Raw genomic sequence first — 54,883 nt, forward strand, 5'->3', positions numbered from 1 at the left:
CTCGCGGACCTTCTTGCGCAGGGCTGCGTTCTCCGCCTCCAGCGGGGTCGGAGGCTGGGCCGGTTCCTGCGTCCGGCGTCCCCGGGGCCGACTCACCCCGGCCGCCCTCACCCAGTTCCGCAGTGTTTCAGGGTTGATCCCCAGATCGGCGGCGACCGACCTGATCGTCGCCTCCGGCCGCGACTCGTACAGCGCGACCGCATCCGCCTTGAACTCCGGCGGGTAGTTTTTCATGACCACGAGATGTCCGTTTCTCAGATCCTCAGGATCCAGTGTCTCGTGTGTCCAACATCAGGGGTCAAGGCCCAGGAACGGGCCGTGGACGAACAGGTGTTTCACGGCGGTCACCCGTAGGGCCGCCTCCTCCGCCGAGACGGTCTGCCAGTGCACCGCCGCCGATGCCCTCCCCGTCCCGGCCGCACAAGACGTCGAGGAGCCACCTACTGCGTCTTCCCCGGGCTCGTGACATCGGCGACTGACGTCGTAGGGCCCCGGCCCCCGGTCGGAATGCCTGCTCGGCGGGCGGATCCGAAGCGGCATCGCGCGGCTAATCCCAGTAATCGAACCCGGCGAACGTTCGTGGCCAACGCACTGGCCTTGGTGCGTCCGCCCGCCCCTGGCGAAACGGAGTACCCGGCATGACCATCCACACCGAGCAGGACGACCACGTCGTCACGATCACCATCGACAGGGAACGCAAACTCAACGCCCTCGACTATCCAACGATCGACGCGATGCTCGCCGAGCTGGACCGCGTCGACTGCGACGACCGGGTCCGGGCGGTCGTCCTGACCGGCGACCCGAGCCGCCGAGATGGGCCTCGTCAACACCGTCGTGCCCGCTGACGAACTCCTCGACGCCGCACGGGACTTGGCCGCACGGATTATCCGGCACGCACCGACGGCCGCAGCAGCCTGCCTGCGCGCGGTCACCCGCGGCGTCAACCTGCCGATCGACGAGGGAATCGCCGTCGAGGCGGCCTGCTTCGCCGCCACCGTGCCCACGGACGGTGTGCGGACCGGACTGCGGCGGTTCCTCGACCGCTCAGCCACTGGTCCACGTACGGACGGCCGGCGCCAGCGTGCGCGTCACCCGTAGAGGTTCGAGGCGACGGTCAGAAAGACGAGAAGGTTCGGCACGGTCTCGACCTTGGCGAACGCCCAGGCTCTGGGCTGTCCGTGCTGCCGGACGGCCACGAAGCCCCCGCCGACATCGATCGTCGCGACGGCCGACCAGGGCAGGACCCCTTCGCGTTCGGTGGAGATACCGGTGGCGTCCACGCTGAACGGGCCGTGACTCACCTTCTGACCCTCACGGACCGCCTCCCACACCTTCTGGGCCTGGGCGCGGGCGATGGCCTCGGAGATCAGGGGCAGCCAGGTCCCGAAGTCGGCGAAGCGGGACGAGATCTGCACCCTGGTGCCGTTGGGCGCTACCAGGGTGGAGGTGTGCGTGGTGTTGTAAGGGGTCTTCGTGCCCTTGTAGATGATCACTTCCTGGACGGTTTCCTGGTAATGGACCGCCTGGTCCCAGCGGACCGCGAACAACTGCCCGGCGCCCCTGTCCACGAGCAGACCCCTCTCGAAGAGGTGCAGGCGTTGACTGCCGAGTTTCTTCCGGAAGTTGGGGCTGTTGAGCAGGGCACCGATGCTCAGCGCGGAGAGGAGCAGGGGGTACCCCCCCACCCACCAGCTCGTGTAGACCCACAACAGGATGCCTCCGGTCGTCAGGCCGGCGATGCCGGTCAGGGAAGCGGCGATGAACAGTCCCCGGTACTTCTCCTGCATGTTGACCTCCTTCCTCGGCAGGAAAGTGTGTTCGAGTCGGCCGAAGCCTCTACGGGAAGCCAGTTGGGCGACTTCAGGGGACGGGGAACCCGGCACGCTCATACAGGGGCCTCGGTTTCGTTTCGGAGCGACACTCGTCAAGGCCGCTTCAGCTGGTCGTGTGGTCAATGAGTTGAGCGAGCAGACGGGTGCGGGGGACCATCTGCGCGATCTCGACGTACTCGGTGTCCGCGTGCGCGCCACCGCCCACGGCGCCCAGGCCGTCCAGCGTCGGACAGCCGGCCGCCGCGGTGTAGTTGCCGTCCGAGGCACCGCCGACGGCGATCCCCCGCAGCGGTTCCAGGCCCAGTTCCGCGGCGATTCGGCAGGCGAGGGCGAACAGTTCGGCGGAGGACTCCGGTTCCATGGGCGGCCGTTGCCTGCCGCCCAGCACCTCCAGCCGGGCTCCGGGAGTCCGGACGGTGAGTCCCCGCATGAGCTCGTCGATCCGGTCCTGCGCCGCCGTGGTCGGCGCGCGCACGTCCACCGACACCCGCGCCAGCGCGGGCACCGTGTTGCGCGCACTGCCGGCCGACAGCAGGGTGGGCGTGACGGTCGCGAAGCCCAGGACGGAGGGGGCGGCACCGACGGCGCCCACTGAGTCCCCGAGGCCGGCGATGGACAGCACCTGGTGAGCGGCCTCGACCGCGGCGTTGACCCCCTTGTGCGGTTCCTGACCCGCGTGCGCGGCCCGGCCGTGCACCACGACCTCGTACCGCGAAGTGCCCTTCCGGGCGGTCTTAAGCGCGCCCTCCTCGTCCGCGGAAGCCTCCAGCACCAAGGCGGCCGCGCACCCCCGCACGGATTCCTCGATCAGCTGCCGGGAGGTCGGTGAGCCGACTTCCTCGTCCCCGTTGACCAGTACGCACACCCCGTCCGGGGAGGGCAGGGAGGCCAGCGCGTGGAACATCTGCACCAGGCCCGCCTTCATGTCCAGGACCCCGGGGCCGCGGGCGATCCCGTCGGCCACCGACCAGGGGTGTTTCTGAAGCGAGCCCATGGGCCACACCGTGTCGTGGTGTCCCACCAGCAGGACCCGCGGGGTACCGAAGGTCCACCGCAGATGGGTCACACCGTCGATCACGATCATCTCCGGCCCGGCCCCCAACAGCCTCGCCCCCAGGGCACCGACCACCTCGGCGCTGCGCGACACCGCCGCGTGGTCCGCCGAGAAGGACTCGCAGAGTACGAGGTCCTCCAAATCGGCCAGCATCGCCGGCAACGCGAGCGCAGCCCCCCGGGTCACCGGCCCCACCCCATCTCAACTCCCCCTCGCGACAACACACTTCCCCCTCGGATCTCATCGGCCATGGGCAGCGGCGGAGCTCGCTCCCCCTCCGGAGCTCCGCCGCGTGCACGACGTTAGGGCGGGACAAGGCATTCCACCAGCGACTGGATTGCATGGGATCTATGCACTGAAGGAATGTGTTGGAGAAGATGGTGATGGCCGGATGAGGCTTGGAGGAGGGAGGAACGTGTTCGAGATTGACGCGCTGCGGCTGCTCGTGGCCGTTGCCGAGACCGGATCGTTCACGAAAGCGGCGGTCCGGCTCAACTACACGCAGTCCGCGGTGTCCCGGCGGATCGCCGCGCTGGAACAGCGGGCGGGCGGGCCGCTGCTCCAACGGCTCCCTCGGGGCGTACGGCTGAATCCCGCCGGCCGTGTGCTGCACCGGCACGCCTTGGAGGTGCTCGACCGGATGACGCGGGCGGAGTGCGAGCTGGCCGTGCTGCACGCGGGGCACGGCGGGTTGCTGCACATGGGCGCGTTCGCCACCGCCAACATCTCCCTGGTGCCCGCTGCCCTGCGGGCGCTCCAGGCGGCCCGGCCGGATGTCGAGGTCGTCGCGGTCGAGGGCCCGACCGACACGCTGATAGCCCGCCTCGCGGACGGGGCGCTGGACCTCGCCGTCGTCAGCGACTACCCGTCCGGCCTGCCGTCGGCCGACGGGGTCACGACGAGCCTGCTGTGCGAGGACGAACTGTTCGTCGCTCTCCCGCGCGGGCACCGCCTGGCCGGAGCCGGGACGATCGACCTGCGTGAACTGCACGACGATGCATGGCTCCAGAGCGCGTACGGCGACCGTCCCACGATGCTTGCCGACGCCTGCGCCCGGGCGGGCTTCGCTCCCAGGAAGATCATCCGCATCGCGGAGTGGACCGGGAAGTTCGGCTACGTGGCCGCCGGGCTGGGGGTGGCGCTGGTCCCCTCGCTGGCCGCCCGGGCGGTCCCCGACGAACTCGTCCTGTGCCGCCTCACCGATCCGGCCCTGCGGCGGACCGTACATGTGGCGCTGCCTGCCGCCCCGCTGCCGACGGCACTGAAACTGCGGGATCTGCTGCGCGACACCGTTGACTGAACCGTTCTCCGGAACGATCAGCCGGTATGCAAGGTGAGTGTGGGTATAAGGCGTCGAGTGTGCTGGCCAGTACGGAACGACGGGTCACGCTGACGGAGTGGTGTATGGGCGGCCACTCGGTGATCAATTTTGAGGCTGTGCAATGAGGGGCCTTGGCTAAGTGGTCGGCTCTCGAAGTCCTTCGGGGGTTGACTCCGGGCTGGTTGTGGGTGTGTCCGCTGTCAGGTGTCGAGGGCGACGAGATGGAGGATCGTCGCACGGAGGCGGAGAGTCCGGTCACGCGCTGTGGATAGCCCCGATCTCAGGCAGCTCCACGAACTCGCCCCCCTCGGCCTGAACCGCTTCGCACCTTCGGTGAATCTCTCCGAGCAGAAGGCAACACCCAGGAGCGAGATGCAGTCGAGGAAGAACAGGTCGCGCTCCGGTGATTTCCTGAATCGGAGCTCCCAGACCTTCTTGAACTGCCCGTCGCGGCGGTAGTCGATTTTCGACCTCTCGAGGTCGACCACGTCCTCGACCTTCAGCAGCTCGGCCCGGGGGAACTTTACAAAGAAGTAGTCCTTCACCGAGATCCGTTTGCCCTTGGTGGACACCGCAGGCTCTGTCACGTTGTTGGGTGTGTGAGTGTCTGATGGGGCGTCGGGGTGTGGTGGGCTTGCGTTTCGGGCCTGGGGTCAGGCCGTGGTGGGCCGGCTTGCAGCGCCGGTGATCTGGTCCCAGATGGCGAAGCGGGTGGTCATCTCGGCGCGGTAGTGGGCGGCGGTCATCAGGTGGCGGCGGGGCCGGAAGTGGGGTGAGATGCCGCTGAACGCGGACAGGAACCGCTGTGCTCCACCGATGCTGCGGAATCCCTTCATCGCGCGTTCGCGCTGGCGGGTGGGCTGGTGGCTGTTCTCGGCCCGGTTGTTCAGGCCCTTGTGGGAGCGGTGCTCGGCCGAGGGCATCACCTCGCGGTGGGCCGCCCCGTAGGAGCGCAGCTTGTCCGTGACGACTACCCTCGGCACCGAGCAGGTCGTCTTCAGCAGGCGGCGGAAGACGCGCCTGGCCGCAGCGGTGTCCCGCCGGTTCTGGACCAGGATGTCGAGCACGTTGCCGTCGGCGTCGACGGCTCGCCACAGGTACTTCTGCTCTCCGTTGATTTTGATGAAGACCTCGTCCAGGTGCCACTTGTCGCCGGGCCGGGGTCGCCGGCGGCGCAGGCCGTTGGCGTAGGCCTGGCCGAACTTCGCGCACCAGCGGCGGACGGTCTCGTGGGAGACGATCACGCCGCGCTCGAGCATCAGTTCCTCGACCTCGCGGAAACTGAGCGGGAAGCGGAAGTACAGCCACACGACAGTGGGAGATGATCTCCACCGGGTACCGGTGCCCCTTGTACGACGGCGACGCGCTCCCCACGGACGATCCCCCTCCACCATGATCAACTCGAAGATCCTCCCACGCCATTCGCCAACGTGACAGTGCCCTCATGACCACTGCGCCGTCTGCCTTTCCCCTCCCGCCCAGCAGCCCACGGCGCTCAGTTACTCAGGTGCGCCAGCAGGGCAGGGTGGTCGGCGAGAGCGTTCTGGAGCAGTTGTCGGGCGAAGGGCGCGTACTGGCCGCTGTCGGCAGCTGTCCAGTCGATCGGGCCGAAGGGCGGCTCGGGGTCGTACTCGATGAACAGCTGGACCATGCGCGCGGCCTCGTTGCCGGCGAGGCGGGCGACAAGGTGCAGTGCCATGTCGATGCCGGCCGAGACGCCGGCGGCGGTGATGAAGTGCCCGTCCTCGACCCAGCGCCGGGTGACCGGCGTTGCCCCGAAGCGGGCGAGCAAGTCGCGGTACATCCAATGCGTGGTGGCCTGGCGGCCCTCCAGGAGCCCTGCCGCCGCGAGCAGTAGCGAGCCGGTGCACACCGAGCCGACGACCTGGGACCGCGCCGCGGTCTCGCGTAGGTTCCCCAGCAGATTCTCGTCGGCCATCGCGGCAAGGGTGGGGACGAGGCCGCCGGGCACGATCGTTGCGTGCGGATCCGCTATTTCCTCGAAGGTGTGACTGGGTACCAGGGACAGCGGGGTGTCGCTTCCAATCGGCTCGATCCGCTCGCCGATCACGACGGTGCGGTAGCCGGGAACCAGATCAGCCAGTGCTGCGAAGACCTGCAGCGGGCCGACGATGTCCAGCGGCGTGAGGCCCGGGTACAGCACGAAGGCGATGGTTTTCACCGGGGCCGACGGCGCGGGCGAGGTTTCGGTCATGACAGGACTCCTGAATGTCGGTGGGTGGCCGGTGGCCGCCCTGACCACCCTCGCCCACCGCCGCAACCAGAGACAGGAGCCTCTGGACTCTATGTCCGAAATCCTGGGATGCCTGTCTTGCAGACGGATTCGGTAGGGTCGGAGGCATGACGACAGCTGTCCGCCACCGCGTGGTGGTCGTGGCCTACGACGACGTGGAACTCGTTGAGGTCGCCTGCGTGACCAGCGCCTTCGACGGGGCGAACCGCCTCGGTGCGAGTCCGCCCTACGACGTCCGCCTGGTCACCCCGGAGGGCCGCCCGGTGCGCTGCTCCTCAGGGCTGGTCCTGGGCGCGCAGGCGGCGCTGGAGCGTACCCGCGGCCCGGTCGACACGCTGCTGGTCGTCGGCGGGCCGGGCCACGCCGCGGCGGCGCAGAACCCCTGGCTGGTCGAGCACGTGCGCCGCCTGGCCGGAATCGGCCGTCGGGTCGCATCGGTGTGCACGGGCGCTAGTGTTTTGGCGGCGACCGGGCTGCTCGACGGCCGGCGCGCCACGACCCATTGGGCGTACGCGCACGACCTCGCGCGGCGTCACCCGGCCGTCCAAGTCGACCCCGCGCCGCTGTACCTCCGCGACGCGCACGTCTGCACGTCGGCCGGGGTCACCGGGGCGCTCGACCTCACCCTCGCGTTCGTCGAGGAGGACCACAACCCGGCCCTCGCCCGGACGCTGGCCCGGATGATGGTGACCTACCTCCAGCGGCCCGGCAACCAGGCCCAGATCAGCATGTTCGTCGACGCACCGGCTCCGGAGCACCGGACCGTGCGACGGACCGTTGAGCACATCACCGGGCACCTCGACGGCGACCTCAGCGCCACCGCGCTCGCCGCGTACGCGGGAGTCAGCGGGCGTCATCTGGCCCGGCTGTTCCTCGACCACCTCGGACAGACACCGGCCCAGTTCGTACGGACCGCCCGAGCCGAGGCGGCCTCACAACTCCTCGTCTCCACAGCACTGCCGCTGGCTTCGATCGCGAGGCGCTGCGGGTTCAGCTCCGCCGAGACGATGAGGCAGGTGTTCCTGGACCACTACGGAACCACACCCAGCCAGCACCGCACAGTCCACAGCGCTCCCCGGGGTGTACCCACCGCGGGGCGGCCGTGATCAATCTCAGCGCTACTTCCTGTACCTCAACTACGACCGGCACCAATTGCATCTATGCGAACTCGCGACGGTATGCGCATCGTCGCTGTCCAGGGCATCGGGCCCGTGCCCTGGGCGGGAACTACCTGTAGTCGTCCTCGTCCAGCCGAAAAATCCAGTGGTCGGTGTCCGTGAGGGCGGGGTACTCGTTCGTGTTCCAGAAGGCCATGCAGGGCACCGGTTACCGCGACCCGCAGTTCGCGGGTGACCTCGCGGACGCGTCGCGGGCCGGGCTGATGGTCTCGCCGTACCACTTCTACGACTCCGGTACCGGTGCCGGACAGCACGATGCCGTTCGTCTCATCGGGTCTTCTCGACCACCGGCGCGAGTTCCTCGTCCAGCTTCCACAGGGCACCCGCACGCACTGGGCCTCCCTGCAGAACATGCACACTGGCCGCCGTGCCGATCAGGTGGCCTGGACCCGGGGCCGGCTCCTGGAACGCTGGGACATCATGGGCCGGGGCGCGGCATCGTACACGCGGGCCACGTCAGGGCCTCGACGGGCGAGATCGGCGCTGATGTGCTCGCGGTGCGCACCCGGACCGCTCGGAGAACATCCTGCGGTACCGCCCCTTTGGCCCGCGGCCCCCTCGTGCCTGCCGATCAAACGACTCGCCGATCACTCATCAATGTGACGAATCGGCCAAGGGTCTCGTCCCCGGCGCGACTGTCGCCGAGCTCCGCGCACAGCACAGGGAACTCGGCCCACGCCTCGCCCGCGACGGCCCACCGCACAAAGCTGCTCCGCCCGTCACGGATGCGCACCTCGTCAACCCACTGGTCGAGGCCGTCGCCCATTGAGTAGACGAAGAAGTGCGCGTCCTCCATGGCCGGTGCCAGGAGGTCGATGAGCTGGTGAAGGTTGCGTATGTCGATGTAGCAGATGTCCGACAGTTGCTCCGGGCAGAGGTAGTCAGCCTCCGGTGGCCCCAGGTCGAATTCCCATCCTCTCCCATGGACCTTCTGGTTGAGCAGATGAACCGGCCAGGTTTTCTGCCTGGGCATCTCGGCAGTCACCAGTGCCAGCGTTTCCTCGGCCAAGGACCGCCATCCCGGACGTACTCGAACAAACGTCGTGGACAGGTCGGGCCACGGCGACACTTGAGGAAACCGCAACCGGAACCGCCCGTACCAACGATCATCACCCCTGGTGACGAACGTCCCGGATAGCTCGACCGGATGAGGCTCTCTCATGGGCTGAGCATACAAGCCACCGCCGTCGGGCCCCTGAAGCAATGCGTCCCGTCGGCAAGCCCTTCTGAGAGCCTGTCGGGTGGCCGATCATGCGTGAAGCGTGACGGTCGTGATCTGCCCTCCGGGTATGGCGACGGCCCCGGAATGATCACGTGGTGTGTGCCAGTGCGAGGCACTGTCACGTTGACTGACAGGGTGGGATGATCTTCGGGTTGGTCATGCTGGGAGGGGTTGTCCGTGGGCAGTACTCCGCCGTCGTACAAGGGGCACCGGTACCCGGTCGAGGTGATCTCCCGCTGCGTGTGGCTGTACTTCCGCTTCCCGCTGTCATTCCGTGAGGTGGAGGAGCTGATGCTCGAGCGCGGTGTGATCGTCTCGTACGAGACGATCCGGCGGTGGTGCGCAAAGCTCGGCCAGATCTATGCGAATGAGCTGCGCCGACGCCGGCCACGGCCGGGTGACAAGTGGCACATGGACGAGGTCTTCGTGAAGATCAACGGCGAGCAGAAGTATCTGTGGCGGGCCGTCGACGCCGACGGTAACGTGCTCGACATCCTTCCCCAGGGCCGCCGGGACAAGGCCGCGGCCCGGCGCTTCTTCCGCACACTGCTCAAGAAGATCTGCTCGGTGCCGCGTGTGGTGGTCACCGACAAGCTCCGTCCCTACGGCGCGGCCCACCGCGAGGTGATGCCCTCCGTCGAACACCGTTCCCACAAGGGTCTGAACAATCGGGCGGAGAACTCGCACCAGCCCACCCGGCAGCGCGAACGGGCGATGAAGGGCTTCCGCTCCGCCGGCGCCGTACAAAGATCCCTGTCCGCCTTCAGCGGCATCTCACCCCACTTCAGGCCCCGCCGCCACCTGATGACCGCCGCCCACCACCGCGCCGAGATGACCATCCGCTTCGCGATCTGGGACCAGATCACCGGCGCGACCACCCTGCCTGCCGCGGCCTGAGCCCGGAACCGGAACCCGGACCCACCACCCCCGACACACCGTCAGGCACCCACACGCTCCACAACGTGACAGCGCCCTTCTACGGCGGTGTGCACCGGCTGCCTTCACGACGCCGGTCACCTTCCGCTACGGGGGGCGGAGCCAAGGAGCACCGGACTGCCCCACCGGGCCTCGGCCCTGGGAAGGGAGGCCAGGGCCGAGGCGGTTGAGGAGCCGATCAGATCGTGTCCGCGACCTTGATGTAGCCCTGCTGGATGACCCACTTCTGGTTGGTGTGGTCGACGCACTTCCAGATGCGTACGCGGTCGCCGTTGTTGCGGGTGTCGCCAGCGTCCAGGCACATCTCCTGGCTCTTGCCCACCGTGTCGGCGAGCACGATCTGCGCGTTGCGGATGATCCACTTCTGGTTGGTGTGGTTGACGCACTTCCAGATGCGTACGCGGTCGCCGTTGTTGCGGGTGTTGCCGGCGTCCAGGCACATCTCCTTGGCGTCGCCGATCGTGTCTTCGACCTTGATCTGTCCATTGGTGATCACGAACCGCTGGTTCTTGTGGCCGGCACACTTCCAGAGGCGTACCTGATCACCGTTGTTGCGGGTGTTGCCGGCGTCCAGGCACGCCTCATGGGCAGCCCGGGACGCGGGAGCCGCCGCGGAGGACGGCACCCCCGCGCCGAGGGCGAGCATGAGCGCCGCGCCGGTGAGGGAGCCGAGACAGCGAGGAGAAAGGAGCGAGGCCATGAGCACAATCCCAATCGTTGATGGGGAAGCGAGAGCACCGTCACGAGACCAGCAGTTGGTGCCCACGCATCCTGGATGCCGCTGTTCGGTCGCCGGTAGGGGGTATCTCCAGGAACCCCTCGTTAGAGCGAAGATGATCACCCACCCGTGGGAGCCACAGGCAGCTCACGATGACGCCTCCGGCAGAGCGAGACCCGTCGCGAGGGGAAAGGCGGCGGCTTCGCGCCCGGGCGGGCCGTTCCGGCCGACGCAGGCCCGCTGGCGAACCCGCACATGGCGGTGTGTGGAGGCAACGGCCTGGGCGGTAGTAACCGACCTGGAACGTGTCGGCGGTGACCCACGCCGAGATGTTCGGCATCAAGCGGATAAGCCCTGTGCTGGAAGTCTCCCGCTCGGGCAACGAGATCGGGAGCCACCGTGCTCCGTCCGTGGAGACGATGGACCGCTTCACAAGTCCGTGATCGGCAGCGAGTTTGAGAGCCACTCCTGTCGGGTGAGCTTCGGAATGCTGGGGCAAGCGGAGGCGGGCCGACCCGCGGGAGCGCGAGCGCGTGGTCGCGATACCGTCCACGCCCCCGCGTGACCCCTGCGGTGTGGCCCCTTCTGGAGGCCCGCCACGGAATCTGCCGGATCATGCTGTAACGATCGGGCCGCGCACACCACTTCCCGGTAACAGATGACCCTGGAGGACGGAGGTGCACGGCGTGTCCGATGATGCGGCACGTTTCACCGCGATGTACGACACCTGCCGACAACGCGTCTGGGCGTACGCGGTCAGCCGCGCGGGGCGGCAGGTGGCGGACGAGGTGGTGAGCGAGACCTTCACCGTGGCCTGGCGCCGTATCGGCGACGTACCCCAGCCGCCGCTGCCCTGGCTGCTCGGCGTGGCCCGCAACATCCTGCGCGACACCGGACGTGCCGAGGTCAGGCGCGCCTCGCTCGCCGCCGAGCTGCGGGACTGGACGGACACGGTCGAGGGCGACATCGCCGACGATGTCGCCGACCGGATCGCGCTCCGGAACGCCCTGGTGTCCCTGGGCGACGAGGACCGCGAGGTGCTGATCCTGGCCGCGTGGCAGGGGCTCTCCCCCCGTGAGGCCGCCCGCGTCGTCGGCTGCACGGCCGCCACCATGCGTGTGCGGCTCCACCGCGCGCGCCGCCGGCTCGCCAAGGCGGTGGCGGTACGGGACGAGGCCTCGCCGGTACGCCCCCATGTCCGCCCCCGACTCAACACGACAGGAGAGGAAGTGTGATGAAGCACGACGATCTGATGCGTCGGCTGGCCGACGCACGTCCCGGACGCCTCGACCCCGGCAGGCCGGTCGACCCCGAGCTCCGGCGGACCGAACTGCAGGGCGTCATGGCGCGGACCGGGGAGCCGCAGGTGGCGCCGGGGAAGCGGGGAAGGAGCCGCCTCGGCGTACGGCCGGCGTGGAACGTGGCCCTGGCCGGCGCGGCGGCCGTGGCGGCCGCTGTCTTGGTCGTCACCACCGCCGGGCCGCCCGGCCTCGGGCCGAGGCCCGAGGCGGGCGCACCCGCCACCGCCTTCTCCGAATCCCGCATCCTGCTCGCGGCCGCCTTCGATGTCGAGAAGACGGAGGCGACCTCGGGTGCGTACTGGTACCAGGAGGAGCGCATCGGGGTGCTGCGAAGGATCCCGGGCAAGGACTACACGCTCGACGTCCGGCAGGAGAGCAAGACATGGCTGACGAAGGGGACCGGCAAGCGCGACCGGCGTTGGACGCTGCACATCGACGCCGGGGCCCGGCCCGCCACCCCGGCCGACGAGAAGGCATGGCGCGCCGACGGCTCACCGAAGCGGTGGGACCTGACGGACTACGACCAGGCCCGACGCGACACCCAGCGCGAGCGGAACAAGCACGGGCGCAAGGATGACATGTCCCCCGAGCCCCAGCCGGAGATCGTCACCTGGGACGGCGAGGGCGAGGTCGCGGGTGACGCCCCCGGGGGCGGTGCGGACACGGTCTCGGCCGGGGCGGAGATCGGCCTGGCGGAACTGGAGTCGCTGCCCACCGACCCGGAGCGGCTCCGCGAGCGGCTGGAGCAGATCGTCGACGAGCAATACAACGCGCCGCAGCACATCCTGCAGGAGCTGCTCGGTCAAACGGCCGAGAACCTCGCCGTCGAGCTGCCGGTGTCGCCGCAGTTGCGGGCCGCGGCCTACCGGGTGCGTGCCTTGCTGCCGGGCGTGCGGGACATCGGTGAGGTCACCGACCGGTCCGGGCGCCCGGGGTACGCCGTGGAGATCAGGAGCCTGCGGCCCGGAGTGGAGTACAAGCGTCGCTTGATCTTCGACAAGGAGACCGGACTGCCGCTGTCGGAGGAGTTGTACGCGACCTCGGCCCGCGACGGACACCGGTCTGGAGAACTGGCCGACTACACCATTCTCACGGCGATGAGGTGGACCGACCAGGCCCCGCCGTTCGACAAGGACTTCATGGCCGATGAGCCGGAGAGCCCGAGCGTGGAGACCGACGTCAAGCCCGCCGACAAGCGCTGATCTCACCCGTGCCCGCCAACCCCGTGCCCGCCTGCGCAGGCGGGCACGGGGTGTGGTGCCGCAGTGCGCCCGGGGCTACGGAGGTGACCGCCTGGCCTTCCTTCAGGGACTTGAATCCATTCCCTTCGATCGCACGGAAGTGGACGAAGAGATCAGGACCGGTCTCCGGGGTGATGAAGCCGTAGCCCTTCTCGTCGTTGAACCACTTCACGGTGCCGTTCTGGCGCTCGGCCATATCTCCTCCTGATCGTGTACGGGTGAAACGCATCCCAGCTGCGAGTGCCCCGCAAGCAGGCCGAGCACCTGGAGACGACAGATGCGCTGTCGGGTCGTCAGGATGTTGCTGACCGGCCCGTGGTGGTCAAGCTCGGCACCTGGCTCGACAACACCCGCAAACGCGCCGAACAACGCCACACCGACCTTCGTCAGCAAGCATCAAAGGAGGCTGGGCAGGAGGAGCGCTGCGTCTCCGCGGTCTCCCTCGTCCTGCGGCTCGTGGATGCCTCCTGACTGGCCCAGAGGCGTCGGGGCGAAAGCCCCGCCGGTATGCGGACGGCACCAGGTTCCCGAGGGCCGACGGTGTACTTTTGTTCCGATATTTCTCAAATCCTCAGCGTGCTCGACACGCGCCACGGCCAGCCCCCGGTACGGTCGTTCCGCTCTGCCAGGATTCCGTCCCGGAAAAGGCTCAGACGCTGAACTTTGCACTCGCAGAAGCACTCTCTGTCGCCTTGCTCCTGGCGGTGCTGGCCTGCGCGGTGATCCGGCCGTGGGGCTGGCCGGAGGCGGTCGTGGCTGTCCCCGCCGCCGGGGTGGTCATCGCCACCGGCGCGATCTCGCTCGACCACGCGGCGGCCGAGGCCGCCCGGCTGGGCCCGGTGATCGGCTTCCTCGCGGCCGTCCTGGTCCTGGCCCAGCTGTGCGACGACGAGGGTCTGTTCCACGCGTGCGGCGCCTGGATGGCCCGCCGGGCGGCCGGCCGCCCCCGCCGCCTGCTGGTCCTCGTGTTCGTAGCCGCCTCACTGATCACCGCAGTGCTCAGCCTGGACGCCACGGTGGTGCTGCTGACTCCGGTGGTGTTCGCCACCGCCGCCCGCCTCGGCGCCCGCGCCAAACCGCACGTCTACGCCTGCACCCACCTGTCGAACACCGCCTCGCTGCTGCTGCCGGTCTCGAACCTCACCAACTTGCTGGCGTTCGCCGCCAGTGGCCTGAGCTTCACCCGCTTCGCCGCGTTGATGGCGCTGCCCTGGCTGGTGGCCATCGGTGTCGAGTACGTGGTGATCCGCCGCTTCTTCGCCACTGACCTGGACGCGGGCACCGAGGCCCCGCCCGCCGACGAGCCCCGCGAACTGCCTCTGTTCGCCCTGCTCACAGTGGCGGGCACCCTGGCGGGCTTTGTCCTGACCTCGGCGGTCGGCATCAACCCGGCCTGGGCGGCGGCCGCGGGCGCGGCCGTCCTGGCGGCCCGCGCCCTGGCCCAGCGCCGCACCACCCCCACGGCGATCGTCCGGGCCGCGGCCCTGCCGTTCTGCGCCTTCGTCCTGGCCCTGGGCATCGTGGTCCGGGCCGTGGTCGACAACGGCCTCGCGGACGTACTGGGCCACCTGGTGCCCGGTGGCACCGGTCTCCCGGCCCTCCTCGCCATCGCGGCACTGGCAGCCGTACTGGCGAACATCATCAACAACCTGCCTGCCGTCCTGGTCCTGCTGCCCCTGACCACCCCCACCGGCCCGGGCGCCGTCCTCGCCGTCCTCCTCGGCGTGAACATCGGCCCGAACCTCACCTACGCCGGCTCGCTGGCCACCCTGCTGTGGCGGCGCATCGTACGCGAACACGACACCGACGTAGGCCTCGGCGAGTTCACCCGGCTCGGCCTGCTCGCCGTGCCCGCCGCCCTGCTGCTCTCCGTGGTGGCACTGTGGGCCTCACTCCAAACCATCGGAGGCTGAACACCGTGACCGTCATCGTCTGGATCGTCGAGGGCACCTGGCCCGCCTGCGTCGACGCCGCCCGCACCCACACGCCTGCCAACGCTGACCTGGTGCTGCTCCACATCACCGGCCACGAGGTGCCGGGCGCCGCGCACGGCGCCTACGCCGGGCTGCTGGGCCGCGCACGCCCCGACCGCGACCCCGGCACCGCGGTGGAACACCTGGCCGCTGCCTCAGCCGAACATCTCCTGGCCAGAGCGGCCGAGCGGCTGGGACGGCCGTGTGCCCGGCAAGAACGCTCGGGCAGCGTCGAACGAGAAGTCGTGGCCGCCGCCGAAGGCGCCGACCTGCTCATTCTCGCCCGCGACGGCGACCGCACCCACCTCGGACCCCGCAGCCTCGGCCCCGCCAGCCGCTTCATCGTCGACCACGCCCCCTGCCCCGTCCTGCTGGTCTGGCCGGAGACCGCACCCAGCACGGCCACCATCCCGCCGCCACCCCACCGGCCGCGGTCTCCAGGCCGCCACCCCGGTCGGTGAAAGACACGGCGCGGAGCCGCTGCGGATGCCGTACGACTACGTCATCCCCGATGACTGGGCCCGACCGGATTCCCGCTCGGGACATGGCCCGCGGACCAGCGGAGGTTCCCGCCACAAGGCTGGGCATCTCGATCCGGGGCGGGTGAAGCAGCTGGACGGGTCGGGGATGGTGTGGTCGCACCACGTTTCCCGTGCCTCACAACTGCGCACCGGCAACGCGCCCCGGGCAATTGCCCCGTCTCGACGAAACCGCAACACCCCTGGGCCCGACCCCAGCCCCCACCCCGGCGTTACTTGCGGAGGATGCGGCGGAGTTCGTCCACGATCGCGGTGGCGCGGTGGTCGGGCCCCGCTTCCATGAGGTTGGTCAGGAACGCGAATCCGACCTGGTGTGTCGTGTCGGCAAAGGCGACCTGCCCGCCGGCGCCGTCGTGTCCGAAGGAGGCGGGCCCGAGGAATTCGCGGGCGAGGGAGGGAAGCTGGAATCCCATGCCCCACCGCGCGAAGGGGGGTTGTCCGCCGAATATCGGGGTGCCTTCGGTCTGCGGTCGCGTGGCGTCAGTGACCGTGCCGGCATCCAGCAGCCGCACTCCGTTTGTCTCCACCACGGTGGATGACCAGATCGAGGCCAGCGCCCGGGCTGATGCGACGCCGCCCGCTCCCGGCAGCTCCGCCGCTTGGATACGGGGGTCGTTGAAGCCGCCGGTGGCGTCGACGAGTTCCGGCGGGAACGCGTTTCCGAGGGTCATGGCCCGCTCGGTCCAGTCGATCTCGCCGGCAACGCGCGCTGCTGCCTGTTGAGCAACGAGCGCGGTGAGGCTCGTTCCGGCCCGCAGATGGGCGACCTGGTGCCGCGCCCCGCGGGGGAGGCCGATCCACGCGTCGGCCTGCAGCGGTGCGGCGATGAGCTCGTCGAAGTACTGGCCGACCGTTTTGCCGGTGATCCGGCGGATGACCTCACCGGCGAGCCAGCCGTGGGTGAGGGCGTGATACGCGTGGCCCTGGCTGGTGGTCCACAGTGGTTGCTGGGCTGCCAGGCGACCCGTGACGACGTCCCAGTCGATGACGTCCTCGACGTTCAGGAGATCGCGTGGTGCCGAGAGCCCGGACCGGTGGGCGAGAAGATCGGCGACCGTGATCTCTTCTTTCCCTTCGGCGGCGAACTCGGGCCAGTAGGTTGCGACGGGAGTCCGGTAGTCGAGGAGTCCGTCCTGCACGAGACGTGCCGCGAGGATGGAGACAAGGCCCTTGGTGCAGGAGAAGATGACGCTGGTGGTGTCCTTCGTCCAGGGCGAGCGGTCGCGCGGGTCGGCAATCCCGCCCCACAGGTCAACGACTGTCTCGCCGGCCAGCCGGACACAAAGTGCCGCGCCCATGGCGTCATGGCCGGTGAAAGCGGTGGAGAAGGCTTCCGCGAGGGGCGCGAAGCCTGGGGCGGTGCTGCCCTCGATGCGGGTGCTCATTCCGGGGTGCCTTTGCTCTGGAGGGCCAAGGGGGCGATGCCGTGCCGCTCCGCTGACCAGCTCACGTGGATGGGGTCGGATATCGAGCCGGCGAACCTGTCGTCGACAGTGGAGTTGTCGAAGGCGAGCATCACGGTTCTGCCGGTCCGGTCTTCGATGAGGCGCCCGCTGTAGAGGGATTCCTCGACGACCAACGTGGCGTCCTCCACCGGGTAAGGGCCCAGGACCGCAGCGGCTGGAACGCTCCAGACACCTCCGACCTGGCCGGCTCTGCGCCGTGCGGCGGACAGTCGTGGAGTGTCGCAGGACAACAGCAGTACGGACTCGCCGTCGACGGTCGTGATCTGGGGGACCTCCAGGTGGGCGAACCCGGCGCCCACGCGGCTGAGCGGTGGCCGGACGGTCCATGCCTGAAGATCCGGTGATGTCGCGTGCCCGATCACGCCCCGGTCGTCGTCAGCACCGTGGTTGGCCCGGGCCGTGATGAGCATGTGCCAGCCGTCACCGGCCGGGTCCGGGAAGACCCAGGGATCGCGCCATGCCTCCTCCGGCCAGCTGGAATCTCCCAGCCTCTCGTACCAGCGCCCGTCCGCCTCGATGAGCGGCCCGGGCTGTTTCGTCCAGGTGTGCAAGTCCGTGGAGGTGGCCACGCCGATGGTTTCGACGTTGCCCCCAGCGTCGAGGAAGCGGGCTCCGGTGTAGAACATCCGCCAGACGCCGTCGGGTCCGCGGAGCACGCTGCCCGTCCACGTGGCGGTCTCGTCGAAAGTGCCGGGCTGTCCGGGGCCGAAGACCGGTCCGTGGTCCTGCCAGCCGACCAGGTCGACGGAGGTGGCGTGCCCGATCCGGGCGTTGCGGTGGCGCAGCTCCGGGTCGCCCAGGTTCTTGGGTGCGTGGAGGTAGAACAGGTGGAAGGTGTCGCCGTCATCGGCGAACCAGAAGTCCCACGCCCAAGCGTGGTCGAGGCGAAATGTCATGCATTGTCCTTGTGGCTGCGGCTGTCGTCGTGAGCAGGCCGGACCGATGAGGGTGACGGAGGAGGGGCGCTTCAGCCTTTGACCGCGCCCTGGAGAAGCGCCTTGATGAACTGGCGCTGGAAGATGACGTAGATCACGATCGTCGGCAGCATGATGATCAGCGCGCCCGCGAACAGCAGGGGGAGCTGGTTGAGGTACTGCCCCTGGAACGCTCCCAGGGCCCCGGCCATGGTGCGTTTGTCGGGATCGTCGACCAGGACCAGGGGAAGGAGGAACTGGTTCCAGGTCCACAGGAACAGCAGGATGGCCAGGGCGGAGAGGGCGGGCATGGCCAGTGGAATCTGGATGCGGCGGATCTCCTGGAAGGTGCTCGCACCGTCGATCCGGGCCGCTTCGGAGAGTTCGGTGGGGACGCCGACGAAGTGCGCACGCATCCAGACGACGCCGAAGGGCATGTAGAGCCCGATCAGCGGAAGGATGATCGCCCACTGGGTGTTGAGCAGTCCCATGGCGCTGATCTCGTAGTAGATCGGGATAATGATCGCTTCGAAGGGAATGGTCAGTCCCAGCAGGAGCAGGACGAACACGAATCTCCCGCCGGGAATGCGCAGGTTGCCCAGGGCGTAGCCGGCCAGCGTCGACAGGAGCAGGCTGAGCGGTACGACGCCGAGGATGATCAGGGTGCTGGAGCCGAGGAGTTCCCAGACATGCGCGGTCTGGAAGGCGACGACGAAGTTGCCCCACTGGGGATCGCTGGGCCAGGAGAACCCGTCAGGGATGCGATCCGCGGGCTGCAGGGCTCCGGAGAGCATCCCGGCGAGCGGCAGCAGAGTGAGGATCAGCACGAGGACGAGGACGACACGTCCGATGACCGCTTCCGTCTTGTTGACGACCATCAGTCTCGTTCCCTTCCCAGCAGTTGAATCGGCAGCACTGCCAGGAGGACGAGTGCGAGGAGGATGATGCCGAAGGCGGACGCCAGGCCGACCTCGCTCTGAGTGAAGGCGAGCCGGAAGATCGAGATACCGGGGACGAGCGTGCTGGTTCCCGGACCGCCCTTGGTGGTGGTGTAGATGATGTCGAAGCTGCTCAGCGCGGCGATGACAGTGATGGTGACCAGCACCACGATCTCCTGCCGCAGCCCGGGAAGGGTGACCGTCACGAATTCTCGCCACCAGCCCGCCCCGTCGAGCCGTGCCGCCTCGTAGAGGGAGGCGTCGATCTTTCCGATGCCGGTGAGCAGCAGGATGGTGCACAGGCCGGTCAGTACCCAGGAGCCGATGAGGCCGACGGCGGGCAGAGCGGTCCCGAAGCCCGCCAGCCAGGACCGCGAGAGGAAGCCCAGGCCGGCGGAGTCGAGAATGGTGTTGATCGTGCCGGTCTGCGCGTACATCCATGACCAGGCAATACCGGCGGCCACCAGCGGGATGATCTGTGGAAGGAACAGCACCGTGCGGGCGAACGTAGCGAAGGGACCGGGCCGCATCGTGCGGATCAAGGTCGCCAGGGCCAGGCCGCTGGCAACCGGGATCACCGTGAAGAAGACGATGAGGACCAGCGCGTTGACGATCGAGATCAACAGCTCCGGATCGGTGAAGACCCGGACGTAGTTGTCGACGCCGACCCAGGTCGACGCGCCGATGCCGTTCCAGCGGTAGAACGAGTACTGCACGGCCGTGATCAACGGGTAGACCACGAAGACGCAGAAGAACGCCAGTGCCGGCAGGACGAAGAGCCAGCCGATGACGCTCCGGTGGCGGGCCGCCCTTCGCACGGAGGGCCGGCCGGCCCGACCGGAGGACCTTCCGACGCCCGCAGCATGAGCGCCCGCGTCGGGTCGCCGCAGTGCCGCGGTCGGCTTCGGGTCCTCATGCTTACGGACATCGTTGACCATCAGCCCGCCAGCTCCTTGGCGTAGTACTCCTGGATCGCCGCCACGAAAGCCTTGGGTTCCATGCGCCGGGTCAGCAGCTTCTGCTCATCCGGCTGGAAGGCGCCCGCGTAGATGCCCGCCGTGGTGTTTGCCATGAAGTCGACGAACCCGTCATCGGATCCGACCTTCGCCGACGCCGCGAGGGCCTGCGCGATCAGCGAACCGTCCTTCACCTTGGGCAGCTTCTGCGAGGGATCTCCACCCGGGGAGGCGCCCGTGACGTCGACCACGATCTGACGGGCCTTGAGGTCGGTGTGGATCCAGTCCAGGAAGAACGCCGCCGCGTCGGCATGCTTCGCTTTGGCCGGGATGGCAAAGGAGTTCGCGGCGCCCATCGCCACGTGCGCACCACCGGCGGTAGCCGGAGGCGCCAGGACGAACCGGGCCGCGCCTTCCCCCATCGCCTTGTCGGTCTTCGCGGCGTCCCAGTTTCCGTCGAACATCAACAGACCCTTGCCCGCCTGGAAGTTGGACACCATCGTCGTGTAGTTGATCGCGTTCACGTCGGAGGGGAAGTACCCCGCGTCGGCCCACTTCTTGAAGGTCGTGGCGCCCTTGAGGCTGGCCTCGGTATCGAAGGTGGCACCGGGCTTGTTGAACATCCAGTTCACCAGGCCCGCCTTGTCCCCGTACTGGTTGATCAGCGACTGGAGCGCGAACGTGCCCACGCCATCCTGCATTCCGATCTGCATAGGAAGGATCTTGGCCGCCTTGGCCTTGGCCATCCACCGCTCCAGCTCCGCGATGGTCGATGGCGCGCCGGAGAGCCCCAGCTGCTTGGCGTACTTCTGGTTCACGTAGATGCCCGTGACGCTGTAGCCCAGGCCCATCTGGTACAGGGAGCCCTCGCCCCTGACTCCCTCGGCGCTCATCCGGGACGCGGCCAGCTGGCCGGCGGAGAACTTGTCCCACCTGTAGCCCTTGAAATACGGGTCGAGGTTGGTCAGGAGCCCGTCCTTGACGGTGTCCCCCATGGTGGGAAGCCGGATGAGGTCGGGCGCGTCGGCGCTGGCCAGGAGGCGTGGCGCGTTCGCGGTGAGGTTGGCGAAGCTGTCCCGGACGACCTTGAAGGTGACGTTCGGGTGCTGCTTGGTGAATTCGTCGGCCAGGTTGTCGGTGACGGGGAAGCCCGCTTCGTCCTGGATCTTGATCGTGATCTTGTCGGACGGGAGCTTCAGGCTCACCTTGCCCGATGCGGTCGGGCTCGCATCCGGGGATCCCGGCGCACACCCGGCCAGGACAAGCCCGCTCACGGCGACCGCGGCCGTGACGGCCGGCCTCCAGCTCCTGAGCGATGCGGCTCTGCGTCCCTCACCGGGGCGGTTCGACTTGTGTGCCATGTAAAAGACTCCGTTGTCTGAGCGTGCTCCGTGGAAGATGCTCCTGCGCACCACAAGCGGGTGCCGCCGATGGCGGGGTTCGAGACCCCCGACAAACGGGCTAAACTGTCTGCTAAAAGCATTTAGCGCTGCTCATATTGGGATGCCGGATGCCCCCTGTCAAGGAGTCAGGGGTCAGGGCATTGTGATTGTCTTGGGGCCGGCACGCACGCCGTCCCGTCGCGCCGCACGAGAGGAAGTCATGCCGCCCAAGCGCGTCACGCTCGCCGATGTCGCCCGCCGTGCCGGGCTATCCCCGACCGCCGCGTCGATGATCCTCAACGGCAGGCCCGACTCCCGGCTCTCCGCCGACGCGCATGCCCGGGTCCACGAGGCGGCCACCGAACTCGGATACCGGCCGAACGTCGCGGCGCGCAGCCTGCGAACCGACAAGACCCTCACCATCGGGTTCATCTCCGACGTCGTCGCCACCACCCGCTTCGCGAGCGGCCTGATCCGAGGAGCACTGGACGCCGCGCAGCGGGCAGGGCATGTCATGCTCGTACTGGAGACCGGTGGCGACCCAGCACGTGAGTCGGAGGCGATTGGCGCTGTACTTGACCGTCAGGTGGACGGAATCATCTTCGCCGTCATGCGCGCCCGGGAACTGTTCGTGCCCGAGATCCCGTCGACCACGCGCGTCGTCATGCTCAACGCCACGAACAAGAAGCACCCCGTTTCCGTACTTCCCGACGAACTCGCCGGAGGTGCCTCAGCAGTCAGACTTCTCGCTACCGCCGGCCACCGTGAAGGAATTGCCCTCATCGGGCACAACGCGGAAGCCGAGAAGGGGCTCTTCCGGTCCACCACCGTCGAGCAGCGGATTTCCGGCATCCGCGCGGAGATGGCCAGACAAGGCCTGCAGTTCGCCACCGAGGAGTCGTGCTGGGACTGGGAACCGCACCACGGCTACGACGTCACCCACGCCCTCCTCGAACGCCGGCGCGACATCCGAGCCCTGCTGTGCATGAACGACCGCCTCGCGTTCGGCGCGTACCAGGCCCTGGCCGATCACGGTCTGACCGTCCCGAAAGACATCTCCGTGGTCTCATTCGACAACGACGAACTCGCCTCCTACCTCCGGCCCGGCCTCACGACCGTCGGACTGCCACACGAGGCCATGGGCTGTGCCTCCGTCGAAATCCTCCTCTCCCCCAGCGCACCGTCCGGCAGCCGCCTGATTCCCATGCCGGTGATCGAGCGGACATCGGTCCGGACCCATCCGCTCGATCATGCGACTGCCTGAGAGCCAGCTCGTTTGAGACGCCAACTGCGAGTCTCTCCCGGTGGACCCTTGGTCATCGGCTGCTACGGATCAGGTGCGGCGGAGCAGTGAACCGGCCGCTGCCGAAGTGCGGGCGGTGGCGGCCGGTCAGCCGCCTCGCGGGCGGGTGCTGGAACAGCGCACGGCCTGGGGAGGCGCTGCGCCACCAGCCTGCAGCCGTGGGGTGATGAGCGAGTTTCCGCCTTGATGTATCGCCGTGGCTGGCCTGTGGTGCATGGTCAGGCTGGCCGCTGGACCTGGCTCGTCATCGCCGCCCACACCCAACTCCGCCTGGCCCGGCCACTGGTCGACAACCACCGGTTGGCCTGGCAGCCCCCGCTGCCGCCCGGGCAACGAACGCACATATCGGAAGCCCGGCCAGGCCACCGAAAGCCTCAGGCCGCCCACCAGGCAGACGCTCGGCCCCGGCGGCACGACACCCAGCCATCAACAAAACCGCATAACGGATACCACAAGCCGCTCACTCCAGCACGCCCTCAGGCTGCCGAGCCCTTCCCGCCCGACAGCTCAACCGACATGCCACGACAATAAAAGGCGATGCTCAGGGACTGTCCGGTGGCGGATCGCCACCCTGCCCGCCCGGGCAGCCGCTCAGGTAGGGGCAGTGTCGTGGCTCGCCGGTCGATCAGTCGTGGGACGCGGAGTGGTGCGTGAGTTGGCCGACCACGGTCGCACTGTCCGCGAAGAGCCGCTCCTCGACTACGTAGCCCTCCGAATCGAAGGTGATGACGGCCGCCATCTCGATGACGATCGAGTTGCCGGTGGCCGCGAACGCCCCGTACTCGCCGTCGTGTGTGCCTTCGAAGCGGACCAGCATCGAACCGGTGAGGCCGTCCTGGCCCAGCGGACGGATGCTGGCCCTCAGGTCACTGAAGCCCGCGAAGAGCGCCGACTCGCGGGCGGCGAGCGCATCGATCCCCTCCTGGGGACCGGTCAGGGGCGAGTCGTACCGGGCCGGTTCACGCCAGAGGGCGGTCACTGCCTCGATGTTGTGGTGATTGACAGCGGCCTCGGCCGCGCGAGCGAAGTCGTCGATGAACATCGCCAAGCCTCCTTAATTAAACCTGCGTGCTGGTCTATTTAATTACCAGTATCATGCTGACCATGGCAAGCGCGATCAGGAACAGTGCCCCTGCGAGGCGAGTCGGCCGCCCGCCGGGACCCACCGCCCATGGAGCCGCCTCCCGCGACCGCATCCTGGAGGCGGCCGCCGGAGTGTTCGCGCGACTCGGCTACGACCGTGCCCGGATGGCGGACGTCATCATGGAGAGTGGACTCACCAAGGGCTCGGTCTACTTCCACTTCGAGAGCAAGGAAGCGCTCGCGATCGCGGTTCTGTCCGCCAAGCACGCACAGTGGCTCGACCTCGTCCGCACGAGACTGGCCGCGACGCCGGAAGGGGTCGATCGGCTCGAAGCGCTGCTCCCGACGATGCTCGACCTGCACCGCGACGACCCGGACGCCTGGGTCATCGCCCGGTTGATCCAGGACCTGGCGGACGTTCCCGAAACCCGCCCGCTGGCAGCCCAGCTGACCCGGACCTGGATCGACGACGTCGCCGACCTCATCCGCGGCGCCCAGCGCGCGGCGGACGCAACGGTCGGGATCGACCCGACCCTGCTCGCCACCGTTCTCGTCGGCGCCTTCGACGGTCTGAAAAACACCGTCGGCATCCTGAACGCCGGTGCCGACGAGGCGAACGCACAGCTCGCCGCCGGCGGCGAGGTGTTGCTGACGATGCTGCGGTCCGTCCTGGGGCGGGCGTAGCCCGCTCTCCCATCGCAACCGGTGATCCCGCCGCCGCGCGAGGGTCCGCCAACCGTAGTTCCAGAACACCTACTACCGCCTGACCCGACGCCAGTCGGTGTTGAACCGCCCCGGTTCGAATGGAGACTCGATTCCGTGAAAGGATTGAGTCATGGCACGCCCCTCTTCGTATCCCCTTGAGCTGCGCAAACGAGCGGTCCGTATGGTCGCTGAGGTTCGTGGCGATTACCCGAACGAGTCGGCCGCGCTGAGGGCGGTCGCCCAGACGATTGCGGCAAGGTAAGGGCAGTGGCCCAGTCGGCGAACTCGCCGTCGAATTTCCCGTCTTCGAAGCGGTTGGCGATGGTGACGCGCAGGTCGCCGAGTTTCGTGCCGAAGCGCTCGACGCGGTAATCGGGGGCGAGCGCGAGCAGGTCGTAGTGAGCTCGCCGTCTTCGCCGAGGTGGCGTGGCCCTTGCGGGCCCGCGACCTGTGCGAGACCCTCGATCTCGGCTTCGCACCGAAGAACATCGAGGGCATGCGCTCGAAACTCAAAAGCATCCTGGCCGAGACCGAACCCGGCCTGTTCGCCCAGGCCGGCCATAACGTGACCCGAAGCGCCTGACCACACAACCTCACCCAAGCCACATCACGAACCGGACATCAACCCGCGAAACACCCCTCTCAGGAACACGCGGAATTCCTGTCCCTGGGGCGGTAGAGCCCAGGTCGGCACCGGACCACTCCCCATGTGCCGTGCTGTCAGCTCGACTTGGCCGGACCTGAGGTGTCGAGGGCCAGCGAGATGGCGAGCGCGCCGAGCGCCGTGCCCATCGCGTAGCGCTGCACCTTGAGCCAGGAGGGGCGGCGCGAGAGGAAGACGGCGATGGTTCCGGCCGCCAGGACGATGGTGAGGTTGACCGCGACGCTGACCACGATCTGGATCGAGCCGAGCGCGATGCCCTGGAGGAGGACGTGGCTTTTCTCCGGGTCGATGAACTGCGGGATGAGCGAGAGGTACATGACGGCGATCTTCGGGTTGAGCAGGTTCGTCATCAGTCCCATCATGAATAGCTTGCGCGGCGAGTCGTGCGGGACGTCCTGCGGGGTGAAGACGGAGACGCCGCCCGGCTTCAGCGCGTTCCAGGCGAGGTAGGCGAGGTATGCCGCGCCGGCCAGCTTCACTGCGAAGTACAGCTCGGGCACGGCGATGAAGACGACCGACAGGCCGAGGTTTGCGGCCAGTAGATACACCATGAAGCCCAGGGCCACACCGCCGAGCGAGATGATCCCGGCGCGCCTGCCCTGGGTGATGCTGCGCGAGACGAGATAGACCATGTTCGGGCCCGGGGTGAGCACCATCCCGAGGGCCACCACCACCACGCCGAGGACCCCGCTCAGTTCAACCATGAAAACCCCTCATTCTCTGTTAATGTCCCGCTGCCGTCTCCGGACGCGCCCTGCCGGAGCGGTCACCGCGCCGTACCTCGGCGAGGTCGTGAGCGATGTCGTGAAGGAGATGGCGGGTGAAGAAATCGACGGTGAGTCGCGAGTCGGCCAGGCCCGCGCCGTCGCGGTCCCAGTCGTCGGCGGTGAGCGTGGCCAGGCGGCGGGCCAGGGCCTCGGCGGCCCACCCCAGTTCCTCCGCCACTTGTCGCGGTTCCTCGTCGCGGTAGCGCCGGACGATGTCCGGGCGTTCTGCGGCCGGCCCGACATCCGGCGCAGTGCGGTGGTGCGGTGCAATCGGTGTGGTTCCGAAAATTGCATCGAGCCTCTTGTGGAACAGGAGACACATGTCACGGACGTGGCAGCCGTGTTCCAGCGGTGACCAGTGAGGCACGCCCGCACGCCGGCCGTCGAGCCCTGGCCCCGTCAGGACCTGCTGCCACTCCGCCGCGTACTTCCGCAGCAGGTCGGCGACCGTACCGTGCCTTACCAGGCAGGAGGTGAATCCGCACCGGTCACAGTCGGGCAGCAGCAGGGGAGTCCGGCCGAGCGGAGACCGAGACCATGCGGTCGTGTTCACTGCTGGGAGGGCTCCTTTCCGGCGGTGGCGCGCCCTCTCGTGGTGCATCCAACAGGGGTTCCCCCAGCCCGATGCACGGGCCAGGCTCGAAGCAATGCAGCGAGCATATTGCCTGCACAAACTCGATGCAATACGCCTTATTGCACTCGGTGCAATTGTGTGGTTGGATGGCGGAGGCACGTGGACGAGAGGAGAGCGCCGTGAAGGGCTATCAGAGCGTCGCCGACACGGTGGCCGAGGAGATCAGGGCCGGCATCCTCCGGCCGGGCGACCGGCTTCCCCCGCAGCGCAAGTTCGCCCAGCAGCACGGCATCGCCAACTCCACCGCCACCCGCGTCTACCAGGAACTCGCCCGACGGGGCCTCACTCTGGGCGAAGTGGGCCGCGGCACCTTCGTTCGCGCGGTCCCCTGTGCATCCGCGCCCGCGCTCACCGAACCCGCAGGCAGCCGGATCGACCTGGAGCTCAACTATCCGGTGGTGTCCGAGCAGGCCGCGCTTCTGGCCAACGGGCTCGGCGGGCTGTTGCGTCCCGATGTTCTCGGGTACGCGCTGCGGCCCGTCGGCGCGGCCGGCGTTCCGGCCGTCCGCGAGTCCGCCGCCGATCTGCTCGCGCGTGGCGGCTGGCGCCCCGACCCGGCGCAGGTGCTCTTCGCGGGGAACGGGCGGCAGGCCATCTCGGCCGTCGTCACCGCCCTGGTGCCACCGGGCGGTCGGCTCGGCGTCGAGGAACTGACCTACCCCGTGATCAAGGCCATCGCCACGCGGCTCGGCATCACCCTCGTGCCCCTGGCCATGGATGCAGCAGGGCTGATCCCGGAGGCCGTCGAAGAGGCCCACCGCAGCGGCCCGCTGCACGCCGTCTATGTACAGCCGACTCTGCACAACCCGCTGTCGGTTACCATGCCCCGGGAACGGGTGGAGCATCTGTCCGATGTCCTGTTGCGGTCGGGGATCCCCGCGATCGAGGACGCCATCTGGGCCTTCCTCCACGACGAAGTGCCGCCGCTCGCCTCTCTGGCCCCCGAGCAGACCGTCCTCGTCGACAGCCTGTCCAAGCGCATCGCCCCTGGCCTGACCCTCGGGTTCGTGGTGGCGCCCGGCTTCCTGGTGGGCGAGATCGCCACGTCGCTGCGCTCGGGGGGCTGGACCCCCATGCGCTTCGCACTGGAGGCGGCCTACCACTGGCAGCAGGACGGCACCGTGAAGGCCCTCGTACAGGCCAAGCAGCGGGAAGCCGCCGTACGACAGGAGATCGCGGCCCGGCACCTCGGCGGCTTCGCTGTACGGAGCGACCCGCGCTCGTACCACTGCTGGTGGCAACTGCCCCGCCCGTGGCGCGCGGACACCTTCGTCGCCGCCGCCGCCCGGCACGGCATCGGAGTGGTGCCGGCCGCCGCGTTCACCGTCGGCAATAACCACGCCCCCAACGCGATCCGGCTGGGACTTGCCTCCCCGCAGACCGACGTTCTCTCCCAGGCGCTTGCCACACTGGCCGAACTCGCCCGGTCCGCCCCGGACGACCTCGTCACCGACTGACGCCCGCCCGCGCGCCAGCGACTGTCCGGCGAAGACCGAGGCGAGCCCACGGCCACAGACACGGGACCGGCATCGAGATCGTCGAGCGGAACCCGCAGGACAAGAGCTTCATCGCGACTCCGAGGAGGCCGGGCGGCCCTCGTAGTCGCGGACCAGTCGCCGGTGCAGTATCAAGGTCGTCAACACCTGTGGATCAAGCGTTCTCCCCGGATGACCAGCTTCTCCGTCTCACCGTCCCGGGGTGTGCGACGCCTTGTCCGAGCGTGGACAATCCCTTGCTCCGGCCACCTGGTGTCCAGTGGCGACACACGGGTGTGGATGGACGCGGGCAGCGGGACGCTGGCTCAGCTTCAACGGCACGTCCAACTGGATGAGCTGGACGCGATCTGGATCTCGCATCTGCACGCCGAGCACAGCGCGGACCGGGAACCTCAGCCCTGCCCGACGCGGTGAACACCGTCTGGCTTCCCGGTCACCTGAGCCTCGATTTACCGGTCCGGTTTGAAGTGGTTTCCTGAGGCTGTGCAGGGCGGCGTTCGGTGCCGTTGGCCGGGTGCGGGCAGGGGTCATCCGCTGGTCTGACCAGAGTGTCCACGGGTTCCGTTCCGGTTGTGACCAAGTGGGGCATCAGCCGCTACGACGCGCGCAAGCGCCTCTTCACCACCGAGGCGTGGATCCCTCACCCGCGAAATCACCCTCGCCCTCCACGGCATCCCGGGAACGAATCAGACATCCACGGAACACTCCGGCGCTCTGGCCCGCCCCCGGCTCAGCTGCTGCCAACGGAAGCTGTTGACGCCCGACTTACTAATTCGCATTATCAGCGCCCCCAAGTCTTGACGTGTTTGAAACACAGGGTTCACACTGATCCCGAGGCGAGATAATTCGTATTAGCGGAGGATCAAGTGACAATTGGTCGCCCTGCGCGGCGGATCACGCAGCGGGACATTGCCAAGCTGGCCGGGGTGAGTCAGCCGACCGTGTCGCTGGTGCTCAACGGTCGGGCCGACGCGGATATCCGGATTCCCGAGGAGACCCGCGAGCGCGTGTTGAAGGTGATCCGGGAATCCGGGTACGTGCCCGATCCAGTGGCACGACGGCTGGCTGACAAACGCAACCGCATTCTGGGCGTCTTCACCTATGAGGCGGTCTTCCCCAGCGCCACCAGCGACTTCTACCACCCGTTCCTGGTCGGTATCGAGGGCGCGGCCGAACAGGTCGGCTGCGACCTGCTGTTGCTCACCAGCACATCAGTGACGGGCGGTCGGCGGCGTGTCTTCGAGGGCGACAATCGGCTCCGGCTGGCGGACGGCTGCCTGCTGCTCGGCCGGTCGCTCGACCGCGACGACCTGAGGCGGATGGTCGCCGACGGATACCCCTTCGTGGCAGTTGGCCGGCGCGATGACGCCGGAGGCCCGGTGCCTCACGTGGGCGCCGATTACGCGACGGCCGTCAGCCGCCTCGTCGAGCTGGCGGTGACCCGCGGCCACCGTCGCGTGGCATACCTCGGACTCCCCACCGACGTGGAGTCCTCCGCAGACCGTCGGAAAGGCTTTCTGCAGGCCACCCAGGCGACACCGGGGCCCGGCGTCCTCATCGCGCTCGACGAGCTGTCTCCCGGACGCGAACCCGACGAGTTGCTGTCGGCGTTGTTGGCCTCACGCGCAACGGTAGTCCTGGTCGAAGACTTCGCCACCGCTGCGGATCTGGTCGCTTCCGCGCGTCGGCGCGGCCTGGCCGTACCGGAGGACCTGTCGGTCCTGACTCTCGGCGATCCGACCACGCCCGTACCTGCCGATGTGGACTTCACCGGATTCAAGATCCCGAGAGAGGAGATGGGCCGACAGTCCATCGCGCTGCTGACCGACCTCCTCCAAGGCACCGCGGACACCCCGCAGCTACTGCTGCCCTGCGAACTCGTCACCGGCGCCACCCTGGCGCCCGCACCCGCACAGTGAAAGGAACGTGGATGGAAACGGAGATCCTCGTCATCGGCGGAGGGCTCGGCGGAGTGGCAGCGGCATTGGCCGCCTTGCGCGCCGGCCGGCGGGTAGTGCTCACCGAGGAGTACGACTGGCTGGGTGGCCAGCTGACGAGCCAGGCCGTCCCACCGGACGAGCCCAGCTGGGTGGAGCAGTTCGGTGTGACCGCCGGCTACCGGGCACTGCGGGACGGAATCCGCGACTACTACCGCCAGCACTACCCGCTGACCGAGCGGTCCCGGGCCTGGCGCCACCTCAACCCGGGGGCCGGGCACGTCAGTCGGCTCTGCCACGAGCCGCAGGTGGCAGTGGCGGTCATCGAGGCAATGCTCGCGCCGTACCGGGGCAGCGGGCGGTTGCGCGTGCTGCAGCCGTACCGACCGGTGTCCGCCGAGACCGACGGCGACCGGGTCTGTGCCGTGACGGTGGGGCACTGCGGAGATGGCGACGAGATCACCATCGCCGCACCGTACATTCTCGACGCGACGGAGACCGGCGAGCTGCTACCTCTCACCGGTACCGAGTACGTCACCGGCTTCGAGGCGCAGTCCGAGACCGGTGAGCCGAGCGCCCCGGGCACGGCGCAGCCCTTGAACATGCAAGCCGCCTCGGCCTGCTTCGCGCTGGACCATGTGGACGGCGATCACACGATCGACAAACCGGTCCGATACGACTTCTGGCGCACCTACCAGCCGGACTTCTGGGGCGGCCCGATGCTCTCCCTGAGCGCGCCTCACCCACGGACCAAGGAGATCGTCGAGCGCAGCTTCACCCCGAATCCCGACGACGACCCGCTGGCCGTCGTCGCGGACCAGCGGCTCAGCGCCGGCGACAGCAACCTGTGGACGTTCCGGCGTATCGCGGCACGGCGCAACTTCACCGACGGCGCGTACAGTAGCGACATCACGCTGGTCAACTGGCCGATGATCGATTACCTGGCCGGTCCGGTCTACGACGTACCTGATGCCGCGCAGCACCTCGCGGCCGCTCGCGAACTGTCCTTCGCGTACCTGTACTGGCTGCAGACCGAGGCTCCACGGCCCGACGGCGGCACCGGCTTCCCCGGTCTGCGGCTGCGCGGCGATATCACTGGCTCGGCCGACGGTCTGGCACAGGCACCGTATATCCGCGAGTCACGGCGTATCCGCGCCGAATACACGGTCGTCGAACAGGACCTGTCCATCGCGTTACGGGGCGACAAGGGTGCCGTGGAGTATCCCGACACGGTGGGCATCGGCATGTACCGCATTGACCTGCACCCCACCACCGGCGGCGACAACTACCTCGATGTGGCGTGCTGCCCGTTCCGGATCCCGCTGGGTGCGCTGCTCCCACAGCGGGTGGAAAACCTGCTCCCCGCCTCCAAGAACATCGGCACGACACACATCACCAATGGGTGCTACCGCCTGCACCCCGTCGAGTGGAACGTCGGCGAGGCGGCCGGTGCACTGGCCGCCTTCTGCCTGGAGCGCCGGGTCTCCTCGCGCGCCGTCAGAAACACGCCCGGCCTCCTGGCCGACTTCCAGGACCGTCTCACCGGCGACGGGGTCGAGCTGCAGTGGCCGCGAATAGCGGGTTACTAGCCAATCATCGCAAGGAGTACAGCAATGAACCCATCGAGGCGCTCCGTCCTCGCGGCGACCGCGGCCGCAGCCGCGACCGCTGCCCTCACCGCCGGCTGCGGCAACGGCGGCGGTCGGTCGGGAGCCGACGACGGCAACCTGCGCATCGCCGTGTGGACGGCGGTGAAGGAGCATCTGGCGCTGCTGAACAGCATCGCGGACGCCTTCAAAGCCAGTAACCCGAAGGTGAAGAGCATCAAGTTCGAATCGCTCAACCCCATGGACTACACCACCGCGCTGACCACTCAGCTCGCCTCGGGCAACCCGCCCGACCTGGGCTGGATTCTGGAAACGAACGCGGCCGACTTCATCGAGGCCGACACGCTCGTCGACATGGCTCCGGCCATGAAGGCGGAGAGCGGCTACGGATACAACGACTTGGAGCCAGCGCTGCTCAGCCAGTGGCGGCGCGGCAAATCGCTCTACGCGTACCCGTTCTCCAGCTCGCCCCTCGCGGTCTTCTACAACGCCGACGCCCTGGCCAAGGCCGACGCGGACGATCCGGCCAAGCTCGCCTCCGAAGACGCCTGGACATGGGACGCGCTCGCCGCCGCGGCCAGGAAGGTCACCGATGCCAAGACTGCACGGTTCGGCCTGCTCGTCCACGATTTCGACTACAAGCACTGGGACCGGCTCTACCCGATCATGAGCGCGTACGGGGCGGCACCGTGGACGTCCGACAACGACTGCGGGTTCTCCGACGGGAAGATGGTCGACGCGATTGACTTCTTCCGGAAGATGGCCTTCACCGACCGGAGTACGCCGGGGCCCGGAGAGCAGGCAGACTTCTTCTCCGGCGAAAGCGGCATGATCATTACCCAGGTCAGCAAGGCCGGCCCGCTCGCCGACGTCTCGTGGAAGTGGGGCGTCGTACCGCTGCCGTCCGGACCGGCCGGAGCTCACCAGGTGATCGGGCAGGCCGGCCTGGCCGTCTTCGCCAAGGCCAAGAACCAGGAACTGGCCAAACAGTTCTTCCTCTTCGCCACCGACAAGAAGAACACCGCCGAACTTGCCCAGTTCTTCCCGCCGCCGCGCGCCTCACTGCTGACGGCCGAGACCCTTGCCAGAACCAACCCGCTGCTCAGCAAGGACCAGCTCCAAGAGAGCATCATCGATTCACTGAAGTCCGGTACGGTGCGCCCCGGCCATAGCGGGTACGCCGAGCTGAACGAGAAGACGCGGGCGGCCCTCGACGCGGCATGGAAGCCGAAGGCCGATACGCACAAGGTCACCCGTGCCGTCTGTACCGCCATCGAGCCCCTGCTGCAGGCCGGATCGTGAGCCTGACAAAGAAGGCCCCGACCCCTGCCGTGTCCCGGCGGGCCACCGTGACTCTCAAGGTGCGGCCGGCCCGCCGGGGCGGGCGGCAACGGACCCCGCGGTGGCGTCGGCGGGACATGCTCGCCGGGTACGTACTCATCGCCCCGCAGATGGTGGGATTCGCCGCTTTCGTGCTGGGGCCCCTCATAGCCGTCGTCTACTACAGCTTTACGAAGTACAACAATCTCACCGGCGATATCAGCTTCATCGGCGGTGACAACTACCGGAAGCTGCTCGACGACCCGCTCGCGATTGAGGTGGCTCAGAACACGGCCGTGTTCTCCCTGGGTCTGGTGCCGCTCAACATCTGCCTCGCCCTGCTGCTCGCCGTGCTGCTGGACCAGGGTCTGCGCGGCACCATAGTGTTCCGCGCGATCTTCTTCTCCCCGACCGTCGTGTCGGTCATCGCGTGGACCATCGTATGGAGCTTCCTGCTCAGCAAGGACGGCGGCCTCAACCTGCTCATACGCATGGTCGGCGCCGATGGTCCCAACTGGCTGCGCGAGCCGGACACCGCGATGTTCTCGGTGATCCTGGTGCAGGTCCTCAAAGGTGTGGGCGTGAACATGGTGCTCTTTCTGGCCGCCCTGCAAAGCGTCCCCACGGAGCTGCGGGAGGCGGCAAGGGTCGACGGCGCCCCTCCCTGGACCATATTCCGCCGGATCACCCTGCCGATGATCAGCCCGACCATGCTGCTGGCCGCGATCGTCACGGTGATCGGCTCGCTTCAGGTCTTCGGCCAGGTCATGGTGCTGACCGGCGGCGGTCCGGGCAACGCCACGACCGTACTCGCCTACTACGTCTATCTGCAGGCATTCAAGTTCTTCGACCTCGGCTACGCGAGTGCCCTCGCGGTACTGCTCTTCCTCGCTGTCCTGGCCCTGACCGTCGTGCAGTGGTGGTTGCGCAAGAAGTGGGTGTTCCATGAGCAGTAACCCCTTGGCCCTGTTCCGACGCAGGGCTCGGACGCCCGCATTCGGGCGGATCCTGCTGTACGTACTGATGGTGGCCCTCGCGGTGCCGTTCCTCCTGCCCCTGCTGTGGATGGTGAGCAGCTCCCTCAAACCGATCTCGGAGATCTTCTCCTATCCGCCCTCGCTGCTCCCGAGCGACTGGCGGTGGGACAACTACGCCCGTATCACCGATTACCAGCCCTTCGGCCGTCAGTACTTCAACAGTCTCTATATCGCGGCGTTGGTGTGTGTCGGCAGCGTCGTGGTCTCGGCCATGGCCGGTTACGCCTTCGCCCGGGTCCGCCTCATCGGCGGCGGCACCATGTTCGTCCTCCTGCTCACCGCATTGCTGATGCCGAGCGAGGTCATCATCGTTCCGCTGTTCCGGCTGTTCTCCGAGATCGGCTGGACCGACACGCACTGGCCGCTGATCATTCCGGCCGTGTTCGGCAGCAACTCGGTCTTCGGCACCTTCGTCATGCGCCAGTTCTTCCTCGGCCTGCCGGCCGAGCTGGAGGAGAGCGGAAGGCTCGACGGTCTGGGGCGTTTCGGGCTGTTCTTCCGGATCGCGCTCCCGCTGGCCGGACCTTCGCTCTCAGCGGTGGCACTGCTCTCCTTCCTGCACAGCTGGAACTCCTTCCTGGAACCGCTGGTGTTCCTGCGCAGCCCGGAGATGTTCACCCTGCCGGTAGCGCTCACCCAGATCGTGGACAACTTTGGAGCCCCGGTCTGGAATGTGCAGCTCGCGGCCAGCACGCTCACGGTCATTCCGGTTCTCGCGGTATTCCTGGTGGCCCAGCGCTGGTTCATCAAGTCAATCGTCAACAGTGGTCTGAAGGGTTAGTCATGGAAATGCTCACAGTATCCGGTGACCGGTTCGTCACCCCGTCCGGAAATCCAGTGACTCTGCGCGGCACCGGGCTCGGCGGCTGGATGATGATGGAGAACTTCCTCAACGGCTTCCCCGGCGCCGAGCACCAGGCCAGGGACGCGCTGCGGCATTCCATGGGCGCAGAAAAGGCCGACCGGCTGTTCGACCTTATCCTGGACGAGTTCTTCACCGACGCCGACGCAGCGCTGATCGCCCGCACCGGACTCAACTGCGTTCGCATTGCGGTCAATTACCGGCACCTCTCCGACGATGCCAACCCGTTCGACATCAAGGAGGACGGAATACGGCGGCTCACCAGCGCCATCGACGCCTGCGCCCGGCACGGCATCTACACCATCATCGACCTGCATGCCGCACCAGGCTTTCAGAACCAGTCCGAGCACAGCGACAATCCGAGCCACCATGCCTGGCTGTGGCGCCACCGCCACTTCCAGGACCGAGTGGTGGCCATCTGGGAGGCGCTTGCGGACCGGTTCCGGGGCCGGCCCGAGGTAGCCGGGTTCAACCTGCTCAACGAGCCCGGCGATCCCACCGGCGAGGTGATCGGTCCGTTCTACCGCCGACTCGTCGACGCCGTACGGGCCATAGACCCGGACCATGTGATCTTCCTCGACGGCAACCGCTACGCCAACGACTTCGATGCCATCGGCAGTGGATTCGACAACACCGTGTACTCCGCCCACGACTACGCCCTCGCCGGAATCCGTGACGCGACCGAGTACCCGGGCGTAGTACGCGGACAGTATGTCGACCGCAGCTGGCTGGAGGAGCGCTTCCTGGAGCGAACCGAGCACTCCCGCAGAACGGGCACACCAGTCTGGGTGGGCGAGTTCGGGCCGGTCTATTCCGGCGACCCCGCAGTCGACAAGCACCGCTACGCCGTACTGCGCGATCAGCTGGAGATCTACCGTGAGCACGGGGCGAACTGGTCCATCTGGACCTACAAGGACACCCATCTGTCCGGGCTGGTGTCCCTCGCCCCCGACTCACCCTGGTCCCGGCTGCTGCAGCCGATCAGGGAGAAGAAGGAGCGGCTGGGCACCGAGCCTTGGTCCACCGGCGAGGAGGGCATCGGCCACGCCCTCGCCCCGCTCGATGAGCTGATGGCCACCGAGTACCCCGACTTCGACCCGCAGCCCTTCGGCCAGCGCTGGTACGTGCGCCGGCTCGTCCGTGAACTTCTGCTTGGGGAGCCCATGCTCGCCGACTTCGCCGCCCTCTTCGCCACTGTCGACGACGCCGGCATCGCAGCTCTGGCCGGCTCATTCCGCGTCGACGCCTGTATACCTCGCACGCCGCTGGCGGAACTCCTCACTGAATTCACCCGCAGCTGAAACCGCCTCTTCAGAAGGAGACACCAGTGCGACACCCGACCGACAGACCTATCCACACCGCGCCGGGACTCCCCGGCCTCAGCCGCCGCGCGCTGCTCGGAGCTGCCGGCGCCGCAGCGCTGCTGACCGCGCTGCCCGCCCGCCCCGCCGGCGCCACCGAGGGGACGACCGCCCTGTCGCTCCTCGACCCGCTGCCCCCGGGACTCCCCGACCGCACGCTGTTCGCCCCCGAGGAGCAGCGGTACGCGCCGTACCTGGTGACCCTCGCGCCGATGGCAAACGACATCGAGGATGCCGACCCGGCCACATACGGCTGGTTCAAGGGCGGCTGGTGGCGCACGCCGGACGAGCCGTACAACGCCCGGATCCAGGAGCACGTGTACACACTGAGCTGGTTCTACGCCAACTCCCGGCCCTGGAACCCGTACGCCGGTGACCCGGCACTGCTGGCCCGCCTCGACGCAGCGCTCCAGCACTATCTGCGCCTGCAGCACGACAACGGCTCATGGCCGGAGTACCGCCCCACCGAATATTCCAGAGCGGCCACCGGTTTCGGACTCGGGTATCTGAGCAAGACGCTGCAGGTTCTGCGCACGGTCGGGGCCCTGCCCCAGCGGCAGACCGAGATCCGGACCGCCGTGCACAGAGCGATGGTGTGGTTCCTCGACCCCGGCAACACCACCGTCTGGCAGAACCCCCTGAGATACGCCAACCACTACATCGCCGGCCTCGCAGGCGCGACCCTGAGTCTGCAACTGGACCCCGATGCCGCTTTGCAGACACGGCTGGCAGAACGCATCACCTTCATCGCAGACCGCGGTCAGAGCCCACAAGGTTTCTTCTACGAACCACGCGGCATGGACGTCGGCTACAACTTCGATGTCATGCTGCCGGACATGGCCGAGCTCTATCACCTCACCGGCGATCCGGCCATGCTCTCCATGGCCCGCAAATTCGCCCCCTGGCTCGGCTACAACCTGGTGTGGGAGCCCGATGGATCGGGCTACTTCACCAACGTCGCCGCCTCCGCCCGCACCAGCTCCCTCTCGTACGACGGGGTCATGCTGGAGCCCGACCGCACGCACCTCGGCTCGCTCTTCGTGCCTGAAACACCCGAGCTCGCGGCGTTCTTCACCGCCCGCGAGGACCGGGCGGACGCACGCGCCGCATGGGCAGCGGATCCGAATCCCGTGCCGGTGCTGGAGCGCGGCAAGACCTCCCCGCGCGTCATCGCGCACGTCCCTTACGGCGATGGGTCCCCGACCCGTGCAGAGAAGAACGACGCGATCTCCGATCTGCCGTACCTGAGGCAGGACAACTTCGTCGAACTCCGCCGTGACGCCAAACAGGACTTCCTCTTCATCCGGCGCCCCAGCCTCTACCTGGGAACCTTCTTCGGCACCCGAGCCACCAGCCTCGTTCGCTCCGGCCTCACCTTCCTGTGGCACCCCGACGCAGGCATGGTCGTGTACTCACTCAACAACGGCGACTCCTGGGCCACCGAGTTCGACGGCGGCCGGCTCGACGCCAACAGCGACCTGACGGCCGAGTACTTCACCGGTGCGCCCACCGCACGGCCCTGGACCGGCGGCGACCTCTCCCCCGGCGAACCCTTCTGCATCCGGTATCGCACCCCCGACTCCGCGGTCACCACCGACATCACTGTCGCCCGGCAGTCCGTGCGTCGCGTCGTGACCGCCGGCTCGGCGGCGAGCGAACTGATCCCGCTCGTGCTGCACCCGACCGACCAGGTGACCTTCACCGACGGCACGGAGGCGGCCTACGGCAGCGCGACTTCGGCTGCCGCGGACGGCCTTACCGTGCGCCGTGGCGACACCACGATCTTGATCCGGTGGGATGCCCCACGCGCCGCCAGCCTCACCAGCGGCCCCACCACGTTCCTGCGCGACGCCACCCGCCGCGCCCACCTACTCCGCATCCCGCACCCTGGCGCTCTCCACCTGACGATCACGTTCAGCTGAACCACACCAACGGGACGTCACCGGCGTCCCCCAAGGAATCGGACAGGCATGACGATTCGACCGTCTCAACGAAAGTCGACGGTTGCGTGGCTGCTATCTCGATGAGTATTCCTGGCATCGGGTAACCCGCTGGCTGCGTAAACGACATCCTCGTGTCCCGTGGGCATCCTTGTTCCGGCGTTTCCTCCCGGGGAAACGTCGGCCGAAGACGGGATCTCGCTGATCCAACCCCAAAAGGTTCCGGTGGTCCGCTACCGATATCGGAGGCGGAACATACCGACACCATGGACGCCAATACCGGCAGCCGTCGGCTAACCGGCGGCAAGAGCACGTGGAGAGCCGGATGCTCGGAGACGGGCACGTCCGGTTCGGCGGGCGGGCCGGGGAAACGGAACACCAGAAATGGTGTCACCGCGCCCCAGTCCGACCCGACTCATCCACACAGAACACCAATGCCCGTTTGGGCGGGTCCAGGTAGAGGCCGACGACATCGTGGACCTTGTCGACGACGTACGGATCGGTCGACAGCTTGAAGGTCATCTCCGAGCGGTGCGGCTGCGGGTCGAACGCCCGCCAGATCCGTGACACCGATGACTGCGAAAGTCCCATCTCATTCGCCATCGACCGTGTCGACCAGTGTGTCGCGTTCTTCGGCGTAGATTCCAGCGTCCTGGTGACCACCGCGGCGGCCTGCTCGTCCGTCACCGTCCTTGGGCCACCCGGACGCGGCATATCACCCAGACCGGCGATCCGGTACTGCCCGAACCGGGCTCGCCAGCAGCCCACCGCCTGCGGGTCCATGCCGACCGACACCCTGGACGCTACGGCTGCAGACCGAGCATCTGGGGTCGATTCAACAAGTCAGGAGCTTGGTCCAGAAGCCCCGTCACTGTCTTGTCCACCCGCCCGACCGGCGCGTGCCGCCCTCGGCACGGACTGGCAAGGACGGACACGACAAGCATGACGCACAACGCCCCGGAGATCACCGGCGGAGTCGACACCCACGGTCTGACGCACCACGCCGCGGTGATCGACCCCGTCGGCAGGCATCTGGCCGACCGGGAGTTCCCGACCACGATCCGTGGCTACCGGGAACTTCTGGACTGGATGCGCTCCCACGGCAAGTTGATCGCGGTAGGGGTGGAGGGCACCGGCGCCTACGGGGCCGAACTGGCCAGCGTGCTGACGGCGGCCGGGATCGCGGTTATCGACGTGGACCGCCCGGACCGCAAGACCCGCCGGATGAAGGGCAAGTCCGACCCGATCGACGCCTACGCCGCCGCGACGGCTGTCCTGTCCGGCCGGGCGACCGGCACTCCCAAGAGCAGGGACGGCGTGGTCGAGGCCGTCCGCGTGCTGCGCGTCGCCCGCCGCAGCGCGGTCAAGGCCCGCACCCAGGCGATGAACCAGATCCGGGGTCTGCTCGTCTCCGCGCCGGCGATGCTCCGTGAGCAGACCACCGGCATGGACCGTGCGGCCCTGATACGCGCCCTGGCCCGACTGCGGCCCGGCGACGACCTGTCCCGCCCGCTGGCCGCGACCCGCGCGGCGCTACGCCGCCTGGCCCGCCGCCACCAGGCCATGGACGAGGAGATCGCCGAGCTGGACGCTGAACTCGGCCCGCTGACCCGGCAGGCCGCCCCCGTGCTCCTGGAGCTCTACGGCGTCGGCCCCGAAACCGCCGGCCAACTACTGGCTTCGGCCGCCGACAACCCTGAACGGATGCGTTCCGAGGCAGCCTTCGTACACCTGGCCGGCGTCGCACCGATCCCGGCCTCGCCCGGCCGCACCCACCGCCACCGGCTCAACCGCGGCGGCGACCGTGCCGCGAACAACGCCCTGCACACCATCGTCCTGGTGCGCATGCGCTACGACGAACGCACCCGAGCCTACGTCGAGCGGCGCACCAAGGAAGGACTCTCGAAGAAGGACATCATGCGCTGCCTCAAGCGATTCGTCGCCCGCGAGGTCTACCGCGCTCTCACCAGCACGCCAGCGGGCCAAATCACCCAAATCGACCTTGCTCCTGCCGCTTGACATCTATAGGAGCATCCCCTGCACTCAACCTGCTGGGATGAAACCGTCCTGTACGTGTGGGTCTGAACCCGCTGCGGGCACTTGTACCCGACGCTGAGGTTCCTGGCCTTACAGCTGACCCAGAGTCCTGGCTGTGCGGACTGGCAAGGCCGACGCACCGCTCGGCCTTTCTGGCGGGCGCCACGGCCTGATCATCTACTTCATGATCGTCAAGGGTGTCATCGACGCCTGAGGCATTTATGGCCGAGAGTACCCGCCGACAAGACGCTGGGACATGTAGCCGAGACGGAAGGCTATTCTGCGGCTCATTCGATCTTTCTAGGGTTGGGGACATCAAGCAGGGCGCCAAGCCGGACATCAACCGGTCGAACCAGGGAGAGTTACCGTGCGCACAGTGTTCCAGAAGTCTTTCGGTGGCCCCGAGGTCCTTGAGGTCGTGGAGACCGAGCGGCCGAAGCCGCTGCCCGGCGAGGTTCTTGTCAAGGTCCACGCCAGTGCGGTCAACCCTGTGGACGTGTTCGTCAGGTCCGGCGCTTTCCCACTGCTCGGTGAGCCGCCGTTCGGCGTGGGCTGGGACATTTCCGGGGTGGTCGAAGAGGTCGGCCCCGGCGCCAGGTTCGAGGTGGGTGACGAGGTATACGGGATGCCGTTCTTCCCCCGCGCCGCCACCGGGTACGCCGAGTACGTCGCCACACCGTCCCGCCAGGTGGCTCGCAAGCCCGCCTCGCTCGACCATGTGCACGCCGCCGCCATCCCCCTCGCGGCGCTCACGGCCTGGCAGGGCCTGGTACAGGCGGCAGGCGTCAAGGAGAGCGACCGGGTACTGATCCACCGGGCAGCCGGTGGTGTCGGCCACTTCGCGGTACAGATCGCGAAGGCACACGGCGCCCATGTGATCGCCATGGCCAGTCCGGCCCGGCACGATTTCGTCCGCGGCCTCGGCGCCAACGAGGTCATCGACTACCGGACCACCGACTTCACCGAGGCCGTCAAGGACGCCGACGTGGTTTTCGACTCCACGGCCCAGGGCGATCTCTCGCTCAGTGTGCTGCGCCCCGGCGGCGTACTCATCAGCATCGTGGAACACGCCGACCCAAAGCTCGCCGTACGCGTCGAGGCCGCCGGGCGGCGCTTCGCCGGCATCTCGGTCGAGCCGGACTACGCCGCGCTCGAAGCGATCGCCGACCTGGTCGACGCGGGCCTGATCCGCCCGCACGTCGAGGAGACGTTCCCGCTGGAGGAGGCCGGTAAGGCACATGAGCTGGTCGCCTCGGGACACGTACAGGGCAAGATTGTCCTGACGGTCTGACCGCGACGGGCCGAATCAGGGAGAGCAAGGCGGATGGATATCCTCACCGAGGCGCTGGCCTCGATGCGCACCGGGCACCCGGCATCCGTACGGACCAACGGCCGCGCCCCTTGGGGCGTGCGGCTGCCGCCAGTCGCAGGCGCCGGGTTCCATGTGGTGCTGTACGGGACCTGCTGGCTGGTCCCCCTCAATGACACACCACCGCATCTCAAGCCGATCCCGCTGAGCCCCGGTGATGTGATCTTCCTGCGCAGCGGGCGGGGCCATATCCTCGCCGATCATCCCTCCACCCCGGCCGTGGAGGCCACGGCGGAGCAGATCCAACGGGGCTCACCGATCGGCTCGCTCACACTCGGTGGCAAGGGCCCCGAGACCAGCCTCCTGTGCGGCGACTACCACCTGGACCAAAGCCGCCCGCACCCCCTGGTGCGCCACCTGCCCGAGGTGATCCATCTGCCGACACGGCACGGCCGCCATCCGGAGTTGAGCGCCGCCGTCCAACTCCTCGGCTCCGAGCTGGAAAACCCACGCATCGGCTCGGACGGCATCGTGCCCAGCCTGATCGACTCGCTGCTCCTCTACATCCTGCGGGCCTGGCTGGACGATCAGCCCCCGACCGCCGCCCAGGGGTGGGCCGCGGCCCTGGGCGACAAGGCGGTGGCGCCTGCCCTGTCGGCCATTCACGACGACCCCTCGGTCCAGTGGACGGTCGAATCACTGGCCGAGCGGGCAGGGCTGTCCCGCGCCGCCTTCGCCCGGCGGTTCGCCTCGCTGGTGGGCGAACCACCGATGGCCTATCTGACCCGCTGGCGCATGACGACCGCCGCCCGTCTGCTGCGCGAGTCCAACGCCCCACTGACGACGGTCGCCGCCCGCACCGGATACGGCTCGGAGTTCTCCTTCGCCAAAGCATTCAAGCGGGAGTACGGCCTGGCCCCGGGCGGCTACCGGCGCCAGACCAGGGCTGCCTAGTGTCCTGCGCCAGTAGTTGAGCGTTGGTTGTCGTGTGACTTCTGCTACCGGACGGGTTGTTCCACTGATCGTGCGACCGCAGGGTCTGCGCACTGTTCCGCCGGAGTCGGCCCTGCACTGCACCACCAGCCGCCGCGCACCGACCTGGCGCGCCGGAGCTCGGCCAGAGGAGGCAGTTTCGCTCGACGCGTAGGCCTGGGATCCGCACCTGCTCCGGCACTCAGGCCGCTACGAGCAGGATGTTGAAGGCGGCCTTGTCCTCGATCCGCGCGGGGGTTGCCGTCGATCCGCCGGTGGCGCGGGCAGCGTGGACAGCAGTTCGGCAGCCTCGCTGTCCACGACACTGATCCAGCCGTGCCGCTTTTCGGCCCCTCGGACACGGTCCTGGGCGGCCAGGACCGTGTGGGGACCGGCGTGTTCCTACCGGGATAGCAGCCGATCGCTCGCGCCGGCCGCGTCAGGGTGCGCAGCCGGAGCCCGGCGTGCAGGGGGCGCATGGACGAGCGAACCGCTCGGCTGAGACCAGCGGGCGGCCCGCCAGGGCCTCGTCGAGGGCGGTCTGGGTCGCCTCCACGATTCCCGGATCGGGCACCGACATCCGGCCGGTCATGCCGCGCACTCCAGTTCGCCGCTCGCCGCGGCCGGGGTCCTCCGGGCAGTGCGGTTCTTGATCAATTTGAAAAACCGACTCGAAGGTATTTAGTATCGGGGCATGGGAAGGCCAGTGGACCAACTGACACCGAAGGGCGCTGCGACGCGGCGGGAGATTCTGCGCGCGGCCGCCCGTGTCTTCGATGCCAAGGGGTATGCCCTGGCGCGGATGGACGACGTGGTGAGCGAGACCGGCCTCACCAAGGGTGCCGTGTACTTCCACTTCAAGAGCAAGGCGGCCCTGGCCCATGCGGTCGTCGACGATCAGAAGCAGGGGATGCTTGCGCATGTGCGCAGGCAGCTCGAGGGGCTCGGAGGGCCGGCCGCACAGGTACGCGGACTCGTCCCCGTCCTCGTGGACCTCGTCATCGCCGAACCCGCGGGATGGTCCGTCGTACGGCTCGACCGCGAACTCACCACCGAGTCACCGCAGGAACACGCCCAGGTGTCCGTTCTCGCGGAGTGGGTCGGCCTGGTCGAAGAACTCCTCCTGGCCGGCGCCCGCGCGGGCGACCTGCATCTCTCGGCCGACGCCCATGCGCTGGCGACCGTATTCGTAGGTGCGTTCGACGGGCTGAAGGGCGTCCTCGAGGCCACGGGGCGCGCCACTCCCGAAGAGCTGCGCCGTGCGGCGGGCGTTCTCGCCGAAGTCATTGAGGCGACCATCGAAGCTCACTGAACGCGGGCAGGCCGGACATCACGCACGTCGGCAAGCCGGGCCTTTTCATCACCAAGAAAAAAACCTTCAAGTAGGTATGGAGACAGATATGAACTACTCGGACACCCTCACCTCCCAGCTGGCCGTCGTCACCGGCGCTTCGTCAGGAATCGGCGCCGAGTTCGCCCGCCAGCTGGCCGCCCGCGGTGTGGACCTGGTCCTCGTCGCCCGTTCGAAAGACAAGCTGGAGGAACTCGCCTCGACCCTGCGGACCAAGCACGGCGTGACTGTCAGACCCATCGCCCTCGACCTATCCCTGCCCGACTCCTCCGAGACCCTCGCGCGCATGCTCGACGAGCAGGGCGTCGCCGTGGACATCCTCATCAACAACGCCGGCTTCGCTTCCCACGGCGACCTCGCCGAGGCCGACCCCGGCCACATGGCGTCCCAGGTGCAGCTCAACGTCGGCACGCTCGTCGGCAACACCACCCGGCTCCTGCCCGGCATGGTCGAGCGCGGGCGCGGCACCGTCATCAACGTCGCCAGCACGGCCGGATTCCAGGCGGTGCCGCACATGGCGGTGTACTCCGCGACGAAGGCATTCGTCCTGTCCTTCACGCGTTCCCTCTGGGGCGAGACCCGCGGCACCGGTGTGACCGTCCTCGGGATCTGCCCGGGCGCCACCGACACCCCGTTCTTCGACGTGGCCGGTGACAACGCGTCGGTCGGCGCCCGGCGCACACCGCAGCAGGTCGTCGCCACAGCACTCACGGCACTCGGCGGACGCAAGGCGACCGTCGTCGACGGCGCCGGCAACGCCCTGGTGTCACGCGTCGTCAGCCGCCTGGTACCCGAGCGCCCCCTGATCCGCATCGCCGAACGCAGCGTACGCCCGAGCGCGTAAAGGGCCCGCCGGCGAACCGTGAACGCACCCCACCTCACCGCGCTCTCGTTGAACGACTCAATGACTTGCCGCAGGGGCTTGAAGGAGTGCGTGCCGGGTCGCTGCCGTTCACCTTTGCAGGTCGGCCGCAGCAACTGGGTCCCGTGACCGGCGATTTCGTGTTCGAAGGCGCGGCCGAAGTAGTTCTTGTCGCCGATCAGTGTCTGTCCGGGTCTGCTTTGAAGGAAGTCCGGTTCGGCGGCGAGGAGGTCGAGGAGGGTTTCGCATTCGTCGGCTTCGGCTCCGGTCAGGGCGAAGGCGACGGGCAGCTCCTGGAGGGTGCATATCAGGTGCAGGCGCAGTCCCCAGAAGAAGCGGCTGTGGCTGGCGCAGTAGCCGTACTGAGCCCATCCGGCGAGGTCGGAGCGGTTGACGGTCTCGCGTACGCGGCCGCATTCCACAGGTGTGGAGTCCACGATCCATACGTCGTCGCTCCACACCGAGGTGTTGGTAGCCAGGATCCGGGTGATCCCGCGTAACAGGCGGGCGGCCTTGCGCAGCCGCTTGTTGTAGCCACGTTGCTGGGGCAGGTAGGGGAAGAGGTGCCGCAGGTGGGCGCCGGCGTGGCGGAGCCACTTGGCCTCGGAGGTGAAGCCGAGCATGGCCTGCATCATCGCGAGGGTGACCAGTTCGGCATCGCTCAGGCGCGGCCGACCGGTGGTCGCCACGGTGCCACGTCCTGATGCTCCTTCAGCAGGTCATCGGCCGTCGCATAGAGCGCTGTCGCGAGGGTGTCCAAGTTGTTGTCACAAAGCAATTTTGGACGCCCTCGTTCTCGTCTCCGCAGGCGCCCCTTGGGATTGATCACCTACATTGGGCAGCATGTCCACGAGTCTGTTGCCACAACATCGAATCCTCGACGCTGAAGAGGCCGAAAGGAGGTTCGCGGTGTCGGCCGACGTCGGGTATCCGTACCGGGATTTCGCTCGCGATCAGGAGATTCGCCTGTACGCCACCGGTCTGACCGTTGACGGCGACCTTGTCTCACAACCACCCGGTGACGGGAATCCCTGCAACGTGATCGTGGCGGGGGACCTGACTGTCGGTGGGGACCTGTCGTGGTCGTCCTATGGTGGCGGCTGTTTTCTGCTGGTGACTGGAGACCTGCGGGCACGTAACATCTTCGTCGCCGGAGAGCCGAACGTGGTGGTGCGCGGTGACCTAACCGCGTCGAACGGCGTCTTTGGTCACGACAACTACGGCGTCCTCGTCGTCTGCGGACGCACCACCGCCCGCATAGTCATCAACACCTCCGGCTTCAACATGGTGTTCGCCGAAGATCCCCAGGCATTCGTCATGGGTCATCCGAACCGCCAGAACTTCGCGAGCGATATCGACGACGAGCTGGAGCTCGAAGACGTCTTGGCCACCGACCTTCTCGACCATGGCGGCGCCAACTTCGCAGCGATCCGTGCGGCGTTGGTGGCCGGACGGTCGATCCTGCGGCCAGGCTTCTCCAGCGACGCATCTTGACCGGCGACCCGGAGGCCAGTGACGCCAAATTGCTTCGACGGCCGTGGCCTGGTGGCTGCGTTGCGGCAACGACGAGCGCTCGTACGGGCAGGCGATCCCTTGGAATCAATCACCTAGCGGGAGCTGACCAGGTAGAAGGTACCGTGCTCCCATGGATCGGCTGGTACGACACCGAGCGCCTGCATCCGCAGGGGATCCAGGGCGTCGGCGTCGTGGGCGTCGGCTCGGATGATGCGACCGGTGCCCAGGTGCAGCGAGACCCGCAGCCGGCGGCCTGTCCGGTGGGCACCTCCAGGGGAGATCCAGAGAGAACTGAAGGGCGGCTGCGGCTCGGGGGGCAGAGTAGCCCGTGGGTTCCGGGCTCCTGGTTCGCTTCGGCAGGGCACTCTGGCTCCGCGCTTGATCCCCGCAAGTTCCTGCTGCGGAGTGCTTGGCCATGGCTTGGAACTCTGGCGCGTCTCAGTCGGGTCTGTCAATCGAACGGTGTATCAGGGGTGTTTGGGGTTACTGACGGGGTGCGGAGAGGCGGCCGTCGAAGGTGATGTCGAAGGCGTTCAGCGCGGTCTTCCAGCGCAGGGTCCAGCGGGTTTGCCCCTTGCCGGTGGGGTCGAGGGACATGATCGCCATGTAGACGCATTTCAGGGCGGCCTGCTCGTTGGGGAAGTGGCCGCGGGCCTTGACCGCCCGCCGGATCCGGGCATTCACCGATTCGATCGCGTTGGTCGTGCAGACGATGCGGCGGATCTCGGTGTCGAATCGGAGGAACGGGGTGAACTCCTCCCAGGCGTTCTCCCAGAGTCTGACGATCGCCGGATACTTCCTGCCCCACGTGTCGGCGAGCTCGGCGAATCGTTCGAGCGCGGCCTCCTCGGTCGGCGCCGTACAGACCGGCTTGAGAGCCCTGGCGATCTTGTCCCAGTCCTGGCGGGCGGCATATCGGAAGGAGTTCCGCAGCAGGTGGACCACGCAGGTCTGCACGATCGTCCTCGGCCAGACGGTCTCGACCGCGTCGGGCAGGCCCTTCAGCCCGTCGCAGACGAGCATGAGGACGTCGTTGACGCCGCGGTTCTTGATCTCGGTGAGGATGTGCATCCAGTGCTTGGCGCCCTCGCCGCCGTCCCCGGCCCACAAGCCGAGGATCTCGCGCCGGCCCTCGACGGTGACGGCCAGGGCCACGTAGATCGGCCTGTTGGCGACGGCGCCGTCGCGGATCTTCACGTGGATGGCGTCGATGAACACGACCGGACAGACCGGGTCGAGCGGGCGGTTCTGCCATTCGGCCATGCCCTCGAGGACCTTGTCGGTGATCGTGGAGATCGTCTGGCGGGAGACGTCGGCGCCATAGACCTCCGCGAGGTGGGCCTGGACCTCGCCCGTGGTCAGGCCCTTCGCCGACAGGGAGATGACCATCTCGTCCACCCCGGACAGGCGCTTCTGCCGCTTCTTGACGATCTTCGGCTCGAACGCCCCGTCCCGGTCGCGAGGGACGGATATCTCCACCGGACCGACGTCCGTCAGCACGGTCTTCGTCCGGGTGCCGTTGCGGGAGTTCCCGCCGTTCTTCCCGGCCGGATCGTGCTTGTCATAGCCGAGATGGTCGGTGATCTCGCCCTCCAGGGCGGACTCCAGCAGCCGCTTCGTCAGCTGCTGGAGCAGTCCGCCCTCGCCGGTCAGCTGCAGTCCCTCGGCCTGAGCTCGGGAGACCAGCTCGTCGATCAGCCGGTCATCCACCACCCTCGCCGGCTGCGGCTCTACCGCCTCGCTTATCTGGGCCTCGGCCACGTTCTCACTGGTCATCGATGCATCCTCCATGATCGGGAGTTACACCGAACGATTTACAGTCCCAGTACAGACGCCAACGCTGCCAACGCCGGGCCGGCCCACAGGCAGGCGCCTGCGGACGAGGCTGCATTATGGTGAGCCGATCTTCGGACCCGTACGCATGGAGGCGCAGCAGTGACGACCGACGTGACGCCCGAACTGGCCGAGGCGATTCAACGTGGCTACGACCAGCGCGACCGGGCGAACATGGCGCCGACGATCGCCTACTTCCAGGCACTGCTTGCCGAACACCCTGGTCACCCAGTCCTCATATACGAGGTAGGTGGCGCCTACGACACCGCGGGCCAGGAGGAGACCGCCCGCAGCTACTACGAGCGGGCGCTCGCCCTCGACCTCGACGGTGACGTCCTGCGCCGGTGCCTGTGCCAGTACGCCAGCACCCTGAGGTGGCTGGGCGAGCTGGACGAGTCGCTAGCGGTGCTCGACCGCGCCCGCAGGGAGTTCCCCGACTCGGACTCCGTACGCGTCTTCCGCGCCATGACCCTCAACGACGCCCAGCGGCCAGACGAGGCGGTGGCCGAGTTGCTCACCGTCGTCACCGGGCACGCCGAGGTCACCGGGCACGCCGAGGTCACCGACCTCGGGCGGTGGGCGGTCGGACTGCGTGGCCTCGCCCAGTGGCTCGCCGACGGCCGCCCCGAATAGGAAGCACCTACCCTGCACAAGGCCAGCGCAGGAGGGCCTTGGCCGGTGGGCGTGTCCGCGACAGGCATGAACACGGCAGTGTTCGACGGGAGATCGGCTTTCTGCTGCGATGAGCGTGGCTGTGGGGGCGGAAGCTTCTTTCTCACTCTAAGTAATGGTCGATCGGCTCGACGACTTCGCACACCCGAGGTGCCACGCCGATCGTGGAAGTGGGCCGACCTGTGATTCCACTGATGGGGGCAGGCTTCGAGCCTGTGCACGTTCGGCGACAGAGCCAATCAAAGTGCACAACCTTGATCTGACGCCTGTCCGTCCGCAAGGGCAGGTGGCCTCGCGGTACCTTCGCCCATCAGGCACGACCCGCGCCGTCCGTTCCGTCTTCAGTGCGTGGTCTGGTCTGCTGTTTCTCGGGTGATGTCGGCGTAGAGGCGGAAGAGAGTCGGGCGGGCTTCGCCCTGGTCACGTTCGTGCAGAGCCGCCCAGCACTGGGCGATGAGCTCCCGGGCCTGGGTGCCGGGCCAGGGCCGGGGCAGGAGCTGAGGCGGCAGCAACGGGTCGGGCTCTATGGCGCGGGTGAGTTCGGCGGCCAGCTCGACAGCGATGGTGAGGAGTGCGGATGGGGAGAGTTCGGCAGGGCCGGTGAGCCGGGCGAGGCGGGGCTGGGCGATACGGCTGAGGTGGTAGTAGCGATCGGCGATCTCCTGCAGGGGCCATAGACGTCTGGCGAGTTCGGCAGGCTCTTGGGTGTCGCCCCTGCGTAGGTCCGTCGTGGTGAGGAGGGTGAGCGCGCCGTGGGTGCCGAGCCGGTGGGCCGCTTCTTCGACGTACGGTTCCCACGTGTTGGCGCAGACGTACAATCCGCCCTGGAGCGGGGCGCCACCGAGGTGGACGAGCGTCTCGCGCAGGGCGTCCCGGGCGGTGCGCGCCGATTCGGGCACCGCGAAGGCGGCCAGGTGCCAGACACCGTCCCAGGGCGCGAGCCCGGCATCCTGTTGGAATGCGTGCCGCAGGAAGTCCGCGTTGGGGGCGAGGGCACGCTTGGTGTCCGTGGTCGCGTGCAGCTCCGCCTTGCGGCCTCGGCCCTCGTGGGTGAAGCGGCCTTCAGACACGAGGCGTTTGATGCACAGCCGTACCTGCTGGTCGCTCATGCCCAGGGTGTTGGCGACGGTGTACAGCTCATCCGCGTCGACGGTGCCGTCCTCGCGGATCAGCGCGTGGACGAGCATGCGGGTGGGGACCTCGACGTGGTCGGTCTCGGCGCTCACAGTTCTCTCACTCCTTTTGTTCCGACCAGGCGGTGCATGGTGGTCACCGCGCCGAATCCGAGCAGTCCGCGCAGGTAGGGCGTGTGCTCGGTCCGTACGGCCGTGAAGCCGCGCCGCTCGTACAGGGCCCTGGCGCGCGGGTTGGTGTCGATCACGTCCAGTCTGATCTCCCGGCAGTCCCGCTCCGCCGCGACGGCGGCTACTTCCTCGATGAGCAGGCTCCCGACGCCCCGGCCGCGCATGGCCGGGTCCACGGCGATGCCGTCCATGACGAGTTGTCCGGGGGCCGGGTGGCGTTCGAACAGGGCGAGGAGCAGGAGTCGGTGCAGTCCGCGTACGTGTCCGTACGCGCGCAGTACGGCGCAGGCCGATCCTCCGGTGAGGGCCCGCCCGTCGTACTGGTAGCCGGCGAGGCCGACGAGCTGCCCGTCCAGGAGTGCGCAGACCGCTCGATCGGTGTTCAGGTGGGCGGCGATGAAGGGCACCGCCTTGCCCGGCGGGTTCAGGGCGGGACCGAGTTTGCGGCCGAAGGCGTCCCAGTACAGCTCGGCCGCCCGCCGCTCGGCTCCGGCCGGAACGCCCCGCCGCACTGTCACCGGTCCAGTGCCGGTGCCTGTCACGTTCAGTCCCATGCCGTGCTCCCTTCCTCCCTGAAACCTCGACCCGAATCTATCAAACTCTCGGTGATCGTTCCGTCCATGATAGTTTAGGTGTCCACTCAAACCCGAACAGAGGCAGCCATCCCATGTGTCCAAAGACCCAGCCCCGACGGCACGGGCTCCGCATCGCCGTGTGGTCACTCGTCACGGTCCTGATCGTGGCCGCCGGTCTCGTCGGTGTGGTGCTGTGGCAGAACTCATACGACATGGACGAGCAGCGGGTCACGATCCGCCACGGCGGCCACACCCTCAACGGCGTACTGGCCATCCCCAGGGACGGCCTCAAGCACCACGGCCTGGTCGTGTACGTCCACGGCGACGGCCCCGTCGACGCCACCCACGACGACGGTTACAAGCCCATATGGGAGGCGAACGCCAAGGCCGGGTACGCCTCCCTGTCCTGGGACAAGCCCGGCGTCGCGGACGCACCAGGCAACTGGCTCGACCAGTCCATGGACGATCGGGCCAACGAGGCAGCCGCCGCCATCGCCTGGGCCCGCGCCCGCCCGGACATCGACGGCGACCGGATCGGACTCTGGGGCGCCAGCCAGGCGGGCTGGGTCCTGCCGAAGATCGCCGCCAAGACGCCCGTGAGCTTCGTCATCGCCGTCTCGCCCGCCATCAACTGGCTCCAGCAGGGCCGCTACAACCTCCTCGCCGAGCTGCGCGCCGACGACGCATCAGCAGCCCGCACCAAGGCGGAGACCGCCAAGAGCGACACCACCCTCCGGCTGCTGGAACGCCATGCGACCTTCGAGGAGTACGTCAAGGCGATGCGCGGCGACGCGGACGGCATGACCGCCGACCGCTGGGGCTTCATCTCCAAGAACTACACCGCGGACGCCACACAAGACCTCCGCGCCCTGCGCGGCGTACCGGTGCTGCTGACCCTCGCAGGCCATGACATCAACGTGGACACCGCCGACACGGAGCGCACCTACCATAAGGTGCTGGACGCAGGCGGCGCTTTGACGGTCAAGCATTACCCGGACGCGACCCATTCACTGCTCAAGCAGTCCATTGAGCAGTCGGACCTCAAGATCACGCTCACCGCGCTCTTCTCCCCCCACTCGCTCTTCGCGGACGGATTCCTGGACAGCCAACGACAGTTCCTCAAGGAACTCGGCCGCGTCAGCCACGCCACCCCATGACACTCCCGCAAGCTCGGCCATGGCGCATGGTGCACGTTCACGTGTACCGCCCGGTGCGCTTTGAAGCGAACGTCGACACTCTTCCCGAAGAATCCGGGGCGATCAGTCCCGCTGGGCTTCGCGGGGCGGCGGCTGGCCCTTGCGGCGGGACTGTCGTTGGGTGGTGCGCCTGGTCATCAGGGTGATCGCGGCCAAGGTGATCAGCGCCTCGGAGTGCTGGATGAGGCGTTCGTAGTCGCGGGCGTGTCGGCGGGCGTGCATGACCCAGGCGTGAGTGCGTTCGACCACCCAGCGGCGGGGAAGAACGACGAACCCCTTCGCGTCCTTGGGCCGGCTCACGGTCTTGATCGTGAGGTTCAGGTACTTCTTCGCCCAGGTCACGAGCTGTCCAGCATAGGCCGAGTCGGCCCAGACGATCGTGATCTCGGGGTGCATCAGCCGTAGCCGGAACAACACTTCCTTGGCCGCGTCGCGGTCGGTGATGTCGGCGGGGGTGACCATGACGAACAGCGGCAGGCCCTTGGTGTCCACGACCAGGTGCCGCTTCCTGCCATTGATTTTCTTCGCCGCGTCGTAACCGCGGGAGTCCTTGCCGACGGTCTCGGCGGCCTTCACCGACTGCGAGTCGATAATGGTGGCGACCGCGCCAGGGGACCGGCCCATGTCGTGGCGGACCCGCTGGCGGAGCTGGTCGCGGATCTGACCGAAGATGCCGGCCGCCGCCCACCTGGCCAGGAATCCGTAGCAGGTCCGCCAGGGCGGGTAGTCCTTGGGCAGGGCTCTCCACTTGCAGCCCGTGTCAACGACGTAGCGGATCGCGTCCACGATCTCCCGGCGCGGGTGCTTCTCCGGCCGGCCGCTGGCCTTCGTCTCGCAGGCCGGGGTGGGCAACAGCGGTTCGAGCAGTGCCCACTCGTCGTCCCAGGTGTCCGACGGATAGCATCGGCGCCGGGCCATGCGCGCTCCCTCCCCTCAAGGCGAAGGCCATGGTCCGGCCGCGAAGCGGCCGGACCATGGCGCTCACGCGTCGATGTAGTCGGCGATCACGTCGAGCGTGGACTCCACCGAGTTGAGCTGGGTGTTCAGGTGCTTGACCCACTGGCCCTTGGGCTGCAGAGCCGCGTGCGGGGCCACGACCCCGGTGATGAACCGGCGGATCTCTGTGAGCTTCTCGCGGATCACCGCGACCTCGTATGCCTGGAGCTCGACGGGGTCGGAGCAGAACTTGTAGCCGTCCGCCCGGTTCCAGATCAGCGGCGGCCAGCCGCGCTCGGTGATGATGTCCCGCAGGCAGGCCAGGCCCGCCCGGACCTGGCTCTTGCTCAGAGCCGAGGCCCTGCTGAGCTGGTCGAAGGCCAGCCCGGCCGGCCTCGCCTCAAAAGGGCACCCCACGAAAACGATGCTCGGTACGGTGGCCTGCACGTCCCACGTACCGGTCCTGAAGGGCAGAACACGTGTCGGCGTCCTGCGTGGACGCTTGCGCGAGGGGCTGAGCGTTGCGTCTCACCACCAAGCCTGGCCATGCAGCGGCATGGTCAGGTTTGTCCACGATGACCGGTTTCGAGATCGTCGCGGACGTCCAGATCGACGAGATCCACGCGCTCATAGCTCAGGTGTTCGTGATCTCCGCCGGAAACCCAGTGGACGAGACATGCTGCACTGGATGGAATCCAGCTCTCGGACCCCAGACACACGTCACTGCGGGCGGCGGCCGGTCGGCAGTGATCCACCCCTTCAACCAGTACCTCGCCGGCCCGCACACCGGCCTTGTGGACGCTCGCGTAATTCCCCAGGCGGAAGTTCACGTAATTCCCCAGCTGCTGACGTGAGCCGACGTTGGGGCTGTCGGTCAGTCCCACCAGAGCACGACGAGAAACTGCCGTTGAGACGCACCACGGTAGAACTTATGCATGGCGTTGAAGTGCTCTAGCAGGTACTTCTTGGGGCCACCGACGATCTTGTCCGCGCCGTTGCCGATCAAGGAGGCGGCCTCTGCCTCGTCTGTGGGCAGGGCGGCCAGGAGGGCCGGAAAGTCGATCTGCCCGAGCAGTTCCGCGGCGCGAGCCACTTGAGCCGCAGAGAGGGCCGTGGGGTTTGGCCCGAAGGGGCCGATGGCATGCGGATGCGTGTTGAAGAAGGCGAGGTCGATGGCGGTGTCACCGTCGAGAGCCTGTCGGAGAGCATTGCGATGGACGTCATCGAGACCTCCCAGCTCACAGACCCGTTCGAGCAGGAACGGGGCCCAGTCCAGGTCGAGGACGTCCGCCGAAGGCGGATCCCAGAAGGGATCTCCATCCGGCGATGCGTCGGCTGACTGGCGGCAGGAGGCGAGATACTCCGCCGGGATGCGGGCGAGTTGCTGAGTGACGGCCATGACGGCAGTATCCCGACGACGTCCACCGGTTTTCCCTACTTGGTCTTGTCGGTGGGGTTCCTCGGACGCTTGTTGGGGCGGTAGCTGGGTCCGTTCATGATGACCTGGTGGCTGGTGTTGATGAGCCGGTCCAGGAGGGACTCGGCGACGACGGGGTTGGGGAAGAGGGGATACCAGTCGCTGAGTGCCCGGAGGTGCCGGTGACGCTGGAGATCGCGGCACGGGGGGTGCGCTGCGATCGGACCCGGTGGGAGTCGACCGCCACGGTGCGCCTGCGCTACGCCACGGCAGACCTCGGGCATGCGGTGCTGTCGGCGCCCGTAGCGGTCACCGCTCACCCGGTGCCTTTCACCTCCAGCCCTGCGGACACCGTGGACGAGAGCGTGCTGCCCCGCATCGTGGCCGGCCTGCGCAACCTCGCCATTAGCGTCTTCCGCCAGAACGGCGAGACCAACATCGCCGCCGCCCTCCGCCGCACCAGCCGCGACTACCACCGGCCGCTGTCGACCCTCGGCCTCACGTGATCAACCCGGACAGGTCGCGATCGGGCAACGGACCTGGCAGGACACTAGCCCACCAGGTCACCCGGCGCGGCGCCCTTGGCCGGGACGAGGAGCTGGGCCCTGCCGTCCGTGTCGTAGGAGCCGAGCAGCAGGAATTCGCTTGGGAAGCCCGCGATGCGCTTGGCCTTGAGGTTCACCACGCCGACAACCAGGTCGCCCAGCAGGAACTCCGGTTCGTAGTGGGTGACCTGTGCGCTCGTGCGCAGGATGCCTGCCGGGCCGAAGTCAACGGACACCTTGTAGGCGGGCTTCCTGGCCTCCGGGAAATCTTCGACCTCGACCACGCGCCCCACTCGCAGCTCGCAGGCGAAGAACTGGTCGGCGTCGATCTTTTCCCGGGGTTTTTCCTCGGATTCTTCTGTGGACTGCGTGGCACTCATGGCCGTCATCCCTTTCACGTCGGTGTTTCCGAGTGTCG

The 54,883-nt window shown here is 67.9% G+C and carries 55 protein-coding genes and 7 pseudogenes (1 of these 62 only partly in view); 33 read left to right on the top strand and 29 right to left on the bottom strand.

Translation table 11 applies throughout. The annotated features are described in order from the left end of the window. The gene (locus OHA19_RS39475) for an IS3 family transposase (RefSeq protein ID WP_331734386.1) occupies positions 1-240 on the bottom strand; it reaches 965 nt to the left of the window's first position. Within the gene, positions 1-240 belong to an annotated coding region that runs on past the window's edge; the region does not span the whole gene. 398 nt (positions 241-638) lie between these two features. On the opposite strand from OHA19_RS39475, the gene OHA19_RS39480 reads away from it, so the two are divergent. Together OHA19_RS39480 and OHA19_RS39485 are read left to right on the top strand one after the other, a co-directional pair. Further along, positions 639-845 (top strand): enoyl-CoA hydratase-related protein, encoded by a 207-nt coding sequence (locus tag OHA19_RS39480; protein WP_331750551.1) that lies wholly within the window; start codon positions 639-641, stop codon positions 843-845. Continuing rightward, complete coding sequence (locus OHA19_RS39485; RefSeq protein ID WP_331750550.1) at positions 835-1,098, top strand: hypothetical protein; 264 nt, start codon at positions 835-837, stop codon at positions 1,096-1,098. Before OHA19_RS39480 ends, OHA19_RS39485 begins: the two co-directional genes overlap by 11 nt. Here OHA19_RS39485 and OHA19_RS39490 read toward each other — a convergent pair. Both OHA19_RS39490 and OHA19_RS39495 read right to left on the bottom strand, forming a co-directional pair. Continuing rightward, positions 1,089-1,787 (bottom strand): DUF6585 family protein, encoded by a 699-nt coding sequence (locus OHA19_RS39490; RefSeq protein WP_331754082.1) that lies wholly within the window; start codon positions 1,785-1,787, stop codon positions 1,089-1,091. The genes OHA19_RS39485 and OHA19_RS39490 overlap by 10 nt on opposite strands. Positions 1,788-1,935: 148 nt before the next feature. Next, positions 1,936-3,039, bottom strand: coding sequence for a M20 family metallopeptidase (locus OHA19_RS39495; RefSeq protein ID WP_331750791.1), 1,104 nt, complete (start codon positions 3,037-3,039; stop codon positions 1,936-1,938). A 262-nt stretch (positions 3,040-3,301) separates the two neighbouring features. Between OHA19_RS39495 and OHA19_RS39500 the strand changes: the two genes are divergently transcribed. Beyond that, complete coding sequence (locus tag OHA19_RS39500; RefSeq protein WP_331750548.1) at positions 3,302-4,186, top strand: LysR family transcriptional regulator; 885 nt, start codon at positions 3,302-3,304, stop codon at positions 4,184-4,186. A 221-nt stretch (positions 4,187-4,407) separates the two neighbouring features. Here the strand turns inward: OHA19_RS39500 and OHA19_RS39505 are convergent, their stop codons facing one another. The 3 genes and pseudogenes from OHA19_RS39505 to OHA19_RS39515 form a co-directional block, all read right to left on the bottom strand. Then, complete coding sequence (locus OHA19_RS39505; RefSeq protein WP_331750546.1) at positions 4,408-4,779, bottom strand: hypothetical protein; 372 nt, start codon at positions 4,777-4,779, stop codon at positions 4,408-4,410. An 81-nt stretch (positions 4,780-4,860) separates the two neighbouring features. After that, a pseudogene (locus OHA19_RS39510) lies at positions 4,861-5,629 on the bottom strand (IS6 family transposase). A 73-nt stretch (positions 5,630-5,702) separates the two neighbouring features. Beyond that, the gene (locus OHA19_RS39515) at positions 5,703-6,422 is read right to left on the bottom strand and encodes a DJ-1/PfpI family protein (protein ID WP_331754086.1); all 720 of its coding nucleotides are present in this window, start codon (positions 6,420-6,422) and stop codon (positions 5,703-5,705) included. 146 nt (positions 6,423-6,568) lie between these two features. Here OHA19_RS39515 and OHA19_RS39520 point away from each other — a divergent pair, with 146 nt between their 5' ends. Together OHA19_RS39520 and OHA19_RS39525 are read left to right on the top strand one after the other, a co-directional pair. Then, positions 6,569-7,567, top strand: a complete 999-nt coding sequence (locus OHA19_RS39520) for a DJ-1/PfpI family protein (RefSeq protein WP_331750542.1) — start codon at positions 6,569-6,571, stop codon at positions 7,565-7,567. A 149-nt stretch (positions 7,568-7,716) separates the two neighbouring features. Then, a pseudogene (locus tag OHA19_RS39525) lies at positions 7,717-7,869 on the top strand (GH25 family lysozyme); the annotation flags it as partial. 341 nt (positions 7,870-8,210) lie between these two features. Here the strand turns inward: OHA19_RS39525 and OHA19_RS39530 are convergent. Next, the gene (locus OHA19_RS39530) at positions 8,211-8,648 is read right to left on the bottom strand and encodes a hypothetical protein (RefSeq protein WP_405753418.1); all 438 of its coding nucleotides are present in this window, start codon (positions 8,646-8,648) and stop codon (positions 8,211-8,213) included. A gap of 390 nt (positions 8,649-9,038) precedes the next feature. Here OHA19_RS39530 and OHA19_RS39535 point away from each other — a divergent pair, with 390 nt between their 5' ends. Beyond that, positions 9,039-9,758, top strand: coding sequence for an IS6 family transposase (locus OHA19_RS39535; RefSeq protein WP_405753420.1), 720 nt, complete (start codon positions 9,039-9,041; stop codon positions 9,756-9,758). Between the two features lie 217 nt (positions 9,759-9,975). Here the strand turns inward: OHA19_RS39535 and OHA19_RS39540 are convergent, their stop codons facing one another. Then, on the bottom strand, positions 9,976-10,497 hold the full coding sequence (locus OHA19_RS39540; protein ID WP_331750536.1) for an RICIN domain-containing protein: 522 nt from the start codon (positions 10,495-10,497) through the stop codon (positions 9,976-9,978). 332 nt (positions 10,498-10,829) lie between these two features. On the opposite strand from OHA19_RS39540, the gene OHA19_RS39545 reads away from it, so the two are divergent. The 3 genes from OHA19_RS39545 to OHA19_RS39555 all read left to right on the top strand — a co-directional run bounded on the left by OHA19_RS39545 (position 10,830) and on the right by OHA19_RS39555 (position 13,018). Continuing rightward, a complete protein-coding gene (locus OHA19_RS39545) occupies positions 10,830-10,958 on the top strand; it encodes a hypothetical protein (protein ID WP_405722841.1) in 129 nt (42 codons plus the stop codon). 243 nt (positions 10,959-11,201) lie between these two features. Continuing rightward, positions 11,202-11,750 carry a sigma-70 family RNA polymerase sigma factor gene (locus OHA19_RS39550; RefSeq protein ID WP_331750533.1) on the top strand — a complete coding sequence of 183 codons (549 nt, stop codon included), beginning with the start codon at positions 11,202-11,204 and terminating at the stop codon, positions 11,748-11,750. Then, positions 11,750-13,018 (top strand): CU044_5270 family protein, encoded by a 1,269-nt coding sequence (locus OHA19_RS39555; protein ID WP_331754093.1) that lies wholly within the window; start codon positions 11,750-11,752, stop codon positions 13,016-13,018. The genes OHA19_RS39550 and OHA19_RS39555 overlap by 1 nt, the downstream gene beginning before the upstream one ends. Here OHA19_RS39555 and OHA19_RS39560 read toward each other — a convergent pair. Continuing rightward, on the bottom strand, positions 12,996-13,253 hold the full coding sequence (locus OHA19_RS39560; protein WP_331750528.1) for a cold shock domain-containing protein: 258 nt from the start codon (positions 13,251-13,253) through the stop codon (positions 12,996-12,998). The two genes, OHA19_RS39555 and OHA19_RS39560, sit on opposite strands and share 23 nt — an antisense overlap. Positions 13,254-13,297: 44 nt before the next feature. Between OHA19_RS39560 and OHA19_RS39565 the strand changes: the two genes are divergently transcribed. The 3 genes from OHA19_RS39565 (at position 13,298) to OHA19_RS39575 (ending at position 15,491) form a co-directional block, all read left to right on the top strand. Further along, on the top strand, positions 13,298-13,528 hold the full coding sequence (locus OHA19_RS39565) for a hypothetical protein (RefSeq protein WP_331750527.1): 231 nt from the start codon (positions 13,298-13,300) through the stop codon (positions 13,526-13,528). Between the two features lie 185 nt (positions 13,529-13,713). Continuing rightward, a complete protein-coding gene (locus OHA19_RS39570; protein ID WP_331750789.1) occupies positions 13,714-14,970 on the top strand; it encodes an SLC13 family permease in 1,257 nt (418 codons plus the stop codon). 5 nt (positions 14,971-14,975) lie between these two features. Beyond that, positions 14,976-15,491, top strand: coding sequence for a universal stress protein (locus OHA19_RS39575; protein WP_331750526.1), 516 nt, complete (start codon positions 14,976-14,978; stop codon positions 15,489-15,491). A 290-nt stretch (positions 15,492-15,781) separates the two neighbouring features. Here OHA19_RS39575 and OHA19_RS39580 read toward each other — a convergent pair whose 3' ends face one another. From OHA19_RS39580 to OHA19_RS39600, 5 genes are all read right to left on the bottom strand, one after another. After that, complete coding sequence (locus tag OHA19_RS39580) at positions 15,782-16,954, bottom strand: serine hydrolase domain-containing protein (RefSeq protein ID WP_331750525.1); 1,173 nt, start codon at positions 16,952-16,954, stop codon at positions 15,782-15,784. Beyond that, complete coding sequence (locus OHA19_RS39585) at positions 16,951-17,931, bottom strand: glycosyl hydrolase family 32 (protein WP_331750524.1); 981 nt, start codon at positions 17,929-17,931, stop codon at positions 16,951-16,953. Before OHA19_RS39585 ends, OHA19_RS39580 begins: the two co-directional genes overlap by 4 nt. Before the next feature lie 71 nt (positions 17,932-18,002). After that, a complete protein-coding gene (locus OHA19_RS39590) occupies positions 18,003-18,827 on the bottom strand; it encodes a carbohydrate ABC transporter permease (RefSeq protein ID WP_331750523.1) in 825 nt (274 codons plus the stop codon). Continuing rightward, a complete protein-coding gene (locus tag OHA19_RS39595) occupies positions 18,827-19,825 on the bottom strand; it encodes a sugar ABC transporter permease (protein ID WP_331754098.1) in 999 nt (332 codons plus the stop codon). The genes OHA19_RS39590 and OHA19_RS39595 overlap by 1 nt, the downstream gene beginning before the upstream one ends. Next, positions 19,825-21,204 carry an extracellular solute-binding protein gene (locus OHA19_RS39600; protein ID WP_331754101.1) on the bottom strand — a complete coding sequence of 460 codons (1,380 nt, stop codon included), beginning with the start codon at positions 21,202-21,204 and terminating at the stop codon, positions 19,825-19,827. Before OHA19_RS39600 ends, OHA19_RS39595 begins: the two co-directional genes overlap by 1 nt. Before the next feature lie 241 nt (positions 21,205-21,445). Here OHA19_RS39600 and OHA19_RS39605 point away from each other — a divergent pair, with 241 nt between their 5' ends. Further along, positions 21,446-22,489, top strand: coding sequence for a LacI family DNA-binding transcriptional regulator (locus OHA19_RS39605; RefSeq protein ID WP_331750520.1), 1,044 nt, complete (start codon positions 21,446-21,448; stop codon positions 22,487-22,489). Positions 22,490-23,153: 664 nt separating this feature from the next. On the opposite strand, the gene OHA19_RS39610 is transcribed toward OHA19_RS39605, so the two are convergent. Next, positions 23,154-23,570: an ester cyclase gene (locus tag OHA19_RS39610; RefSeq protein WP_331749851.1), complete on the bottom strand. Its 417-nt coding sequence runs from the start codon at positions 23,568-23,570 to the stop codon at positions 23,154-23,156. Positions 23,571-23,632: 62 nt separating this feature from the next. Between OHA19_RS39610 and OHA19_RS39615 the strand changes: the two genes are divergently transcribed. After that, a complete protein-coding gene (locus OHA19_RS39615; protein WP_331763248.1) occupies positions 23,633-24,295 on the top strand; it encodes a TetR/AcrR family transcriptional regulator in 663 nt (220 codons plus the stop codon). Positions 24,296-24,749: 454 nt separating this feature from the next. Then, positions 24,750-24,899 carry a hypothetical protein gene (locus tag OHA19_RS39620; RefSeq protein WP_331754106.1) on the top strand — a complete coding sequence of 50 codons (150 nt, stop codon included), beginning with the start codon at positions 24,750-24,752 and terminating at the stop codon, positions 24,897-24,899. A gap of 137 nt (positions 24,900-25,036) precedes the next feature. On the opposite strand, the gene OHA19_RS39625 is transcribed toward OHA19_RS39620, so the two are convergent. Beyond that, positions 25,037-25,684, bottom strand: a complete 648-nt coding sequence (locus tag OHA19_RS39625) for a LysE family translocator (RefSeq protein WP_331750518.1) — start codon at positions 25,682-25,684, stop codon at positions 25,037-25,039. A 19-nt stretch (positions 25,685-25,703) separates the two neighbouring features. Next, complete coding sequence (locus tag OHA19_RS39630) at positions 25,704-26,300, bottom strand: hypothetical protein (protein WP_326769468.1); 597 nt, start codon at positions 26,298-26,300, stop codon at positions 25,704-25,706. A 200-nt stretch (positions 26,301-26,500) separates the two neighbouring features. Between OHA19_RS39630 and OHA19_RS39635 the strand changes: the two genes are divergently transcribed. The 9 genes and pseudogenes from OHA19_RS39635 (at position 26,501) to OHA19_RS39675 (ending at position 37,923) form a co-directional block, all read left to right on the top strand. Further along, positions 26,501-27,838: a PLP-dependent aminotransferase family protein gene (locus OHA19_RS39635; RefSeq protein ID WP_331750517.1), complete on the top strand. Its 1,338-nt coding sequence runs from the start codon at positions 26,501-26,503 to the stop codon at positions 27,836-27,838. Between the two features lie 263 nt (positions 27,839-28,101). After that, positions 28,102-28,261, top strand: a pseudogene (locus OHA19_RS39640) (MBL fold metallo-hydrolase); the annotation flags it as partial. A gap of 488 nt (positions 28,262-28,749) precedes the next feature. After that, positions 28,750-29,796: a LacI family DNA-binding transcriptional regulator gene (locus OHA19_RS39645; RefSeq protein ID WP_331750787.1), complete on the top strand. Its 1,047-nt coding sequence runs from the start codon at positions 28,750-28,752 to the stop codon at positions 29,794-29,796. Between the two features lie 11 nt (positions 29,797-29,807). Beyond that, positions 29,808-31,403, top strand: coding sequence for an FAD-dependent oxidoreductase (locus OHA19_RS39650; RefSeq protein WP_331750516.1), 1,596 nt, complete (start codon positions 29,808-29,810; stop codon positions 31,401-31,403). 24 nt (positions 31,404-31,427) lie between these two features. After that, positions 31,428-32,723 (top strand): extracellular solute-binding protein, encoded by a 1,296-nt coding sequence (locus tag OHA19_RS39655; protein ID WP_326763343.1) that lies wholly within the window; start codon positions 31,428-31,430, stop codon positions 32,721-32,723. A gap of 116 nt (positions 32,724-32,839) precedes the next feature. Then, entirely contained in the window at positions 32,840-33,697 is an 858-nt protein-coding gene (locus OHA19_RS39660; protein WP_331750785.1) for a sugar ABC transporter permease, read from the top strand. Next, positions 33,687-34,559: a carbohydrate ABC transporter permease gene (locus OHA19_RS39665; protein ID WP_331754109.1), complete on the top strand. Its 873-nt coding sequence runs from the start codon at positions 33,687-33,689 to the stop codon at positions 34,557-34,559. Before OHA19_RS39660 ends, OHA19_RS39665 begins: the two co-directional genes overlap by 11 nt. Before the next feature lie 2 nt (positions 34,560-34,561). Beyond that, positions 34,562-35,941, top strand: coding sequence for a glycoside hydrolase family 5 protein (locus OHA19_RS39670; RefSeq protein WP_405722831.1), 1,380 nt, complete (start codon positions 34,562-34,564; stop codon positions 35,939-35,941). A 26-nt stretch (positions 35,942-35,967) separates the two neighbouring features. Further along, positions 35,968-37,923, top strand: a complete 1,956-nt coding sequence (locus OHA19_RS39675; protein WP_331750511.1) for a hypothetical protein — start codon at positions 35,968-35,970, stop codon at positions 37,921-37,923. A gap of 432 nt (positions 37,924-38,355) precedes the next feature. Here OHA19_RS39675 and OHA19_RS39680 read toward each other — a convergent pair. Next, positions 38,356-38,700, bottom strand: a pseudogene (locus OHA19_RS39680) (helix-turn-helix domain-containing protein); the annotation flags it as partial. A gap of 183 nt (positions 38,701-38,883) precedes the next feature. On the opposite strand from OHA19_RS39680, the gene OHA19_RS39685 reads away from it, so the two are divergent. From OHA19_RS39685 to OHA19_RS39695, 3 genes are all read left to right on the top strand, one after another. Further along, a complete protein-coding gene (locus OHA19_RS39685; RefSeq protein WP_331750508.1) occupies positions 38,884-39,960 on the top strand; it encodes an IS110 family transposase in 1,077 nt (358 codons plus the stop codon). Between the two features lie 385 nt (positions 39,961-40,345). After that, positions 40,346-41,269 carry an NADP-dependent oxidoreductase gene (locus tag OHA19_RS39690; protein ID WP_331754112.1) on the top strand — a complete coding sequence of 308 codons (924 nt, stop codon included), beginning with the start codon at positions 40,346-40,348 and terminating at the stop codon, positions 41,267-41,269. Between the two features lie 33 nt (positions 41,270-41,302). Continuing rightward, positions 41,303-42,241 (top strand): AraC family transcriptional regulator, encoded by a 939-nt coding sequence (locus OHA19_RS39695; protein WP_331750505.1) that lies wholly within the window; start codon positions 41,303-41,305, stop codon positions 42,239-42,241. A gap of 457 nt (positions 42,242-42,698) precedes the next feature. Here the strand turns inward: OHA19_RS39695 and OHA19_RS39700 are convergent, their stop codons facing one another. Next, on the bottom strand, positions 42,699-42,851 hold the full coding sequence (locus OHA19_RS39700) for a hypothetical protein (RefSeq protein WP_331749772.1): 153 nt from the start codon (positions 42,849-42,851) through the stop codon (positions 42,699-42,701). Positions 42,852-42,953: 102 nt separating this feature from the next. On the opposite strand from OHA19_RS39700, the gene OHA19_RS39705 reads away from it, so the two are divergent. Next, positions 42,954-43,571, top strand: coding sequence for a TetR/AcrR family transcriptional regulator (locus OHA19_RS39705; RefSeq protein WP_331750502.1), 618 nt, complete (start codon positions 42,954-42,956; stop codon positions 43,569-43,571). Between the two features lie 88 nt (positions 43,572-43,659). Further along, positions 43,660-44,454 (top strand): SDR family oxidoreductase, encoded by a 795-nt coding sequence (locus OHA19_RS39710; RefSeq protein WP_331749768.1) that lies wholly within the window; start codon positions 43,660-43,662, stop codon positions 44,452-44,454. A 41-nt stretch (positions 44,455-44,495) separates the two neighbouring features. Here OHA19_RS39710 and OHA19_RS39715 read toward each other — a convergent pair. After that, positions 44,496-45,250 (bottom strand): annotated as a pseudogene (locus OHA19_RS39715) (IS982 family transposase); the annotation flags it as partial. A gap of 65 nt (positions 45,251-45,315) precedes the next feature. Between OHA19_RS39715 and OHA19_RS39720 the strand changes: the two are divergent. Continuing rightward, the gene (locus OHA19_RS39720; protein WP_405722825.1) at positions 45,316-45,966 is read left to right on the top strand and encodes a hypothetical protein; all 651 of its coding nucleotides are present in this window, start codon (positions 45,316-45,318) and stop codon (positions 45,964-45,966) included. 504 nt (positions 45,967-46,470) lie between these two features. On the opposite strand, the gene OHA19_RS39725 is transcribed toward OHA19_RS39720, so the two are convergent. Then, on the bottom strand, positions 46,471-47,763 hold the full coding sequence (locus OHA19_RS39725) for an IS256 family transposase (RefSeq protein WP_331750480.1): 1,293 nt from the start codon (positions 47,761-47,763) through the stop codon (positions 46,471-46,473). Between the two features lie 159 nt (positions 47,764-47,922). Between OHA19_RS39725 and OHA19_RS39730 the strand changes: the two genes are divergently transcribed. After that, positions 47,923-48,453, top strand: coding sequence for a tetratricopeptide repeat protein (locus OHA19_RS39730; protein ID WP_331750497.1), 531 nt, complete (start codon positions 47,923-47,925; stop codon positions 48,451-48,453). Between the two features lie 380 nt (positions 48,454-48,833). On the opposite strand, the gene OHA19_RS39735 is transcribed toward OHA19_RS39730, so the two are convergent. Further along, entirely contained in the window at positions 48,834-49,679 is an 846-nt protein-coding gene (locus tag OHA19_RS39735) for a PaaX family transcriptional regulator C-terminal domain-containing protein (protein WP_331750783.1), read from the bottom strand. A 35-nt stretch (positions 49,680-49,714) separates the two neighbouring features. Further along, positions 49,715-50,350: a GNAT family N-acetyltransferase gene (locus OHA19_RS39740; protein WP_331750496.1), complete on the bottom strand. Its 636-nt coding sequence runs from the start codon at positions 50,348-50,350 to the stop codon at positions 49,715-49,717. Positions 50,351-50,463: 113 nt separating this feature from the next. On the opposite strand from OHA19_RS39740, the gene OHA19_RS39745 reads away from it, so the two are divergent. Then, positions 50,464-51,528 carry a serine aminopeptidase domain-containing protein gene (locus OHA19_RS39745; protein ID WP_331750495.1) on the top strand — a complete coding sequence of 355 codons (1,065 nt, stop codon included), beginning with the start codon at positions 50,464-50,466 and terminating at the stop codon, positions 51,526-51,528. Positions 51,529-51,589: 61 nt separating this feature from the next. Here the strand turns inward: OHA19_RS39745 and OHA19_RS39750 are convergent. The 5 genes and pseudogenes from OHA19_RS39750 to OHA19_RS39770 all read right to left on the bottom strand — a co-directional run. Beyond that, a pseudogene (locus OHA19_RS39750) lies at positions 51,590-52,485 on the bottom strand (IS5 family transposase); the annotation flags it as partial. A 63-nt stretch (positions 52,486-52,548) separates the two neighbouring features. Then, positions 52,549-52,920, bottom strand: a complete 372-nt coding sequence (locus OHA19_RS39755) for a RacP protein (RefSeq protein WP_331750492.1) — start codon at positions 52,918-52,920, stop codon at positions 52,549-52,551. Between the two features lie 143 nt (positions 52,921-53,063). After that, positions 53,064-53,387: a hypothetical protein gene (locus OHA19_RS39760; RefSeq protein ID WP_331750491.1), complete on the bottom strand. Its 324-nt coding sequence runs from the start codon at positions 53,385-53,387 to the stop codon at positions 53,064-53,066. Beyond that, positions 53,378-53,902, bottom strand: coding sequence for a DUF1877 domain-containing protein (locus OHA19_RS39765; RefSeq protein ID WP_331750490.1), 525 nt, complete (start codon positions 53,900-53,902; stop codon positions 53,378-53,380). Before OHA19_RS39765 ends, OHA19_RS39760 begins: the two co-directional genes overlap by 10 nt. 35 nt (positions 53,903-53,937) lie before the next feature. Continuing rightward, a pseudogene (locus OHA19_RS39770) lies at positions 53,938-54,093 on the bottom strand (ATP-binding protein); the annotation flags it as partial. A gap of 150 nt (positions 54,094-54,243) precedes the next feature. On the opposite strand from OHA19_RS39770, the gene OHA19_RS39775 reads away from it, so the two are divergent. Beyond that, complete coding sequence (locus OHA19_RS39775) at positions 54,244-54,426, top strand: hypothetical protein (protein WP_331750489.1); 183 nt, start codon at positions 54,244-54,246, stop codon at positions 54,424-54,426. 44 nt (positions 54,427-54,470) lie between these two features. Here OHA19_RS39775 and OHA19_RS39780 read toward each other — a convergent pair whose 3' ends face one another. Beyond that, positions 54,471-54,845 (bottom strand): tRNA-binding protein, encoded by a 375-nt coding sequence (locus tag OHA19_RS39780; RefSeq protein WP_331750487.1) that lies wholly within the window; start codon positions 54,843-54,845, stop codon positions 54,471-54,473. Positions 54,846-54,883 lie beyond the last annotated feature (38 nt).

It is taken from the genome of Streptomyces sp. NBC_00012 (assembly GCF_045040875.1).
In the GTDB taxonomy this organism is placed as follows: domain Bacteria; phylum Actinomycetota; class Actinomycetes; order Streptomycetales; family Streptomycetaceae; genus Streptomyces.

Bases quoted from the DNA above. Each gene is read 5' to 3' on its own strand.
- OHA19_RS39480 (WP_331750551.1), top strand. From the start codon at position 639: ATGACCATCCACACCGAGCAGGACGACCACGTCGTCACGATCACCATC.
- OHA19_RS39490 (WP_331754082.1), bottom strand. From the start codon at position 1,787: ATGCAGGAGAAGTACCGGGGACTGTTCATCGCCGCTTCCCTGACCGGC.
- OHA19_RS39495 (WP_331750791.1), bottom strand. From the start codon at position 3,039: ATGCTGGCCGATTTGGAGGACCTCGTACTCTGCGAGTCCTTCTCGGCG.
- OHA19_RS39515 (WP_331754086.1), bottom strand. From the start codon at position 6,422: ATGACCGAAACCTCGCCCGCGCCGTCGGCCCCGGTGAAAACCATCGCC.
- OHA19_RS39520 (WP_331750542.1), top strand. From the start codon at position 6,569: ATGACGACAGCTGTCCGCCACCGCGTGGTGGTCGTGGCCTACGACGAC.
- OHA19_RS39540 (WP_331750536.1), bottom strand. From the start codon at position 10,497: ATGGCCTCGCTCCTTTCTCCTCGCTGTCTCGGCTCCCTCACCGGCGCG.
- OHA19_RS39555 (WP_331754093.1), top strand. From the start codon at position 11,750: ATGAAGCACGACGATCTGATGCGTCGGCTGGCCGACGCACGTCCCGGA.
- OHA19_RS39560 (WP_331750528.1), bottom strand. From the start codon at position 13,253: ATGGCCGAGCGCCAGAACGGCACCGTGAAGTGGTTCAACGACGAGAAG.
- OHA19_RS39580 (WP_331750525.1), bottom strand. From the start codon at position 16,954: ATGAGCACCCGCATCGAGGGCAGCACCGCCCCAGGCTTCGCGCCCCTC.
- OHA19_RS39585 (WP_331750524.1), bottom strand. From the start codon at position 17,931: ATGACATTTCGCCTCGACCACGCTTGGGCGTGGGACTTCTGGTTCGCC.
- OHA19_RS39590 (WP_331750523.1), bottom strand. From the start codon at position 18,827: ATGGTCGTCAACAAGACGGAAGCGGTCATCGGACGTGTCGTCCTCGTC.
- OHA19_RS39595 (WP_331754098.1), bottom strand. From the start codon at position 19,825: ATGGTCAACGATGTCCGTAAGCATGAGGACCCGAAGCCGACCGCGGCA.
- OHA19_RS39600 (WP_331754101.1), bottom strand. From the start codon at position 21,204: ATGGCACACAAGTCGAACCGCCCCGGTGAGGGACGCAGAGCCGCATCG.
- OHA19_RS39605 (WP_331750520.1), top strand. From the start codon at position 21,446: ATGCCGCCCAAGCGCGTCACGCTCGCCGATGTCGCCCGCCGTGCCGGG.
- OHA19_RS39610 (WP_331749851.1), bottom strand. From the start codon at position 23,570: ATGTTCATCGACGACTTCGCTCGCGCGGCCGAGGCCGCTGTCAATCAC.
- OHA19_RS39615 (WP_331763248.1), top strand. From the start codon at position 23,633: ATGGCAAGCGCGATCAGGAACAGTGCCCCTGCGAGGCGAGTCGGCCGC.
- OHA19_RS39625 (WP_331750518.1), bottom strand. From the start codon at position 25,684: ATGGTTGAACTGAGCGGGGTCCTCGGCGTGGTGGTGGTGGCCCTCGGG.
- OHA19_RS39650 (WP_331750516.1), top strand. From the start codon at position 29,808: ATGGAAACGGAGATCCTCGTCATCGGCGGAGGGCTCGGCGGAGTGGCA.
- OHA19_RS39655 (WP_326763343.1), top strand. From the start codon at position 31,428: ATGAACCCATCGAGGCGCTCCGTCCTCGCGGCGACCGCGGCCGCAGCC.
- OHA19_RS39660 (WP_331750785.1), top strand. From the start codon at position 32,840: ATGCTCGCCGGGTACGTACTCATCGCCCCGCAGATGGTGGGATTCGCC.
- OHA19_RS39665 (WP_331754109.1), top strand. From the start codon at position 33,687: ATGAGCAGTAACCCCTTGGCCCTGTTCCGACGCAGGGCTCGGACGCCC.
- OHA19_RS39670 (WP_405722831.1), top strand. From the start codon at position 34,562: ATGGAAATGCTCACAGTATCCGGTGACCGGTTCGTCACCCCGTCCGGA.
- OHA19_RS39685 (WP_331750508.1), top strand. From the start codon at position 38,884: ATGACGCACAACGCCCCGGAGATCACCGGCGGAGTCGACACCCACGGT.
- OHA19_RS39695 (WP_331750505.1), top strand. From the start codon at position 41,303: ATGGATATCCTCACCGAGGCGCTGGCCTCGATGCGCACCGGGCACCCG.
- OHA19_RS39700 (WP_331749772.1), bottom strand. From the start codon at position 42,851: ATGACCGGCCGGATGTCGGTGCCCGATCCGGGAATCGTGGAGGCGACC.
- OHA19_RS39705 (WP_331750502.1), top strand. From the start codon at position 42,954: ATGGGAAGGCCAGTGGACCAACTGACACCGAAGGGCGCTGCGACGCGG.
- OHA19_RS39710 (WP_331749768.1), top strand. From the start codon at position 43,660: ATGAACTACTCGGACACCCTCACCTCCCAGCTGGCCGTCGTCACCGGC.
- OHA19_RS39720 (WP_405722825.1), top strand. From the start codon at position 45,316: ATGTCCACGAGTCTGTTGCCACAACATCGAATCCTCGACGCTGAAGAG.
- OHA19_RS39725 (WP_331750480.1), bottom strand. From the start codon at position 47,763: ATGACCAGTGAGAACGTGGCCGAGGCCCAGATAAGCGAGGCGGTAGAG.
- OHA19_RS39735 (WP_331750783.1), bottom strand. From the start codon at position 49,679: ATGCTCGTCCACGCGCTGATCCGCGAGGACGGCACCGTCGACGCGGAT.
- OHA19_RS39740 (WP_331750496.1), bottom strand. From the start codon at position 50,350: ATGGGACTGAACGTGACAGGCACCGGCACTGGACCGGTGACAGTGCGG.
- OHA19_RS39745 (WP_331750495.1), top strand. From the start codon at position 50,464: ATGTGTCCAAAGACCCAGCCCCGACGGCACGGGCTCCGCATCGCCGTG.
- OHA19_RS39765 (WP_331750490.1), bottom strand. From the start codon at position 53,902: ATGGCCGTCACTCAGCAACTCGCCCGCATCCCGGCGGAGTATCTCGCC.
- OHA19_RS39780 (WP_331750487.1), bottom strand. From the start codon at position 54,845: ATGAGTGCCACGCAGTCCACAGAAGAATCCGAGGAAAAACCCCGGGAA.